Annotated in this window: 44 protein-coding genes (2 of these 44 cut by a window edge); 9 read left to right on the top strand and 35 right to left on the bottom strand. The window is 49.5% G+C overall.

Features of this window, described 5'->3' with window-relative positions:
- From A3849_RS01365 to A3849_RS01305, 13 genes are all read right to left on the bottom strand, one after another.
- Nucleotides 1–963, bottom strand: partial view of an S-layer homology domain-containing protein gene (locus A3849_RS01365; protein ID WP_074109810.1) — the 5' end (the start) only. The gene continues 3,867 nt to the left of window position 1, outside the view; only the first 963 of its 4,830 coding nucleotides appear in the window; the start codon lies at nucleotides 961–963; its stop codon lies beyond the left edge, outside the window.
- Between the two features lie 166 nt (nucleotides 964–1,129).
- On the bottom strand, nucleotides 1,130–3,694 hold the full coding sequence (locus A3849_RS01360) for a winged helix-turn-helix domain-containing protein (RefSeq protein ID WP_256700613.1): 2,565 nt from the start codon (nucleotides 3,692–3,694) through the stop codon (nucleotides 1,130–1,132).
- Nucleotides 3,695–3,882: 188 nt separating this feature from the next.
- On the bottom strand, nucleotides 3,883–5,610 hold the full coding sequence (locus tag A3849_RS01355) for a type 2 periplasmic-binding domain-containing protein (RefSeq protein WP_074109808.1): 1,728 nt from the start codon (nucleotides 5,608–5,610) through the stop codon (nucleotides 3,883–3,885).
- A 63-nt stretch (nucleotides 5,611–5,673) separates the two neighbouring features.
- Nucleotides 5,674–6,552, bottom strand: a complete 879-nt coding sequence (locus A3849_RS01350) for a carbohydrate ABC transporter permease (protein ID WP_074109807.1) — start codon at nucleotides 6,550–6,552, stop codon at nucleotides 5,674–5,676.
- A gap of 13 nt (nucleotides 6,553–6,565) precedes the next feature.
- Complete coding sequence (locus A3849_RS01345; protein WP_074109806.1) at nucleotides 6,566–7,495, bottom strand: ABC transporter permease; 930 nt, start codon at nucleotides 7,493–7,495, stop codon at nucleotides 6,566–6,568.
- Between the two features lie 253 nt (nucleotides 7,496–7,748).
- Nucleotides 7,749–9,380 (bottom strand): response regulator transcription factor, encoded by a 1,632-nt coding sequence (locus tag A3849_RS01340; RefSeq protein ID WP_074109805.1) that lies wholly within the window; start codon nucleotides 9,378–9,380, stop codon nucleotides 7,749–7,751.
- Nucleotides 9,373–11,175: a sensor histidine kinase gene (locus A3849_RS01335; RefSeq protein WP_074109804.1), complete on the bottom strand. Its 1,803-nt coding sequence runs from the start codon at nucleotides 11,173–11,175 to the stop codon at nucleotides 9,373–9,375. The genes A3849_RS01340 and A3849_RS01335 overlap by 8 nt, the downstream gene beginning before the upstream one ends.
- An 87-nt stretch (nucleotides 11,176–11,262) precedes the next feature.
- Complete coding sequence (locus tag A3849_RS01330) at nucleotides 11,263–12,087, bottom strand: hypothetical protein (RefSeq protein WP_143191699.1); 825 nt, start codon at nucleotides 12,085–12,087, stop codon at nucleotides 11,263–11,265.
- A gap of 14 nt (nucleotides 12,088–12,101) precedes the next feature.
- Nucleotides 12,102–12,587, bottom strand: a complete 486-nt coding sequence (locus A3849_RS01325; protein WP_074109802.1) for an anti-sigma factor family protein — start codon at nucleotides 12,585–12,587, stop codon at nucleotides 12,102–12,104.
- On the bottom strand, nucleotides 12,584–13,117 hold the full coding sequence (locus A3849_RS01320; protein ID WP_074109801.1) for an RNA polymerase sigma factor: 534 nt from the start codon (nucleotides 13,115–13,117) through the stop codon (nucleotides 12,584–12,586). The genes A3849_RS01325 and A3849_RS01320 overlap by 4 nt, the downstream gene beginning before the upstream one ends.
- Before the next feature lie 82 nt (nucleotides 13,118–13,199).
- The gene (locus A3849_RS01315) at nucleotides 13,200–14,492 is read right to left on the bottom strand and encodes a VTT domain-containing protein (RefSeq protein WP_074109800.1); all 1,293 of its coding nucleotides are present in this window, start codon (nucleotides 14,490–14,492) and stop codon (nucleotides 13,200–13,202) included.
- Nucleotides 14,493–14,537: 45 nt separating this feature from the next.
- Nucleotides 14,538–17,657 (bottom strand): efflux RND transporter permease subunit, encoded by a 3,120-nt coding sequence (locus A3849_RS01310; protein ID WP_074109799.1) that lies wholly within the window; start codon nucleotides 17,655–17,657, stop codon nucleotides 14,538–14,540.
- A gap of 258 nt (nucleotides 17,658–17,915) precedes the next feature.
- On the bottom strand, nucleotides 17,916–18,599 hold the full coding sequence (locus A3849_RS01305) for an HAD hydrolase-like protein (RefSeq protein ID WP_074109798.1): 684 nt from the start codon (nucleotides 18,597–18,599) through the stop codon (nucleotides 17,916–17,918).
- Nucleotides 18,600–18,812: 213 nt separating this feature from the next.
- Here A3849_RS01305 and A3849_RS01300 point away from each other — a divergent pair, with 213 nt between their 5' ends.
- A complete protein-coding gene (locus A3849_RS01300; RefSeq protein ID WP_074109797.1) occupies nucleotides 18,813–19,343 on the top strand; it encodes a PadR family transcriptional regulator in 531 nt (176 codons plus the stop codon).
- Nucleotides 19,344–19,480: 137 nt separating this feature from the next.
- On the opposite strand, the gene A3849_RS01295 is transcribed toward A3849_RS01300, so the two are convergent.
- The 5 genes from A3849_RS01295 to A3849_RS01275 form a co-directional block, all read right to left on the bottom strand.
- Entirely contained in the window at nucleotides 19,481–19,738 is a 258-nt protein-coding gene (locus A3849_RS01295) for an AbrB/MazE/SpoVT family DNA-binding domain-containing protein (RefSeq protein WP_025708535.1), read from the bottom strand.
- Nucleotides 19,739–20,118: 380 nt separating this feature from the next.
- Nucleotides 20,119–22,215 (bottom strand): glycoside hydrolase family 36 protein, encoded by a 2,097-nt coding sequence (locus A3849_RS01290; protein ID WP_074109796.1) that lies wholly within the window; start codon nucleotides 22,213–22,215, stop codon nucleotides 20,119–20,121.
- A gap of 301 nt (nucleotides 22,216–22,516) precedes the next feature.
- Nucleotides 22,517–23,848 carry an ABC transporter substrate-binding protein gene (locus A3849_RS01285; protein WP_074109795.1) on the bottom strand — a complete coding sequence of 444 codons (1,332 nt, stop codon included), beginning with the start codon at nucleotides 23,846–23,848 and terminating at the stop codon, nucleotides 22,517–22,519.
- Nucleotides 23,849–23,972: 124 nt separating this feature from the next.
- Nucleotides 23,973–25,619: a response regulator transcription factor gene (locus tag A3849_RS01280; protein WP_074109794.1), complete on the bottom strand. Its 1,647-nt coding sequence runs from the start codon at nucleotides 25,617–25,619 to the stop codon at nucleotides 23,973–23,975.
- Nucleotides 25,612–27,441 (bottom strand): sensor histidine kinase, encoded by a 1,830-nt coding sequence (locus tag A3849_RS01275; protein ID WP_256700611.1) that lies wholly within the window; start codon nucleotides 27,439–27,441, stop codon nucleotides 25,612–25,614. Before A3849_RS01275 ends, A3849_RS01280 begins: the two co-directional genes overlap by 8 nt.
- A 226-nt stretch (nucleotides 27,442–27,667) precedes the next feature.
- On the opposite strand from A3849_RS01275, the gene A3849_RS01270 reads away from it, so the two are divergent.
- Together A3849_RS01270 and A3849_RS01265 are read left to right on the top strand one after the other, a co-directional pair.
- A complete protein-coding gene (locus A3849_RS01270) occupies nucleotides 27,668–28,558 on the top strand; it encodes a carbohydrate ABC transporter permease (protein WP_074107327.1) in 891 nt (296 codons plus the stop codon).
- The gene (locus A3849_RS01265) at nucleotides 28,558–29,394 is read left to right on the top strand and encodes a carbohydrate ABC transporter permease (RefSeq protein WP_074083945.1); all 837 of its coding nucleotides are present in this window, start codon (nucleotides 28,558–28,560) and stop codon (nucleotides 29,392–29,394) included. Before A3849_RS01270 ends, A3849_RS01265 begins: the two co-directional genes overlap by 1 nt.
- A 211-nt stretch (nucleotides 29,395–29,605) precedes the next feature.
- On the opposite strand, the gene A3849_RS01260 is transcribed toward A3849_RS01265, so the two are convergent.
- From A3849_RS01260 to galA, 7 genes are all read right to left on the bottom strand, one after another.
- Nucleotides 29,606–31,966, bottom strand: a complete 2,361-nt coding sequence (locus A3849_RS01260) for a beta-galactosidase (RefSeq protein WP_074109792.1) — start codon at nucleotides 31,964–31,966, stop codon at nucleotides 29,606–29,608.
- A 99-nt stretch (nucleotides 31,967–32,065) separates the two neighbouring features.
- On the bottom strand, nucleotides 32,066–33,646 hold the full coding sequence (locus tag A3849_RS01255; RefSeq protein ID WP_074109791.1) for an ABC transporter substrate-binding protein: 1,581 nt from the start codon (nucleotides 33,644–33,646) through the stop codon (nucleotides 32,066–32,068).
- Between the two features lie 68 nt (nucleotides 33,647–33,714).
- Nucleotides 33,715–34,638, bottom strand: coding sequence for a carbohydrate ABC transporter permease (locus tag A3849_RS01250; protein WP_083613311.1), 924 nt, complete (start codon nucleotides 34,636–34,638; stop codon nucleotides 33,715–33,717).
- A 17-nt stretch (nucleotides 34,639–34,655) separates the two neighbouring features.
- Nucleotides 34,656–35,582 (bottom strand): ABC transporter permease, encoded by a 927-nt coding sequence (locus A3849_RS01245; protein WP_074109790.1) that lies wholly within the window; start codon nucleotides 35,580–35,582, stop codon nucleotides 34,656–34,658.
- 184 nt (nucleotides 35,583–35,766) lie between these two features.
- Nucleotides 35,767–37,338 (bottom strand): response regulator, encoded by a 1,572-nt coding sequence (locus tag A3849_RS01240; RefSeq protein WP_074109789.1) that lies wholly within the window; start codon nucleotides 37,336–37,338, stop codon nucleotides 35,767–35,769.
- Between the two features lie 37 nt (nucleotides 37,339–37,375).
- Nucleotides 37,376–39,112, bottom strand: a complete 1,737-nt coding sequence (locus A3849_RS01235; RefSeq protein ID WP_074109788.1) for a sensor histidine kinase — start codon at nucleotides 39,110–39,112, stop codon at nucleotides 37,376–37,378.
- Nucleotides 39,113–39,292: 180 nt separating this feature from the next.
- Nucleotides 39,293–41,668 carry a beta-galactosidase GalA gene (galA, locus tag A3849_RS01230; protein ID WP_074109787.1) on the bottom strand — a complete coding sequence of 792 codons (2,376 nt, stop codon included), beginning with the start codon at nucleotides 41,666–41,668 and terminating at the stop codon, nucleotides 39,293–39,295.
- 109 nt (nucleotides 41,669–41,777) lie between these two features.
- On the opposite strand from galA, the gene A3849_RS01225 reads away from it, so the two are divergent.
- Entirely contained in the window at nucleotides 41,778–42,629 is an 852-nt protein-coding gene (locus tag A3849_RS01225) for an AraC family transcriptional regulator (protein ID WP_083613309.1), read from the top strand.
- A gap of 549 nt (nucleotides 42,630–43,178) precedes the next feature.
- Here A3849_RS01225 and A3849_RS01215 read toward each other — a convergent pair.
- The 4 genes from A3849_RS01215 to A3849_RS01200 all read right to left on the bottom strand — a co-directional run bounded on the left by A3849_RS01215 (nucleotide 43,179) and on the right by A3849_RS01200 (nucleotide 47,001).
- A complete protein-coding gene (locus A3849_RS01215) occupies nucleotides 43,179–44,171 on the bottom strand; it encodes a CapA family protein (RefSeq protein WP_483874370.1) in 993 nt (330 codons plus the stop codon).
- A 123-nt stretch (nucleotides 44,172–44,294) separates the two neighbouring features.
- A complete protein-coding gene (locus tag A3849_RS01210) occupies nucleotides 44,295–44,954 on the bottom strand; it encodes a class I SAM-dependent methyltransferase (protein WP_074109784.1) in 660 nt (219 codons plus the stop codon).
- 67 nt (nucleotides 44,955–45,021) lie between these two features.
- Nucleotides 45,022–46,044, bottom strand: a complete 1,023-nt coding sequence (locus tag A3849_RS01205; RefSeq protein ID WP_074109783.1) for an SDR family oxidoreductase — start codon at nucleotides 46,042–46,044, stop codon at nucleotides 45,022–45,024.
- Nucleotides 46,045–46,062: 18 nt separating this feature from the next.
- Nucleotides 46,063–47,001: an aldo/keto reductase family protein gene (locus tag A3849_RS01200; protein WP_074109830.1), complete on the bottom strand. Its 939-nt coding sequence runs from the start codon at nucleotides 46,999–47,001 to the stop codon at nucleotides 46,063–46,065.
- A 182-nt stretch (nucleotides 47,002–47,183) separates the two neighbouring features.
- On the opposite strand from A3849_RS01200, the gene A3849_RS01195 reads away from it, so the two are divergent.
- Nucleotides 47,184–47,477: a phosphatidylinositol kinase gene (locus tag A3849_RS01195; RefSeq protein WP_074109782.1), complete on the top strand. Its 294-nt coding sequence runs from the start codon at nucleotides 47,184–47,186 to the stop codon at nucleotides 47,475–47,477.
- Between the two features lie 112 nt (nucleotides 47,478–47,589).
- On the opposite strand, the gene A3849_RS01190 is transcribed toward A3849_RS01195, so the two are convergent.
- The 6 genes from A3849_RS01190 to A3849_RS01165 form a co-directional block, all read right to left on the bottom strand.
- On the bottom strand, nucleotides 47,590–48,168 hold the full coding sequence (locus A3849_RS01190) for a hypothetical protein (protein WP_074109829.1): 579 nt from the start codon (nucleotides 48,166–48,168) through the stop codon (nucleotides 47,590–47,592).
- Nucleotides 48,169–48,276: 108 nt separating this feature from the next.
- Complete coding sequence (locus A3849_RS01185) at nucleotides 48,277–48,699, bottom strand: GNAT family N-acetyltransferase (protein ID WP_074109781.1); 423 nt, start codon at nucleotides 48,697–48,699, stop codon at nucleotides 48,277–48,279.
- Between the two features lie 19 nt (nucleotides 48,700–48,718).
- Nucleotides 48,719–49,300, bottom strand: coding sequence for a TetR/AcrR family transcriptional regulator (locus A3849_RS01180; RefSeq protein WP_074109780.1), 582 nt, complete (start codon nucleotides 49,298–49,300; stop codon nucleotides 48,719–48,721).
- Between the two features lie 57 nt (nucleotides 49,301–49,357).
- A complete protein-coding gene (locus A3849_RS01175; RefSeq protein ID WP_074109779.1) occupies nucleotides 49,358–49,588 on the bottom strand; it encodes a hypothetical protein in 231 nt (76 codons plus the stop codon).
- Between the two features lie 5 nt (nucleotides 49,589–49,593).
- A complete protein-coding gene (locus A3849_RS01170; RefSeq protein WP_074109778.1) occupies nucleotides 49,594–50,817 on the bottom strand; it encodes a Ger(x)C family spore germination protein in 1,224 nt (407 codons plus the stop codon).
- A gap of 9 nt (nucleotides 50,818–50,826) precedes the next feature.
- A complete protein-coding gene (locus A3849_RS01165; RefSeq protein ID WP_074109777.1) occupies nucleotides 50,827–52,314 on the bottom strand; it encodes a spore germination protein in 1,488 nt (495 codons plus the stop codon).
- A 174-nt stretch (nucleotides 52,315–52,488) separates the two neighbouring features.
- On the opposite strand from A3849_RS01165, the gene A3849_RS01160 reads away from it, so the two are divergent.
- The 4 genes from A3849_RS01160 to A3849_RS01145 form a co-directional block, all read left to right on the top strand.
- Nucleotides 52,489–53,598, top strand: a complete 1,110-nt coding sequence (locus A3849_RS01160) for a GerAB/ArcD/ProY family transporter (RefSeq protein ID WP_074109776.1) — start codon at nucleotides 52,489–52,491, stop codon at nucleotides 53,596–53,598.
- Between the two features lie 228 nt (nucleotides 53,599–53,826).
- Complete coding sequence (locus A3849_RS01155; RefSeq protein WP_074109828.1) at nucleotides 53,827–55,515, top strand: SGNH/GDSL hydrolase family protein; 1,689 nt, start codon at nucleotides 53,827–53,829, stop codon at nucleotides 55,513–55,515.
- A gap of 201 nt (nucleotides 55,516–55,716) precedes the next feature.
- A complete protein-coding gene (locus A3849_RS01150) occupies nucleotides 55,717–57,057 on the top strand; it encodes a DUF6271 family protein (RefSeq protein WP_074109775.1) in 1,341 nt (446 codons plus the stop codon).
- Nucleotides 57,042–57,671 carry the 5' portion of a sugar efflux transporter gene (locus A3849_RS01145; RefSeq protein ID WP_074109774.1) on the top strand. 621 nt of this gene lie beyond the right edge of the window, so only the first 630 of its 1,251 coding nucleotides appear in the window; it begins with the start codon at nucleotides 57,042–57,044; its stop codon lies off the right edge, out of view. The genes A3849_RS01150 and A3849_RS01145 overlap by 16 nt, the downstream gene beginning before the upstream one ends.

Here is a 57,671-nt window from a genome sequence, read left to right as displayed (position 1 = left end):
AGGATATTCACCTGAAAGCATATACCAATCTTCACTGAAACTCCAACCACTAAATGTGGTTGGATCCTTCATTTCTGCAGTTGTTTTACCAGTGCCTTTATCTATATCCGACTGTGCTGTTGTATCGCTATCGTAGAAGCTATTACTTCCGCTTTGGATTGTTCCTTGACCAACCAAGCCACCCGTACTAGCATTATCATTACCACTTACTCTTCCTATGGCGTAACTGTTGCTGATGGGTTCATCACTCTTTCCCACTAAGCCGCCCACTCGATTAATTCCACTCACACTTCCTGTAGCGTAACTGTTGCTGATGTTAGTGCGGTAGTTCCCAAAGTTCCATCCCACCAAGCCGCCTACAGAATCCCTACCACTCACACTTCCTGTACCGTAACTATTTCTGATGGTTCCTACGTTCCACCCCACCAAACCGCCCACAAAAGTATCTCCACTCACACTTCCTGTGGCGTAACTGTTGCTAATGGTTCCACTTCCATTGTTAATACCCGCCAAGCTGCCCGTGTTAAGTTCGCCATTAATACCAATAATTACCAAAATTACATTGGTAATTATACCGCGATTATCTCGGAACAATCCGATATTATCTTGACTTGGTCTATCAATCTTCAGATTTGTGATTTTAAATCCATTTCCGTCAAAGTCCCCTTCAAATTGTTCATAAAAACCCTGGCCGCCGATTGGTATCCAACCCTCGCCGGATGCATAACTACTCAAATCAATATCAGCTATCAGTTTAAAGCTTTTGTCTAAATAATTCCTAACCTCATTAAGCTGATCCGCCGTTGCAATCTGATAAGGGTCACTTGCTGTGCCCGTTCCTCCAGCGAAGCCCCCCGCAGCATGAGCCGTCCCTCCGCTAGGTGCAATAACTCCTAAGATTCCACCCCATACCATTAACAACACCAGGAAAATCGACAATCCTTTTTGATACACCCTATCCATCGCATTCTCTCCTCCAACGCTTCTCAACTTCATATATTTCTCACAAATAATTCCGTTCTCCAAACTCCACTGTGTCATTATTCATTGTGTTCATCCCACTATAAGCCTTTCCACGCAAAAAAATAACTCCCCATTTGGGGAGGTACGGGCAAAAATGATAGGATAATTAATCCATAATACTCAATTCTTTGGCTCGCTGCAGCGCTTGTATCCGATTGTTCGCCTCAAGCTTTCTGTACACATTCCGAATATGGAACTTTACGGTTTCACCTGTGATGTTAAGATCTGATGCGATCTGCTTATTCGTCAATCCGCCCGCGATCAATAATAAGACCTTCGTTTCCTGATCGGTCAGTAATTCTTTACGAGGCTGTTCAGTTGGTAAGACGCCCTGGCTCGTGACCTGTATAACCTGGAGCAGTTGCTGTACATAACCCGATGTAACAAGCGGCACGCCCCCCCATTGATTGCCCTGAAGTCTCTTCCCATAAGCCGCCAGCAGTTCAGCCATCGCAGGGCCTTCATCTATAAAACTGCGGATATACCCCTCCGGCTCTGCCAAATGCAGGGCTGTCTCTAACTGAAGCAGAGCTTCCTCCAATTGACCAGAGCGTTGAAGTACCATACTGCGCAGAATGATGACCTGAATCCGGTCCCGCAGACGGTCTTCCTTATCCAACATGCGAATTAACTGTTCCAGCAGATACAGTGCATCCTCCATCCGTTCACAAGCAGCCAGTACTCTGGCAAAAGCAAGATACTCTGAGACCCGGTTCAGCGAAACCTCATCCGTATGGGTCATACCGCATCTATGCAGCCAATCCTCTGCTTCTTGAAGCGAGCCTTGCCGCAGGGACAGAGAAGCCTCTTCCGCTTCGATTCTGTACATAAATAATTCGTTATCCGGAGAATTTATCTGCGATTTCAACTCAGTCAGCAGCGCTGTGGCCCGACTCCGATTCCCTTTGGCTTGCTGGATTCTTGAAGCACTAATGGATATTTGAATCAGAATCCGCGCAAAAGGCAACATATCCTGGCGTCCAACCACCATAGCAGCAACCCGCTCCGCCTCTTCCAGCTGGTTCCACTCATACAATAACTTGCTGTAAGAGGCACATAAGAAGCCGAGAAAAGGGTATTCCTGCTTGCTATGCCACAGTGTAATCCATCTCAACAGAAAAGCATCCGCTGCCTGAAGATCGCTGATATGTGCGAGCAGATCATCAAATGAATCATAGCCTTGGTATCTGTTGCGGCCCACTGTTTGAAAGAAACTGCCCTCCGGCATATACTGTTCAACCAACCCGAAGTAGGCTGACGTTTGTTCCAAGTCTTTTTGAAGATAAGCGGTGATCGCATGGAAAAAGTAGATATTGCCCATGGCCTGTTTCCATTCCACATCCGTTACTTTGCCTTCCAGCGCTTGAAACCGGATGGTAGCTTGGTTCACTCTGCGGAAAGCTGTTGTCCATTCTCCAACGCCCAATAAGACGGATATCACAAACAATTCGATCATCGGCTTCTCCGCAAACGAGTTTTCTGGTAACACGGAGACCCAGCGGATCAATACCACACTTTTTGTCTGTACTAGCATATGTAAATTTTTCTCAATTAACCGGACGGCATCCTGAAACTGTTGTCCCTCTAAATAATGCTCCACCGCTTCTTCGTCAAATCCCAGAAGCTCCAGCCCGGTTGCTGCGCGGATATGCACCTGCACCCATCGGTCCGGGTCCATTCGGAACAATTGCTGCTGCAGAAAATCAGAGAGCAAATGATGATACCGGTACCATTTCCTGTGATCATCCAAAGGGACAATGAATAGATTCATTTGCTCCAGTCTTTCCAATTGTGCCTGAGTGTCCAGTTGACCGCTTACCGCCCGGCATAATGAAGCGTTCATACGGTTTAAAATCGAAGTTTCCAATAAAAAATCACGTGTCTGCTGCGGCAGATGTTCAAATACCTCTTGCAGCAAATAATCAGAAATATGATGCTGATGACCGCTGAATTGCTGAAGGGTATCTGCAATATTCTCACTTTGTTTCAAAGAAAGAGCTGCAAGCTGTAAGCCGCTGATCCAGCCTTCCGTCTGCTGGAACAGCATCTTCACTTGCTCCGGGGATAAGCCTAAATCCGTTGTTTCGCGAAAAAAGATAAGTCCCTCGTCCAATTGAAAACGCAAATCCTGCATTTGAATCCGATGTAATTCACCTTTGGCCAGAAGCCTCGCGGTCGGTATGGACAGATCTGTACGGCTGGCAATATAGAGATGAATATGAGGTGGTAAATGCTCTAGCAGATAGATCATGGACCGATGGATAGCTGGAAGTTCAATCACATGATAATCATCGAGAATAATAACCAGATCGTGGGGATAGCCGTTCAATTCATTCAGCAGTTCTATGATTGCAGGCTCGGAAGACGTTGAAGGCCCTATCTCAAGCAGGGATTGAGCCCCCAAGCCAAACCCCGGCTCTCTCTCTTGAATGGAGGCGGTGAAGTAACTCCAGAACTGAATCCAATCATTATCCTGCGGGTCCAGCGACACCCAGGCCACAACGCTGCGGCATTGTTTGACCCATTCACTTAACGCTGTGGTTTTCCCATATCCAGCCTGCGCGGAAACCAGTGTCAATTTGGCCGTTCTTCCTTCATTCAGCTTATGAATCAGCCTCGGCCGGGATACCAGAGATTTACGCACATGGGGGATATGAAGTTTTGTGCTCACCAACAATAAATATCCCTCCGTAATATGTATAGTAATTTGTACAAGTAATGCTGATATTGGCTATGCGTTAGCGCTGTCTCTCCAATCTCATTATTATACCAGACACGATACTATTAAAATATGGAAAAGGCTCTCCGAAGCAAAAAGGAACCGTGTACAAACACGGTTCCCCCAACATGGAAAGTCTATTATTGAACCCCTTTTTTCTTCATATCCTCCAAATGGCGCTGGTACATGACTTTTTCGGCCTTCTCCGCCCCCACCTTATCCATCTGTCCGATGAAATCGTTGTAGGTGTTGTCGAATTCAGCATCTGTCTCCGAAAGGATCAGCTTGGGAATCGTTTTATTCCAGAGATCCTTCACTTTTCCGTTAATGACTCCTTCAGGCGTGGATCCGTCAGGCTCCAGGTTGTCCATGCCCAGGGAGTAGCTGTCGAAGTTATACTTCTCGAGCAATTTGGCTGCGGCAAACTGTTCCGGCTGCTGTTCCTGGAAGTCACGGGCAGATGCATCATCCCATACTTTACCAGCCCGCATCAAGAGTGTCGAATCATTGAAACCGTACTGAGCGTTAAAGGCGTTGTTGTCCTTCAGCGACAAATCCATGATCTCCTGCTTGTATTTCGGCAGTCCGTCAACCATGTCATACGTCTCGCCTTCCTTGCCGTAGCGCGCATCCAGCTGTCCTTCGTCAGACCATGCATACTCAGCAAAACGGATAATGCGTTCCGGATCTTTTGCTTTCTTAGTAATGAAGAAGCCCTGCCAGCCCATCAGACGGGAAGCGGCATATCTTGGATCTTGGCCATTGGCCTGAAGTCCGCCGATAACCGTATATTTCTGATCTGCGCCCAGTGTGCTTTCAATCTTAGGGTTGTATTGGGTGTACATATTGCTCATGTACTGGGAAGCGGTTGCATATTGCGCGCCATACAGCTTCTCTTCATATTGCTCCTGCTTGTAGATGAGCAGCTGCGAATCGAACAGACCATTGCGGTACAGCTGATTCATGTAGCGGAAGGCATCAATAAACCCTTTATTCCGCATCGGGTATTCAACGATCTGCTGATCATCCTTAATCCGCTCTTCCAGCAATTTCGGCGAGAAGGAGCTGATCAGGAAGTTCATCGACAAGCTGCCAGCGAAGCCGTTCTTAGCCACATCGAAATTCTCCACACCGACCGGGCTGACATCCGGATATTTCTGTTTGGCCAGCTTGAGGGCGTTCATCAGATCGTCAGTCGTTTTCAGTTCCGGACTGCCAATCGCCTTGTAAATATCTGAGCGGAAGAACCATGGACGAATTGGCGTAATCGGCACACCGCTCGTCAGTCTGTCGCTAGTCTCAAACAGGTTCGGCAAATACCAGAGCTTCCCGTTGATCGAATGATATTTCACCATCTCCGGATCAAGCATGGTCTTAAGTTCTGGAGCATATTTGTCCATTAGCTCATCCATGGAGTACACCATACCGTTGTTGATCAGCTTCATAACCGCAGGATTATTCCAGTCCAACATGATGGTATCCGGCAGGTCGCCGGAGGCAATCATGGTGTTCAGATAGTCGTCATCGTTCCCTGTTGCGAGCTTACGGTCAATCGTCACTCCTGTTTTTTCTGTAGCCAGCTTCATTGCATACTGATCCTTCCACAGATAGGCAGATGCCCAGTTACCGTAGAAATATTGACTGAATTTGAAGGGCGATGTATCTTTCTTCCAAGATGCTTCTCCGTTTGCAGTGTCTGTTCCCGCATTCGCAGGCTCCGCCGAAGCATTCGCAGCCGGAGTATTACCAGTCTTATTGCCGCCGGCCGCCCCATTAGCATTGTTGCCGGTATTATTAGAACTGCAGCCTGCCAGCAGGGTGAACACGAGTAGAGCAGCAGCCATTCCTTTGGTACCTGTCTTTCTCATACATTGACCTCCCATAAGTTGAAATCTATATACTTAAACAGCCGAAGCCGCAAAAGCCGTGGTCTATCCCTTGACTGAACCGATCATGACACCTTGCACAAAATATTTCTGTACGAAGGGGTAGGTAAATACGATTGGCAATGTGGTGATGACCATTGTGGCCAGCTTAAGCGATTGTGCAGAGACTGAGCCCAGCCCCAGATTGCTGGCCATCAGGCTGACATTGCTGTTGGAGCTGATGATTTGCATCAGAATTTGCTGCAGCGTAAGCAGGTGGTCATTGCCGAATAACATGGCATCATACCATGAGTTCCAGTGAAACACCGCATTGTAGAGCGCAACCGTCGCAAGTACAGGCTTGGATACCGGCAGGACCAGCTGCCAGAAAATCCGCAAATCATTGGCACCATCAATTTTGGCTGATTCTTCGATCTCCTTGGGCAGGCCATTGAAGAAGGTCAGCATGATAATGGCATTAAATACATTAAAGAGGTTCGGGATGATATAGACCAGGAAGCTCCCTTTTAGATGCAGATATTTGGCAACGACGAGGTAGTAAGGAATAATCCCCCCGCTGAAATACATGGTGATAATAGCCATCATCAGGAAAATCCGGCGTCCCATAAGCTCGGTTTTGGATACGCCATAAGCAAAGGCTGCTGTAAATAGTACTGCTGTGGCTGTTCCGGCAATGGTTCTGGCGATGGTCACCAGAAATGCATGTCCCATCCGGTCATCCTGAAACACGACTTTATAATTTTCAATGGAGAACACACGGGGCCAGAATGCAATCCCTCCGCGTGCAGCATCCGTCGGGTCATTAAGCGAAGTAATCACAATATTATAGAATGGATACAGTGTCATAATACAGAGCGCCAGCAGCACCAGAACATTCAGGATATCAAAGGCTCGTTCCGGCCAGCTTTTCGAATAAGTTAACATGATGCCCCGCCTCCTAGAACAAGCTCTCTTTAGTTATTTTTCGTGAAGAATAGTTAGCAATATACATAAGCACGAAGGCCACGATGGATTGGAACAATCCAATAGCGGTACCGTAGGAGAATCTGCCTGTAACAAGGCCGGTCTTATACGAATATACAGACAGCACATTGGCCACATCCTGAGTCATGGAGTTCTGCATAAGGTACATCTGGTCAAAGTTCGAGTTAATGAGACCGCCCACGGAGAGAATCAGCAGAATAATGATCGTCGGCTTCAGTGAAGGCAGTGTGATATGCCATATCCGCCGGAACCGGTTAGCACCATCCACAACGGCCGCTTCATAGAGCTGGGGATCAATCCCTGCAATGGCTGCCAGATAAATAATTGAATTCCAGCCTATGTTCTTCCAAATCTCCGTAAATACAACCAGTGTCAGGAAGGTGTGCGGGCTGCCCATGATCATGGTATCGCTTCCAATTATCCCAGTACTCACCAGCATCTTACTGATAATACCGTTCTCCGGATCAAGCAGGGTGTACATTAAGCCAACAACCAGCACCCAGGATACGAAATACGGTAAATACGTCAGGGATTGAACAATCCGCTTGAACCGTTTGAACACCAATTCGTTCAGCAGAATGGCCAGGATGATCGGTGCGGGAAAACCGAATACCAGCTTGGCAATGCTGATTCTGAACGTATTGATCAGTGAATCTGTAAACGTCGGATCGTTGAACAATTCCTTGAAATTCGCAAGCCCCGTCCAAGGACTGTGAATAAACCCCTGGAAGGGTGTATATTCCTGGAAGGAAATAATTACACCGTACATCGGGATATAGTTGAAAATGATCATCCATAGCACTGCAGGCAGTGTCAACAACATAAGATACCGCTGATGCCAAAACCGCTTGGACCTACTACGCTTGACGGGTAAACTGCTCATAAGCTACTTCCTTTCTTCTGCTTTCGCCTTCTCTTGTCTTCCTATGGCTAATTATAGAATCCTGCTATCCCCGGGGATATATCAAAAATGAACGCGGGTATCAGAATCCCACGATGTTTGTAAGCGCTATCTTCAAAGGAGCAGTAACTCACCCTCAACCGCCTGAATATGCAGCAATACATGTCAAAAAGCCTCAAACGCATCAATAGCGTTTGAGGCTTGCAACCCTATAGTTCCATGCATAAATCTACCATTAGCGATGTACAAATTCCCTGTATTCTCCGGGTGTCATTCCATATACCTGCTTGTACAGCAGCCCGAAATAAGAAGCATTCGGTATACCGATCTGCTCGGCAACCACAGCTATACGCTGCTTGGTAGTGCGCAGCATTTCCTCTGCACGCTCCAGTCTGAACTCCTGGATGTATTCGCTTGGTGTCTTGCCCGTCTTCTTCTTAAATACCATCCCCAGGTGGTTGGGCGAGACAAACACTTCACCGGCCAAATAAGCAAGGCTCAGATTCTGGTTCCCGTATTGTTCTTCAATCAGACTAATTACCCGGTTAATCAGATAGTCGTCTTTACGGTTCCGCTTCTCTTCCAGAAGCAATGCCGTTTCATCGATAACAGCTGCCGTATAGTCCCTCATTTCCTGGAACTGCCGGCATGCCAGCAGAGTCTCCATATGGTTGGTGGCTACAGCCGTTGTTGCTTGAGCGGCGGGCACCGAAAGTGACAGACAGCTCTCGATCACGCCGCCAAGCAGAGCCGCGATGTAAGATCTTCCGGCCCCGGGGTGCGCGGCAAGAAAGCTGAACAGTTCGTCCATTACAAGTCCGGTTGAACTTCCGCTACCGAGGTCATGCCTCAAACGCTTGGCATACTCCCGGAATTGATGGGTGAATAATTCAGAGTCCTGGGTGAACTGCTTTCTGGCGAGCAGTTCCTCTTCTGCTGTAAGAACGCCGGCTAGACCATTAAACACCGCATAATCAAATGCGCTTTGCGACTCCCGGAAGGATTCACAGATCATTTCCAGATTCTCTATCGGACGCCCGATACCGAGGGTCCACCCGCTACTCTTTCTCTGCTCCTGTGAGAAGCCGTCTTCACTCTCCAGCGGCATGTATAGCTCCCGCAGGAGCTGATCTGCAAGCTGTATCTGCCCGCAGAGTTCTTCCTGCTGCAGCGCAACAAGCAGGATAAAGGCTGCATGTATTCCTTGTCCTGCCGAATGTACAAGAACCTGCCGCTCAAGAGCATTCCCGGCGATCTGCTCCATATGTATAGTATCGGGGGGCTGTGATAGGGCCGGCGGTGAACATACCCATACGGAGAATGCGTCTGCATCCAGATAGCCGTTGTTCCGAAGTTCACTGACTGTTTCTTTTCTGGCCTGCTCATCCGCCCGGTTAAGCAGCAGATCCATCACCCGCTGCCGCAGCGAGATGTGATGCACCGCATCTTTTTCCAGCCACATGCTTTCTTCTTCCCTTAGCTTCCGGCGGTGATCCTCACAGCCTTGAACGACCTTGAGCATCGTCCCGAGCATTTCTTCTTCTCCAACCGGCTTAAGCACATAATCCACCGCGCCAAACCTCAACGCTTCACGGGCATATTCAAAATCGTCATAACCGGTCAGCACAACAATCCGCACCTCAGGAAGCTTGTCCAGGATAAGCTTTGCCATTTCAATCCCGTTTCGGCCAGGCATTTGTATATCGGTGATAAGGATATCCGGCCTGATCTCCAGAGCCTTGTCCAAGCCCTCGATGCCGTCTGCAGCGGTCTCCACTACAGAGATGCCCATAGACTCCCAATCCAGAAAATCGACAAGCCCTTCCCTCTCCCAACGTTCATCCTCGACGATAAGCATTTTAAACATTCTTAATCCCCCTGGCTGCAAAAGATAGGGTAATCACCGTTCCAATCCCCTGTCTGCTGTATAGTTCAATATGCTGGGATTCCCCATAGTAAGCCTGAAGACGTCTGGTAATATTGGCAATAGCAAATCCGCTTCCTCTTGTATTAAGGGTTCTTCCTTCCCTCACCGCTTCAGCCATGGCCCGCGGCATGCCAACACCATCGTCGATGATGCGGATGACTATCAGATCACCCTCCAATGCCGCTTTTATGATTATGGTTCCGTGAGAACGCTTAGGTTCAATTCCGTGGATAAGAGCATTTTCTACAAGAGGCTGCAAAATATTCTTCAGGGTATATCCGCTTCTGACCCGGTCATCCACTTCAAAAACGGCATCAAAACGGTCTTCGAACCTGAATTTCTGAATCGCCAGATAAGCAGCCACCATATCAAGCTCATTCGCTACCAATGTCTCCGAGTTGCCCTTATTCAGTACAAGCCTGTAGAATTTTGCCATTGAATCCGACAGCTTCACGATGTCCGGCGCCTTGGCCTTGCGGGCAACCCAGGATATCGTCGCGAGCGTATTGTACAGAAAATGAGGATTGATCTGCGATTCCAACGCCTTCAGTTCAGCATCTTTTTCAAGCAGCTCTGTTTTGTATACGGTTTCGACTAAATCATGTATCCGGGTGGTCATGTGGTTGAAGCTAAGTGCCATTTGAGTGAATTCATCATTCCAAACGACCGGAACCGATACGTCAATAGAGCCTTCGCGTACCTGCTTCATCGCTTTGAGGAGCACTTTCATGCGGGACAGCAGCTTCACTGTCAAATAATACACCAGCAGGCTGAGTACAATAAGAGCAGCAATGATCACAATGAAGCTGGTCCGAACCGACTGGTTCACTTTATCCACGAAGCGGCTGACCGGAAACACGCCTACAAGACGAAGATCGGGGCCGTCAAGCGGGATCGAGATCACCAGCGACCTAACTCCCCCTACCTTAGCTATGGTATTCAGCTTGCTGCGATCCCCCGGCAACACTTGGGTAAGCTGTTCAATCGTCTTATCAGATAACTGAATCTTATTATTGGAAGCCATCCGGTTGTTGCTGTCCAGAACGAGAACGCTTCCAACATCCGGATTTGAATCCTCCAGCGGCTGCAAAAGTACGCTCTGTGTCACTTCTATTTCTACCAGACCATTGATCTCGTCATTGCGTCCGGAGAAAATCTTCCGGTTATAAGAAAAGACATCCGCTTTGGCCTTCACGTCAGGCCGCATGGTTAACAGTTTCTCTAAATGCAACCCCCGCCAGCTCGTCTGATTGTGGGAATCATTCATAAACTTGGTATACTCCATATCCCCGCGAATCCGGTTCATACTATAAAAGCCGTCATAGAGCTCGAATAGCTCGGGGATCGTTGAATTATTCATATATACATGAATCGAGTGGATGTACGTGTTCTGACGCATAATATTGTCTACAATCGGAGCAACATTGTACCGGTAGTCCTGAAGCTGGAAGCTCTCATTAATAAAGGCGCTGTCCAGCAGCGTCTGAATCCTTGAATCAAAGGCAATGATCTGGGAAAGGTTCTCGATCATGCTCACTTTCTCATCTATACTATTCTTCGTCTGAAGCAGATTCTGCTCCATTACGCTCCGCGCCTGAGAAATGGCTGAACTGTAGGCCTGCACATACAGAATGACCCCTGTTATTATGGAAGAAACCATGAGAATCAAAACATAGACCCCAACAAATTTCGAGGTCACACTCCAGTTGTGAAAGACTCGGGTGATTCGCTTCATGTAATCTTATTAGCCCCCTATGTGCCTCAACTCCACCCCATCGTAACACCGGCTCTCCGATTAGTAAATTGTTCTAACTGTTCATTTTCATGATAACGGCTTAACTCTCTTTCTGAAAATCCACTGTACACAAATGCCAATTGAGATCATCAGGAGTAGAACGAAAAGAATAAATCCTACAAAAGGAATATTAACGAACGCAGTTAAGATAGCTGCACCAACCAGTACTTTCATCCAATCTGACATTTGCCCAGCTCCATGAAACAGCTCACCGATCCGGAAACTAACTACTGTCGATCCAAATGCCAGGGCAATCACCATCATCAGCAGGAGCAGAATAATAACCGGGATGCCAATTACAGTGACCAGCAGCAGCGCACTTAACGCTGCGAGGATCAAAGTGCCCAAGAATCCGATTACCAGCAATCGTCTGACGGAGGATAGAGGGTATCGATCTGTAAATGCGGCTATTTTTTGTTTACCGGCCAATCTGAGCAAGATAGGGATCAAGACCATCAACAGACTGGCGGCGAGCTGCAGCACCCACAAGCCCAGTGCAATCCCCCCTCCGATCAACAGGCTGTTTTGAGTGGAGGTATCCAGTGAAATGTTATAGATATCATCTCCCAGCACCGCTCCCTGATCCTGCTTGACCAGACCGCCTATCACTACAACCAGCCCTTTAATGTCAGCAGTCCTGCCCAGATGGAGATCTCCGTTCACGACAACCGTCACACCCGTCACTTGGCCAAAAATCTCGGCATTGCCCCCGACGACGTACACATCATCTACGGTTTGCCCTACAGGTACCGATATATTCTGATGCTCAAAGATCCCCCTTGCAGACGCCATACCGGGAATAAGGAGCATGAGGAGTGCAAAACAACATAACGTATAAAGAGTCCTTCTCAAGTTTTTCATCCCTTTCAACTGGTTGACGTTTGAAGCAGGCGCCGCAGTGAGTATACAGAAGCTGTAATGATAAGTAAGGACAGTATAACCGTCAATCCGGATAAGACAGGCACACCCGACAGGAGATGCGACCCCATATATACCAAGGCGATCATTAATTTCAAGAATCCATGCAGCACTTTTGCGAATATAGCACCGGCGGCGAACCAGAGAATAACAAGGGAAACGAAAGCTGCAAGCGGAACGAAAAGCCAGCCCTTTTCTGCTGTTGCCCGTTCCTTTTTGTCTGAGAGCGCCTGTAATACCCGTATTTCCAGATCCTCCGGTTCTTGAATACTCCCGAATGCATGGATGACGGTACCCTGTACCGATAATAATTCTTCCAACAGGACCTGACAGGACTCGCAGCTTTCCAGATGGGATTCGACCTGTTGTCTCTCCTCTTCTGATAATTCACCATCCATGTAAGCTGACAGCTGATCCTCCAAATGGTAGGTCATTCCTGGTCCTCCTTTGCTAATTCTTTACGCAATGACATCCGTGCCGTGAATAATCTGGACTTAACCGTCCCGATGGGAACATTCAGCAGCTTGGCGATTTCTTCATACTGGTAACCTTGCACATCATGTAACAGGATGACCTCCCGGTGGTCAACGGACAGCCTGGCCAAGCTCTCCTCAACAGACAACTTGGCAAGCGGGTCGGATACGCTTGAATCGGCTATACACTCATCGGGCTCATCTCTGAAGCCCTGCTCTTGGTTTCTCTTTTTCAGCCGATCCTTGCACAGGTTAGATACAATGGTCATCATCCACGATGAGAACGCATATTCATTATCCAAGCCGGACAAGGAATAAAAAGCTTTGACAAATGCCTCCTGGGAGACATCCTCAGCATCCATCCGACTGTTTAACATGCCTACCGCATAACGATAAACATGACCCTTGTAACGGCGGACAAGCTCAGCGAAATCTTCCTGATTCCCGCCCTTGGCCCCGTGGATAATATGATAAAGCTCAGCATCTGCCACTTATGTTCAACTCCTACCGGAACGGCAGCTTAGTCACTATCATGCCATAACTGAATTCAATTCGTAAATTATTCCCTTCCCCTCAGGCGACAAACCTTTTATTCGCGGGAAACATCCTGAGGATCTCAAGCAGCAGTACGTTCAGACTGATCCAGACCCCGCCGAAGACATAGCCGGCGACCACGTCACTGGGAAACTGCACTTGAAGATAAATCCGGCTGACTCCAATCAGGAGACAGATGAATATTACGGCTGCAACTACCAGTACCCGAACGAGTCCATTCTTATAATGCCGGAGGATTAAGAACGCAGAAAACCCGCATACCGTGATGGAGGTCAAGGTCTCTTCACTGGGAAAGGTATTAAAGAGTTGGAATCCGGCGGCAACAGGACCTGGACGGTGAAAAAGCAAACGTAAGCCATCGTCAAGCCATTCCCCGCCAATGACCACCCAGAACAGAAAAGAAAGCTCCAGCAGCTTGTCGCGCGCGCCCACAACGATCCAGACAGCGGCTGCGGCAATCAAAGGACCGTACAGATAGATCGAACCGAGCTGGGTGAGATGATTCATGAGATTGTGCCAATCCGGTCCAAAAAGAGATCGTACGATGTAAGTGGTCACTTCATCAAATTGATTAAATTCATGGGCGAGGAAGTCTTGAATCAAGCCCAGCATCAAGGAAACAAACAGGACAAGGGCTGCAAATGCAGACAGCACCAGGAATCTGACTTTGCCCAGCGAGTGAAAATGATGTATGCCCTTGGTAAGCAGAACGATAGAACCTGCCAGCATTCGTTGTCTGTATTTCTTCAGAATATAAATCATCACGGTCAGCAAAGCTGAAGCTATCGCAAAAATAATCATATAGCGATTTACACTTTGGTGATAAATTTCCCATTTGGGTCCCAGGACTCTACCGAGTGAAATGAACAGGCAGACCCAAAAAACGGCTCCTGAATAGGCATATATCGCATATTTTCGGAAGGGCATACGGGTTGCGCCACAGAAGTATCCTGTAATATGTCTGACTCCGGGTATGAAGTAGGCAACAAACAGCAGCTTGTCGCCATATTTCTCAAACCACACATTCATTCTTGCCAGCTGTTCTTCCCCCAAATGAACACGATGTCCATACTTGCGCAGGAAAGGCTGACCCAGCTTATAGCCGATCCAGTAAGAAAGTGTAACGCCGGCAGTTACACCGGCACTCGCTGAGATCATACTAAGCACTAAATTCAGTTTGCCTTCATACACGAACAAACCCGTATAGCTCATCATCATTTCACCCGGAAGAGGCAAGGCAAGCATTTCAAGAAACAAGGCCATAAAAATCAGGCCATATCCATACTGCTCAAGCCATGTAGTTATGCCCATTGAAACCCCTCCTCTTCCTTATAGTGTGCACGTAATGTTTCGGTATTACACTGTTTCTCCGTTCAGGGATTGATCGGCATTCCGGGCCGCTTTGCCCTGCATCCATTCATAGATAATCGGGATCACCACAAAGCTGTTGAGCGTGGAGGTAACCATCCCGCCGATCACCACAATGCCCAGCACCTGTGAAATGACCGTATCAGCGCTATGAGATAAGGCAAGGGGAATCAGGGTAAGCACTGTAGTGCCTGCTGTCATCATAATCGGCCGTACCCGTGACAGACTTCCCTGAACAACCGAGCCCCGGAGGCTCATACCCTCTTTGCGGTTGCGTTCAATTTTATCAATGAGAACTATTCCATTGGTCACTACAATACCGGTAAGCATCAACACCCCAATCAACGCAGCCAGGTTCCATTGACCATGGATCGCATATAAAGCGATCACCACACCGGATAAAGCCAGTGGAATACTGATCAATACGGCAAACGGCGCTTTCCAGCCTTTAAAGACAAAACTGGTAATCAGCAGAACGAGAAGGATGGATACCACCACTGCTATCGTCATCTCGAGTATCATCTGCGTAACTTGCTGGGTAATGCCCCCCAGGGAGTAGGTCACCCCGTCCGGAAGCTGCATATCCTTCAAAGTCTGATTCACGGTTCCTGACACTTTACTCATGTCACTGGAAATGATCTGTGCACTAACCACAGCAAAGGGCTGACCGTCGCGTTCTTGAATGGACGAAACTGCATCGCTTTTCTGAATGGAGGCCAATTGATCGAACCGGTACGTTTGACCATTGCTGCCGGTAAAGGTCTCCGCAGACAGAGAAGCCAGCACTTGTTCCGGTGTATAGACGGGCAATGTCTTATCATTGACGGATTTCGTTTGAACAGGATCGATATACACGTCTACCGGAATAACCCCTGTTCCTGTTGATGTCATAATATCAAAATCTTTCCCCTTGGTCATGTACCGTTTCAGCAGGTTATTAATATCAGCCTCATTAATGCCCGCCTGCTTCACTTTTTCCCGATCCATAACGACAGTGAACTTGGGAATGCCATTGGTCATATCCGTCTTACCGGAAACGCTTAGTCCCGGGATATCGACCAGTTTGGTTCGGACCTGATCAGCAGCCTTCTCCAGTGTTTGCTCATCTGCGCCCGTCAGCATGATTTTGATCGTCGAATCATCGCCTGCGATGTTCTGATTGGTTACCGTAATAGCAGCCCGATCGGACAGGCTGGATAGATCCGATTGCAAAGCGGGTATGAACGTATTGACCGCCTTTACGTTTTTTAATTGGATGGAAAGATTGGCTATGTTGGGCTGCTGAATAAATCCGCCGCCTTGGTCAAATACATCATCTGCCTGCGGCGTGAACGAAGAGCCGAAGGTAGCGGAATAAGAAGCGATTCCGGCGTTATTATGGAGAACATCTTCCACCGCTTTGACTTCCTTATCCACTTCCGAGAGCGGCGTTCCTTTCGGGAGTTCCACTTTAACCGCTACCTGACCGCTGGCTGTGCTCGGCAGCAGGCTGAATGGAAGCCGCGCAGCGAACAGCCCGGCGATGACAAAGAGGATAAGCGAGATACTGATGACTGTTTTTTTGTGCTTCAATGCGGACATAAGAAATGGCTTCATCAGAGGTTCGAGCGTGACTGCCTGGGTCTTCGGTTCTCTCCAGCCGATGAAGGCGAAGGAAGGAATAACCAGCATGGCGACAAGGAACGATACTCCAAGCGCGATGACGACGGACCAAGCAAAGCCGGAATACGAAGCGCCAATGATGCCGCCGACTAGTGCAATCGGAACATAGACGGCAACGGTAGTCGCCGTAGAAGCGAATATGGCCGGCAGCATTTCCACTACTGCAGAAGCCAAGACGTGAAGTACGGGCTTGTCTTTATTTTCCTGTACCCGGCGGTAGATGTTATCCAGAATCACAATCGCATCGTCCACGATCCGTCCCATGGCCACAATCAGCCCGGACACGGTCAGGATGTTGAGCGTAACGCCCATCCATTTGAGTACAGCCACCGTAGCCAGCAGCGAAATAGGCAGCGATACGGCAATCAGAAGAGTGGACCGCACATTACGGAAAAAGAACAGCACGCAGAGCATGGAGAACAGGCAGCCGAGCAAGCCTTCGCGAATCAGCCCTTTTAGCGAGCTGTTCAAATCATGCGCGCGGTCCGTCAGCAAAGTCATCGCTACATCACCGCTTTTTACAGCGGAAATCCCGGAGACACGTTCTTTTACATGCGCAGCAACATCTGTAATGGTTGCCGTAGGTGTCTTGATGACATTAATAAGCACACTGGCTTTCCCATTGGTTCGTGAGACGGTTTTGACATCGGTCAGCGACTGGGATACTGATGCCACAGCCGATAAGGGGACGCTGTCCCCATCTTTATTTTTAATCACCAGGCCGTTCAACTGCTGTTCCGTGAGATCCCAGCCTTCTACTCGAATGGGAAAGGAAGCTTTGACATTGGCAATGTTGCCTTGCAGGGTGGGGAGATCCAGTAGAATAGATTTGTTAAAATCGTCAACAGACATGCCGTTAGCCACCAGATCCTTCATCCGAAGTGCAACGACGTATCCTTTATTCGCCCCGCCGACTGTCTGTACATCCGCCACTCCGGGAACGGATTTCAATTGGTTAACAATATCCGTTTGCAGAGAGGATTGCAGGGTCAGATCATCGACTTGGCCACTCGCAGCTGTCAGGCTGTAGCTCAGAATCGGGAAGGTACTGGAGGTCAAGCGGGTGACCACCGGCTTGTTAACGCCATCCGGCAAGGCCGCATCGTTCAACGCTTGCTTAAGCGCATTCTCCGCTTGTTCCATATTGTAATCCATCGGGTAATACAGATTCATCAGGAGCCCGCCATCGTACGAGGTGGTCTCCAGATTGGTAAGTCCATTCGTCTTGCGGATGGCTTCCTCCAAAGGGGTTGTGATATCGCGTCTGATTTGGTCCGCCTGGTAGGAGGATGCCCGCAGGGATACCATTAACGTGGTGTTATTGATGCCGGGGAGATAATCTCTTTGCATTTGATAGGCGGATACCGCTCCCCAAGCCAAGATGAGCAGGACGCAAACCAGAATAATCGTCGCGCGCTGCATAACAGATTCTATGATACGTTTCATTGTAAGTCTCCTCTCAGGTCTATATAGAGAAAAGACTATGAAATAGGCAGGATTGTTCATTCATTAAAAAATAAATTTACAGCTAAATCCGCTGCACCGCTGAAATTTCGGGATTTATCCGAAAATCTGTTTTCGAAGGGATATCCCTGGACATCAATACGGGTGCCCTTAACGCCGGTAATACGGCGATAATGACACCCGTGTGAATTTGCCTTTCCCTAATTTGGACTGTCTTGCCGACTGGATTCATTACTTAGCTTACTCCGTGCTGTTATCGTAAAGGCCGATCAGCTCATCGAATGCGGAGATAATGACATCTGAGCCTTTCAGCTCATCCTGGCCTCCGAACCCTGCGTAGGCGCAGCCGATGACCGTCTGCCCGTTGCCTTTGCCGGCCTCCACATCGGAAGAACGGTCCCCGACCATCCAGGCTTCTTTAATACCATGTTCGTCCAGCAGGATGCGCAGCAGATCGGTTTTGGTAGCGGTACCCTGTCCGCCTGCACTGTAGAGACCCTCAAACAGCTCTTCCAGCTTATGCACCACAACAACGCTGTGAATATAATCCTCCAGCCCGTTGCTCGCTACGAACAGCTTGACTCCGCGCTCATGCAGTGCCGTAAGCGTCTCGGTTACCTTGGGGTACAGAAGGGTGCCGCCTGCCTTAAGTCCCTCAATTTCCTGTTGTAGCAGCAGCTCATCTGCGCGGCGGTGAACAGCCTCATCGGCATCCGGCATCACATTCTTCCAGATCTGTGACAGCAGCATGCCCAGGCTGCTTAGAATTCGCTCCTCTGGTGGAGTAGGCCCGGAATAAAGGCCCTCTTCCCGCAAAACATCAAACATTTTATGATAAGCGGGCAACAGCAAACTTTCGGTCTGAAACAACGTTCCATCCATATCAAAAATGATCGCTTCCGGTTTCTTCAACTTCGTACTCATGAGATGACCCAACCCTTCTCTATGGTTCAGTAGATGCTGCCTTCTGCAGGCAGTATGCTTCCGTCTTACGCCCTATGATATAGGATGGCAGCAGGTGTTGTCTATGTACAGGCCAGTGCGCTTGTGATAAATATATCAATATGTTATATTTCGTTTTGATATATAACTCAGATTCTCGGTCAATGGATTCCAACAGAGGGGCGGCAGATATTCATGAACATACAAGATGTAATACTCGGAATTCTATGCAAAAAGCCACATTCCGGCTATGAGATCAAGCGGCATTTCGAGGAGTATTTTTCCTTTTTCTTCGATGCCAGCTTTGGCACCATCTATCCTACACTCAGCAAGCTTGAAGGGCTGAACCTGATTACCAAGGAATCCGTACGGCAGGAAGGCAAGCCGGATAAAAATGTGTACACCATCACAGAGGCAGGTAAAGAGCATTTCCGGAGCTATTTGGTTCAACCTGCGGAAAAAGAAGTGTTGCGCTCGGACTTTCTAATGCATCTCTACTTCGGGGATATGGCGGATGAAGAAACCATGGATACTTTGCTCCGCGAAGGCCTCCAAAACAAGCGGGACATGTACACCGATCTGGAACAGAAGATGAACCAGCTGGACAGCAAACTCAGTCCCCACCAGAAGCTGTGCATTGAGCTGGGTTTGGTGCAATACAAGGCCTTCATTATGAAGCTGGAACATGTGCTGGAATCCAGTGGAGAGGACCCCGCCCCAAGCTGAATTACGAGACAGCCACAGGGCTTGCGGGATGCCGTCTTTTTGCTTAGACAATCAAAAGGGACCGTAGGGCAATCCACCATTATGGTGTATGCCCTACGGTCCCTTTTGTCTAAAATGTAATGCTGCTGGTTACTGGTTTATACGTGGTCGAAGCTGGCGATCAATTCGTCAAGCACATCTTTGCTGACCATTTTGCCTTTGAAGTTAATGAGGTTTTCCGCACTGCCGGAGAAGATGCAGGTAGGCTCATATTTTCTGAGAATGATCTTTTCCCCATCAACGAAAATCTCGAGCGGGTCTTTTATGTCAATTCCCATCGTTCTGCGTAGTTCAATCGGAATCACGATTCTTCCCAGTTCATCTACTTTTCTTACAATTCCTGTTGCTTTCATCACTATGCATCCTCCCTTAAAATAACACTTAATAATCATTGGTGTTAAAAGCTATCAAAGCTTCTAAATAGTAGAAATGATTAACCTATATCTGCATTGTAAAGTGCTATTTCTTTCCTGTCAATTTTATTTCTACATCTTTTGATATATATCGACAAAATATTCAACAAAGTTTAGAGCAAATTCGACAAAATATTAGGTTAATCACTATTTTATCCAAAATTCATACCCATTAACAGTTTTTTATTTTACAAAAAGAATATAATCCGCTAGAAAACTAAATAGACGCATTTACAGAACAAGAAACCCTCCACCAGCAGAAAGACGGTTTCTGCTGGCGGAGGGTTGATATGAATTTCATAATATCAGTTCATGTCAGAGGATCAGACTTGAATTTCGAATAGGCGGGCGGTCTTGCCCTGCGGGATCGAGACAGTCAGCACACCAGCCGGCTTGTCCCAGCTCCAATCCGAATGATGCTGCTTCGGATAAGCACAGCGTATTTCCGCAGCCTGGCCCTGCAGCCCGGGAATCGGAAGCCTAACTTCTGCTTCTTCTCCGGCAATCCGCCAGACTGCGAGATAGCGTGTATCGCCATAGCGCAGCCCAAAGCTGACCCATGCGCCTTCACTATCAGGCAGGCCCAGCGGCCAGAACGGCGTCGCCTGCGGAATGTAGGCGCGGATGGATTTGTAATAATCCAAGGCTTCCTTCACCAGTTCTCTGCGCCGGGGCTCAAGCTCCGCCAGATGTCCGCTCTGGTGCACACGGAGCAGCAGTGCGTTGACCATGTTGAAGATGACCTCTTCATCATCACCTTCACGCAGCGGGTAGGACCAGACAGCTGATTGCTCCGGCGTGAGTGCTGCCGGCGACCCTGCGGCAATTGCCGCGTACTGCACATAGTCCTCCTGATCGCTGGTCGACTGGATGCTGTGCCGGCTGAGCATGGCATAGTCCATTCGCATGCCGCCGCTGGAACAATTCTCGATCACCAGATCCGGGTAACGGATGAAAATGCTGTCCAGCCAGGCCAGATAAGCCCGGTTATGCTGCAGCAGTCCGTCGCCGAAGCTGTCAGCATCCGTCTCCGTCCCTATGCCTGCATTGATGTTATAGTCCATCTTGATATAGCCGACTCCATACTGCTCCACCAATCTGGCGATAACTCCATCAGCGTGCGCAATAACCTTCGGACTCCGGTAATCCAGCTGATATCGGCTGCGGTCCTTCACCCGTTTGCCATGGCGCATGAAGAACCAGCTGTCATCGGTCTCAGCCAGCTTTGGACTGTTGATCCCCATCACCTCAAGCTCCAGCCAGAGGCCGGGAATCATCCCTTTGCTGCGGATATAATCCAGCACATATTTAATCCCCTCCGGGAAGCGCTCGGCGGAGGGCTCCCACTGCCCGACGCCATCCCACCATTCTCCCGGTGCATACCAGCCTGCGTCGATGCAGAAATATTCACAGCCGACATCGGCGGCGGCATCAATCAGCGGCAACAGCTTCTCCGTCGTCGGACTGCCCCACAAACAGTTCATATAGTCATTGAAAATAATCCGCAGCAGCTCGTTATCCTCATTCGGACGGCGGATTATCCGCCGGTAGGCGGTAAGCTGTTCTGCTGCTCCCTGAAAGCCATCCTGCACTGCGCCGACGGCTACCGGAACCGAGGTGAATTCCTCGCCCGGCTCAAGCTTCAGCCACCAGTGGTTGTCATGCTCGGTCGGTCCGCTGACCAGCAGTGTGAGCTGATCCACTTGATCGGTCAGCTCCCAGTGCCAGGAACCGTTATGCTCAATCTGCCAGAACAGGCTTGTCCCGCTCTCCTTGTTGTGCAGGACAGCCATGGGGAGCAGTTCTGCCGCCGACCAGGAGCCGGTGTTGCTGGCGGCGATACGCTTGGAGCCACGGTCCGCCAGATGGGACATGCCCAGCTCCGGCAGGCGGTAGGTCCGCCATTGCAGCTCACTCTGCCATCCGCTGTGGGCAAGGGTGACCTCTATTTTGTCGTTACGGTCTCCGGTGCCTTCCTTATCTACTCCGGTAAGCGCAAAAGTCGAAAGATATTCGACAGCGGCTACTTCCGTACCTTCGTTCTTCAGCACCGTCCAGCAGCGGACTGTCTGTACGCCGGTATAAAACTGAATATGCTGTTCGGCTCTAATTCCGGAAACCGGATCAACCAGACCGATCTCCAGCTTGCGGCCAAGGGCATTTACGCTGTCCTTATGACCTGCATATTCCATCCGCAGCCCCGGGTAGGATGCGCGGTGCGTGCGCCCGTGATACTCATCCCTGTCCTCGCCTGAGAGCTGCAGTTCCAGCAGCCGGAACCCCGGTTTGCTCTTCTCCGCAATTACTCCATCCTCTAATGGCGCTGCACCAAAATGCAGCAGCCGGACATCCTGCTGCTCCGTAATTTCAATCGTAAGATAAAGTCCGTTTTCGGCAATTTCAATGAGCTTGCTGTCCATATATCATTTGGCCTCCTGACAAATGTGGTTGTCTCTACCCTGCTTTGTGTCTCCTAATTATAAGGTGTCTTTTGTATTCGTAACTAAAGATTTTTAGATCTGTTGCAAAAGTGAAGAAGTAACGGAGGGGAAGTTTGGAATTGGAGGAGCGGTAGCGGCCGGAAATCCAAACATTCCCCGCAGTTACGTCAAGCCACTGGTGCTTCCCGCCCCGAAATCTGTGTTACATAAAAAAGACGGCTTATCCGGTAAATGAAATCTTACCTTCAAGAGCCGTCCCGGGATGGAAGCGATTCAAATCTTATTGTTCAGCTGATCCGAATTGAATCCAGGCTTTTTGAATTTCATCGATGGCCTGATCCTTGGATTTGCTGCCGCCGATGTATGCCTGCATCAGCTCGCCGAATTTCTGGTGGAAGGTATCCAGAGAGTAGTTGACCGACAAGTCGCCGGATTTCTCGGTTTTGAGGATTTCTACCATTTCCTTAGGCATTTGCAGGTCAGGCATTGGAGCATCCTTGATTGGTGGAATTACTTTTGCCACCGTGGAGAACCAGTTTTTACCGTACTCGGAAGTATACAGCCAGTTGAAGAATTCAATGGTTTCCTTAGCTACAGCGGAATCCTTGTTAATGCGCAGTGCCTGGTCAGCACCGGTAATAATCTGTGCCTGCTCTGGCTTGTCGCTGACCGGATATCCGGCGATGCCGAGATCAAAGTCAGGGGTAATCTTTTTGATGGCTTCTTCATCCCATGCGCCTTTACCCGTCATAAACGCTGCTTTGCCAAGAGCGAAGTCACTGACTTCCGCATTGCTGTCGCGTTCCAGCGGCTTGTCCGTTCCGTGTTTGACCGTGGTGTCAATGAAGTTGAAGAAGTTGTTGTACAGTACAGGATGATCCTTGAAGGTAGTATCTCCGGCGATGAATTTGCCTACAAGTGTCTTAGCATCCATGCCGGCATCCGTAGCGGCCGCATCCACGAAGTGTTGGAAGATGTGTTTCCAGACCCACCACTCTTTATAAGCGTTGGCAAAAGGCGTAATTTTTTTGGCTTCGAGCTTGGTGATGGCATCATCCAGCTGGGCTGTAGTTTTTGGAACTTCGGTAATGCCTGCATCAGCAAGCAGCTTTTTGTTGTACATCAGGACGAACAGGTTACCTTTGACCGGAAGTCCAAGCACCTTGCCATCTGAAGAGGTCATGTTGGAGCGGACCGCATCCGTCATCGCACCTGCCAGCGGTTCGTTGGTCAGATCGGCACTGTATTCAGCAAAAGTGTCGATATCTCCGCCAGCTGTAGTCTGGAAGACGTCCGGTGTGCTGCCTGCGGCAATTTTCGATTTGAGGACCGTATTATAGTCGGCCTGCATAATTTCCAGGTTGATGGTAACGTTCGGCTTTACCTTTTTGTATTCGGCAATGTAAGCATTGAAAGCATCAGTGTATTCAGGAGATGCGGTGAACATATTAATCGTGACAGGCTTAGATGAATCTGTAGCCGTATTAGCTGGCGCATTGGTTGCACCTGTGTTGTTAGCGGCATTATTGGTATTATTCCCGCCACAGCCGGCCAGCAGTCCTCCTGCGAGCAGCATACTCGCGGATAGAGCCATAAATCTTTTTACCTTCATGATGTGTTGCCCCCTTTTCCTCATGTTTCTTGTGGTCTTGGTGTTATTTTAAATAAAAAGAAAAAGGATAAGAATGTACATAAGTGATCTTATGAGGGTAAAAAAGTGTGCTGATGTAACCGTTTCACTTTTCTCCCTCTGCGAGCAGCAGCCGAAATTCAGAAGGTGAACATTCATAGTAATTCCGGAACGCCTTGCTGAAATAGTTCTTGTCCTTATACCCCAGCCTTTCCGAAATATCCTGGATTTTGAGCGCGGGGTCCGACAGCAGATCTTTGGCTTTGTCCATTCTCACCTTTTGCACATACTCATGAATGCCATATCCATATTGGCCCTTGAACAGCTTCATTAAGTATTCTCTGCTCAGGAAGTACTTATCCGTGAACATCGATATTTTTATATTCTCGAAATAATGGTTATCAATGTATGCTTTAATATTTTCCAGCACACTGCCCCGGTCTCCGGCAAGCGATCTGCTGATTTCTCCGGCATACACATCCAGAATTCGGCTAAGCACGGCCTCGAACTCTCCAAAGGTGGCAAAATCGCTGCCAATCCCAAGCCCCCGCAGCCCTTGGCGCTTTGTACTGAGCAAACGCTCAGGGACCGCATTTAGCTCCTGGGCGATATCCCCCAGCAAAATAATAAACTCCTGAATGGTCCGGTCCGCTTCGCCCAGGCTGAACCTCTCCGAGGTTTTCCATTTGCGCGTAAAATCACTGAGAATGCTCTTCGCATGGCCCGTATTTCCGCTCTCCAGGCTGCTTCGGATCAGCGGCATCCGCCCTGTCAGGGAAGGGCTGTCCTTGGCGGCTGGTTTCGTATATCCCACATTCGAGACTACACTGCTCTTCAGGCTCAGCAGATCGGTCCCATCCAGCGCAGCCGTAGCCAGCTCATAGGACTGCGCAATGTCCAGACAATCACTGTAAGGCTGTCCAAGCCCGCTCGCACAAATCATCCCGAACAGTTCCTTCAGCGTGGATACCGCCTTCTTCATATGATGAAGCGAGAGAAACGCCGCATCTTCCCCGTAGCTGCCTTTCAGGGTAAATATAACGATGAATTCCCGCTCGCTGCGGGGACTGGCAAAGCTGAAGGCCTCGAAATGGCCGTCACTGTTCTCACTCATGACGTTAGTGACGGCAAAATGCAGCAAATCCCGGTCCTCATGGAACCGGTGATGACGCACCTGCTCCAGATTGAGCATCCGAAGAACGCCTACGGCGAAATGATTGCCGGGCTTATCCGCACCGATCAGCGGCAGAAATGCCTCATTGGACTGGTTCTTGAAGCTGCGTTCTATGATCGACAGATACATCTTCTCCTTCAGCTTCGGAAGAGACATATTCAGTGTGATATTACGGTTAATGAACTCGCTCTCCTTCTTACGTTTGGCCTCGAGCACATCGACAGCCTTCCGCAGCGCACTGTTCAGATCCGCACGGTTGACCGGCTTCAGCAGATAATCCACAACCTTGGAGCGGATAGCCTGCCGGGTATATTCAAAATCGTTGTAGCCGCTAATCACAATCAGCAGCAAATCGGGAAATTCATGTTCAGCGATTCTAAGCAGCTCGCTCCCGTTCAGCTCCGGCATCTTCATATCCACTAAGGCCAGATCAATCTTATGCCCGCGGAGCATTTCCAGCCCCATTTTTCCGTCTGTCGCCTCGAGCACCTGGTCAACGCCAAGGCCCTTCCAATCGCCAAGAATATTGATCGCTTCGCGCAGCGGCTCTTCGTCGTCTATGATCAGTACTTTATACATGTTGTCCCAGCCCTCCCCGCGGTAACCGCATATCCATTTGTGTTCCTTGCTCATTGCTGGCAATAGTGAGCCCCGCTTCGTCACCGTATAGAAGCTTCAGGCGGGTATTCAGATTCTTAAGGCCGATGCTCTCCGCATACTCTTCTTCTGCTGAGTCTCCGCCGCGGTCATCCCACTGAATCTGCAAGGTGCTAATTACCTGTTGCAGCCGCTCTTCCGATATACCTGGTCCGTCATCCAATACAGAAATCACGCTATATTCGGGGGTAATATGAGCTTCAATCCGGATGGTAACCGTACTGGATACCTTCTCCAATGCATGCTTGATACAGTTCTCCACCAGGGTCTGAATCGACAGCTTGGGAATTCTCAGCTCCAGGAGACTGTCATCCCAGGCGTATTCCACCTGCATGCGGCTGCCGAAGCGGGCTTTTTGCAGGGCCAGATAACGTTCGATATGCTTCAGCTCCTCCCGCGCCTGCACCACATCTCTGCCGCTGATGCAGTACCTCAGGGTGAGTGCCAGATTATCAACCATCTCGACAATATCATCATTATTATTTTTGAGTGCCTTGGTAGAGATGGCCTGCAGCGCATTATAGAGGAAATGCGGATTAATCTCCGCCTCCAGTGCCTTAAGCACAGCGTTTTTCTCGACAATTTTCATTTTATAGCGCTCATTGATCAGCTCATTAGTTTTTTCCACCATCTTGTTGAAATGGCGTGACAGGTAAGCGATCTCATCACTGCCCTCCACGGTTGCTTCGGCATCAAAGCTCCCGGTACTGAAGCGTTTCATCTGCAGCGACAGGTTCTTCAGGGGACTGGTAATCTTATTGGATGTGAAGCTGACGAGAATGACGGACACCATCAAAAAGAGCAGACCAATCGAATAGCTCAGTTTACGCGTCGTCGTCGCAGCTTCATAGATCTGCTTGTAGGGAATCGGCTTAATGAGCTTCCAGCCTTCCTTTTGGCTGATGTCATACATGACCAGATACTTCTGCCCGCTGTCCGACCAGGTCAAACGTCCGCCTTGGGCTGGAGTCAGCTTCTCCAGCAGCCCCGCTTTTTCACTTTTGAGAACAAATTCACGGTCATCCACCACAAACGGCTGATTGTCGGGACTGACATACATCAGATGCTCCCCCTCATTAAAGGGAATATCCTTCATAATCTCATCCGTCACACTGGAATTGAAATACAGGGACAGCACAGCCTGTGGCTCCCGGGTCACAATGGAACGCAGCAGCCGGTGGTAGCCCATGAAGCTTTTCTCAGTATTGATAGGATAATCGCCACTACTCTCCTCAGGCGACCGATCCATCACAAAGGACTGGTATGAGCGGTTGAAGGGGCTGGCCAGTGCACGCTTGTACCACGACAGATTCTCGATCGGCGGATGCGGTGCCACCCGGACGGTAATATTATAGTTCTCCTTGGTCACATAATAATATTTGTGCTCCTTGATGACGTACAGGTAAATCGCTTCCAGATCATTGCGCGAAAAATATAGATTCTTCAAATAATCCTCTACATACATCTTGGACGCATAGTCCCCGGATTCATGCAGAATCGCGTAGTTGAACTCATCATAGGAGATCTGCGGCAGTGACAGCTGGCCGATCCCGTCCAGATAACTCTCCAGATTACGCCCCACCAGGAGCAGGTTGTTACGGGTGCTGGAAATGCTGCTGTTCACCGATTCTTTGCGCAGCATGCCGTAGGAAATGAACGTCAGTGAGGTCACAACCAGAATAATGATAATCGTGAACAACAGGATCAGCTTGTTCGCCAGACGCCGGGAAATCCGCTCCAGCAAAGGCTCAAACAGCTTGTATAAGATTCTTTTGATGGTGCCTTCCTCCTTCTTGCACGGACTTTGCGGGGAAATGTTCAGTTCACCTTTTTACCCCTAACTGTACTCTTAAATCCATTTTTGAGTATAGGGGTCTGCTCTATAATACACAATATAGACTAACCGGAATGGTTATGTGTGGCAAGCCAGTACAAGACTCCCACCCTATAAATCAAGAAGAGGTGCTTCCATGTTAAAAACACTCGGCAGAAGATGGCGCGAGAAATTAGACTTTGGGCTGTTTACACTCCCCGTTCTAATCTGTATCGCTGTTGCGTTCTACATTCCTTTTGTCATGACCATCCGGTATTCCATGACGAAATGGAACGGAATATCCAAACATCCCAAATTCGTCGGCCTGGACAATTTCAAAATGATCTTCTCAGGCGATACTAACTTTTCCAATGCGGCCTGGTTCACGATCAAATATGCGGTGCTCTACATTGTGATTGTCAACGTGCTGGCGATACTGCTGGCCGTACTGCTCGATATGAAGCTGAAGTCCACCTCATGGCTGAGAGCGGCCTTCTTCATCCCTTACATTCTCAGCCTTGTTATCGTCGGCTTCATCTGGAAATTCATCTTCATGCAGGGCTTCAACTCGCTGGGTGACAGTACAGGCTGGTCGATCTTCGGACTGAGCTGGCTGGGAACGCCGGGGCTGGCATTTATCTCGATTCTAGGCGTTTCAATCTGGCAGTCCATCGGGTTCTATCTGGTAATATATATCGCAGGTCTGCAGTCTGTCCCTGAGGATCTTAAAGAAGCAGCCACAGTTGACGGTGCAGGTGCCATGAGAAGATTCTTCAGCATCACACTGCCGCTGCTCGCTCCATCCATAACGATTTCGGTATTTATGGCGCTGACCAACTCGATCAAGGTGTTCGATGTGATTCTGTCGCTGACCGGCGGCGGTCCCGGAGGAACTACCTACAGTATCGCTTACGATATTTACCGGGATACCTTCCAGAACAATCTGTACGGATACGGAACAGCGAAAGCGCTTATCCTGTTCGTAGCTGTACTGGTAGTGACGATTATCCAGCTGACAGTCTTCAAACGAAGAGAGGTTGAGGCATAATGAAAACAAACAACAACAGAGCAGGCCGGATCATTCTCGAAGTGGTTCTGGTTATCCTCTCTCTTCTGTTCCTGTATCCGCTGTTCCTGACCATTATCAACTCGTTAAAAAACTTCAGCGAGGTCATGACCGACGTAATTGCACTTCCGAAGCATCTGACGCTCAGCAACTACTCGTATGTCTGGAAATTTATCAACTATCCGAGATTGTTCCTGAACAACTTTGTGATTACCGGCCTTGGTCTGCTGGGCATCGTATTCGTCTCATCCATTGCCGCCTATAAGCTGGCACGGACCAAATCCAGACTGAGCGGAATCATCTACTTCCTGTGCATCATGCCGATGCTGATCCCTTTCCAGTCCATCATGCTGACCGTGCTGCAAACCGCCAAGAACCTGAACCTCTCCGAAAGTACCTGGGGACTGGGACTGCTGTACTGGGGATTCGGCGCACCGCTGGCTGTGTTCATCTATCATGGTTTTGTAAAAGGAATTCCGCTGGAAATCGATGAGAGCGCCACAATCGACGGAGCCTCCAGCTTCCGGCTGTTCTTCAGTGTCATCTTCCCGCTGCTGAAATCGGTAACGACAACCATCGTTATCATTGACGTAATGTGGATCTGGAATGACTTCCTGCTCCCGCTCCTGATGGTCAATGGTTCACCGGATACGAAGACCCTGACGCTCGCGGCCTACACCTTCGTTGGACAATATACCTCGGACTGGCAGTATGCAATGACAGCGATGGTAATGGCCGTGCTGCCTTCCATCATCGTGTTCATCTTCCTGCAGAAGTATATCGTCAAAGGCGTTGTAGCCGGCGCCGTGAAAGGCTGATTCGGATTCAACCTGGAAGCTGCTGCTGACAGACAAAAGCCCCGCCCAGCAGAGAAATCTGCTTGGGCGGGGCTTTTGTGGTTCTTTTTGTGCTTGATGAGTGGTTGAAGCGGACTCAGATGACTTTATTTCATGCCTCGGACTTAGAATGGGGGCGAATCGGGCAGGCCTACTACTGCATAGCAGAAAATTGACCCACTCTAACGTCCGCCTATTTCCGTAGTGCCACCCGGTACACCGGAACCGCTGTAACGCTGTGGAACACAGCGGTCGCTTCCCCGGCAAACTGCTTCTCGACCGCCATCGCGGCATCTGCCGCCACAGTCGTGACCCCCTTGCGCAGCGGGGTGGTCTCAAGGATGATCTCTCCGCTTCTCAGTGTATCCCTGAAGCGCGACAGCCCGATCTCCCATGGCGCGCCATTATAGAAATGATCGTGGAAGAGCTGGCCGGCCGCAAAGGCATAGCCGACATTTCCGGTGTAATCGATGCTTAACAGCACCTCTTCCACGCCCTCCAGGAGGTCCGGTGCAAGTTGAAGCGCGATTTTGTGGTCATGAATCCGGTGGATATCCAGCCGGATCTCCTTGGCTGGGAGTTCCAGATCGAAGCTGTGGAACCACTCCTCTCTATGCTGCGCAATCGAGCAGGCGGCGTGCACCGTTGTCCACCGGGCAGGCGCCGCCGGACCGCCGGCATATTCCCGGAAGGAGAAGCTGCTCTGACCGCTGCTGAAGAATTCAATGCCGTCCTGCGTCTGTACAGGCGGAACTTCCGAGAAAATAATCCGCTGCTGCCCTTCATCCTCCATCTCCCACAGCATGGTGGCTTCTTTGGCATTCATAGCGTAAATACGGATCTCCCGGGCTCCTTCCTGTGTAATCCGGATCATTCCCGGACGGTCATGCGGAATAAGAACCGTGTACTCGTTCCCCGGACCTTTTTCGACCGTTCCGGTGTCTGCTAATATTCCGGTAATGGCTGCATGTGCATCAATCAGAAACTCCCCGTCCACACCCTCCGGCATCGAGAAAAAGTACGTAGCCGCATCCGCAGACTCCACCCGCGTCACTGGCTGGGCTGTAGCAAAGCGCAAATTCAGCCCGTCCAGTGCAAAGTTGAACGGAAAGATAAACGACGCGTTTTTGCGGACGGTTAGCGAGCCTTTTCTTGGGAATTCAATGGTTTCGTCAGCCAGTAGAATGGCGAACCGGACATCCTCATGGGTGTCCATCACGACATGATCCTGATAGTTATTCACGAACAGGAACCCGGCTTTGCCGTCTGTGCGGACGGCATACCGCAGCGAATGCGCATCTTCAGGAGTGATGGTCTCCGCACCATCCGGCAGGACGGTGGCCATTGGCGCAAGCCGTTCCCCGAACCGGTGCAGGAAATAATGCAACGGCCGCAGCAGATGAGCTGAATCCCGGATCTGCCCGAACTCTCCGATCGGTGCCTGGAAATCATACGTGATTCTTGGCGTGGTGCTCTCATTCAGGTAGCCCGTTTTTCCTATTGGATTCGTACCGCCATGGAACATATAATAGCCGACAAAATTGCATCCGCCCCCAATCTTCATCAGGCTCATTGCCATCACACTTTCCGGCTCCACCTGGAACCGGGACAGATACCAGGTCTGCATCCCTCCGCCCATTTCACAGCAGGCAAACGGATATTTAGTCTTGGGATAGGGAGGGTTGAATTCACCCGTCTCAGCAGCTTCATTATGGTAATTCACAAATACATACTCCGGTGTCGGCTTCTGGTCAGGATTCTGCTCGCTGATGCTCCACGGCGTATAGGCATAGCCGCCATACAGCGGAAGCACCTCATCCTCCAACAATGGCGCAGCGCCCCAGCCTGTACTGGTATAGAAAGGCGCAACCATTCCTGCCTCCTCTGCATACTGCTTAAGCAGACGCATATGCTCGGAGCCGGCTTCGCCGCCAAGTCCGCCGCTCAGGTACTCATCCCCTTGCTTCGCGGTCAACTCCCACAAGGCGGCAGCGGCATTGAATTCGTTCTCCAGCTGAATGCCAACCACCGGCCCTCCGTCTTTGAACATCTGCCCCGCCGCCTGTATTCCAATCTCATGGAACAGCCTGTGGACATAATGCAGATAACCTTCATCATTGGAACGCACATCGAAGGAACGCCCGAACAGCCAGTCCGGCAGCCCGCCGTTGCGGACTTCCCCATGGCAGAAGGGACCCACACGCAGGATGACATATATTCCATTCTGTGCGCACAGCTCTACGAATTTCCGCACATTGCGGTTGCCCTGCCACTCGAAGACCCCTTCGATTTCCTCATGATGATTCCAGAAGATGTAGGTAGCCACAATATTGATTCCGGAACCTTTCATCTTACGGATCTCCGTCTCCCAGCAGTCTTCCGGGTAACGGGAATAATGGAATTCGCCGCAGATGGCAAAATATGGCTTGCCGTTCAGTTCCATATAGTAGTTGGTGAAGCTAATGTGATCTCCCTTCGGATGGGTTCCGCCCAGCCGTAAGGTCGCCGGATAAATGTCTTTCGGGGCAATGCCCGCATGAATGGTATAAGTCATATTTTGCAGCTCCTTTTCTATATAAATAAGGGCTGCCCCAAAGCAAATGCTTTGGAGCAGCCCGGAAGCCGTTACATAAGCTTCACTCTTATTCAGCTATTATTTTTTTGCAGCCAGGAAAGCATCGATTTGGGCTTGCATTTCCGTCTGAACCTTGTCAATACCAGCGGCTTTCAACTGCTTGATCAGGTCAGCCTGGCCTTTTTCGATATCATCAATCAAACCATATTCCAATGGAATAGCGTAGCGCAGCATTACGTTTCCGATATTCGCCACTTCGTTCTTCACTTTTGCGGAATCGAAGACAAAGGTTTCCAGCGGGAAGTGGTACACGCTTGACTGCCAAGTGTTGAACATATCGTCAGCTTCTTTCGGATAAGCCGCATCTTGACGGTTCAGCGGGGAATTCCAGCCCCAGTTCGAGAAGCCTGTGTAATTCGCAGCCGCAGGGCCGGCAGTGAACTTGTCATCGCCTTGAGGAACATAGTTGGTTCCGGCAATACCGTACATCGTCAGATCGTGGATTTCCTTGTCATTCTGCAGCAGATCAATCAGCATCAGGGAACGTTCAGCGTTCTTCGAGGTTGCATGAATGGACATCCCGTTCTGGGTTGCGATGGCAGCAATTTTCTTCTTGTCTGGAGTAAGATCGGCAATAGCCAGCTCCACATCCGGTTTGTCACGGCGCATTTCGGCAAGGTTAGCTGCTACAGTACCCAGGTTGTGGGCATAAGAGGAAACCTTCTCTGCTTTGACATCCTGCCATACATCATTTTTGTTGCTCACTACGTTCTTAGACCATGCGCCATTATCGGCCAGATCTTTATAGTATTTCAGCAACGATGTGAATTCTGGTGTGTCATAAATGTCGAATATTTTACCAGTAGCATCATCCAGCTTGTAAGCCAGTGGCAGCAGGTTTGCATCCACCAGGTTGAAGTTGTTGTTCTGCTCCAGCAGGATTTGATCCAACTCATGGAACTTCCAGCCATCGGCAGGTTTTGCTCCGAACGCATTCATGCCTTTTTCATTCTTAGCAATCGTTTTCAAGTAATTGGCATAGGTTTCAGGACTGTTGATTGCCGGAAGATTGTATTTCTTGCGCAGGTCTTCACGATACAGGACAACTTTGTCGGTAACTTCCACATTATTGTTCGGAACCATGTAGAGCTTGCCGTCCACTTTCGCTTGTTCCCAGTTCACTTTAGGCATCGCTTCCCAGGTTTTTGGCATATACTTGGACAGCATATCATCCGTCAGCTCCAGAAACCCGCCTTTGAGTGCCTGATCGTTATAGAAGGCCCAGTTCGCTGTATACACGAGGTCAAAATCCTCATTCGCTGCGAATTTCAGCGGGTACTTCTGGGTCCAGTCAGACCAGTCCAGGAATTCTGTTTCAACCGTAGCATTGATTTTTTCTTTCAATTTGGTGTTGAGCTCTCCGAATACCTTGTCGTAATCGCCAGGCTGGCCGCCGATCAGAAGCATTTTGAGCTTGACCTCTTTGGAAGTGTCAGGAGCGCCGGAATTCGTGGCTGCCCCTTCTGTAGCTTTTGCTCCGGCGTTTGTGGCTTCCGCAGCTGTATTGTTGTTGTTGCCGCCTCCGCATGCACTGAGGATTGTACCCAGTGTCATCATCGTTGCCAGCGTAACTGTAAGTTTCTTTTTCTTGTTTGTCATGGCAGATAGTGCCCCCTAATGAATTAGTATTGGGTTTATATTGTGTTGATAACCGGGTTGCCCCGGAATTATCCTTTGACAGCACCAACAGTGAGCCCTTGCACAAAATACTTTTGAATGAATGGATAAGCAAGCAGGATAGGGCCTGTAGCCACAATCGTCATGGCCATCTTCAAGCTTTCTGTAGGCAGATCGGAATTCACTACCGCACCTGAAGCCATCATAGCCTTACGCATGCCATCCATGTTACCCAGCATTTTGTAGAGATAGTATTGCAGCGGCATAAGCTCGGACTTGGAAATAAAGAGCAGTGCATTATACCAGTCATTCCAGTAGGCCAGTGCGATGAACAGGCCGATGGTCGCCAGCGCAGGCTTGGACAAAGGCACAATCAGCTGCATGAAAATCCGGAAGTCACCCGCTCCGTCAATTTTGGCAGATTCCGTAATGGCATCCGGGATGCTGCTCATGAACGACTTCATTACGATAATGTAGAATACATTCATCATCATGGGCAGAATCAGTACAAGCAGCGTATCTTTGAGATGCAGGTAGTTGACGATCATCAGATACCACGGCACCAGACCCCCGCTGAACAATGTAGTGAAGAAGAAGAAGAAGGAGAAGCGTCCACGCCATTTGAAATCTCTCCGCGACAGCACGTAAGCTGTCATTGAAGTCAGAAACAGTCCGAACAAGGTGCCGATTAAGGTTACAGAGATCGTTACACCGTAAGCTCTGAGCATATCAGCCGGATACTTAAACAGCAGGCTGTAGGCATCTGTGGAAAAATCGGTCGGGATCAGCTGGAAGCCTTTCTCGATAATGGTGCTCTCCTCGCTAAGAGAGGAGGACACCACCAGAATGAAGGGAAAGATACAGAATATTGCAAGCAAGGTAAGTGACACATATCCGATAACCGACAGAAGCAGACGGTCCGTATTAACACGCTTGCGCACCTTTGTGGTTGGAATCTTTGCAGTAGTACTCATGGCATTACCTCCTTTTCTTAGAATAGGGCACGGTCTTTATCGTATTTGCGTACAGCATAGTTGGCCAGCATGATCGTTACAAAACCAAGCAGGGATTGATAGAAGCCTGCCGCAGCGGACATTCCAATCTCATTCGAGGTTGTGAGCGACCGGAATACGAAGGTATCAATAACGTCCGTGGATGAGAACAGCAGACCGTTGTTGCCGACCATGTTGTAGAACATCCCGAAGTCACCCCGGAAGATGTTGCCGATTGCCAGCAGAACCAGGATGATCACTGTAGGCATCAGGTTCGGAACCGTAATCTTCATAATCCGCTGGAAAATATTCGCACCGTCAATTTCGGCTGCTTCATACATTTCTGTATCAATGCCTGTGATAGCCGCCAGATACATAATCGTTCCATACCCCAGTGTCTTCCAGGCAGACACAACCACGAGAATAACCGGCCAGTAAGAGGCAGTATTGTAAATGTCAACCGGCTCCATACCGAGACCCTTCAGCAATACGTTAACGGTACCCACGTCGAAGTTGAACAGGTTGTACGCGATGGCTCCAACCACAACCCAGGAAATGAAGTAAGGCAGGAATAACATCGTTTGTGTTATCTTCCGGAACCATTTGCCGGCGACCTCAAACAGCAGGATGCCCGCAAAAATTTGAAGCACGTTGTTCACAACGATAAATGCAATATTGTACAGCGCCGTGTTTCGGGTTACGCGCCAGGCGTCACCAGAGCCAAAGAAGAATTTAAAGTTATCCAGTCCGTTCCACGGGCTGCCGAAGACACCGCCTGTGTAGTTAAATTGCTTAAACGCCAGTACGATACCCGCCATGGGCACGTAAGCGAATAACAGGAAGAACAATACCGCAGGAGTCAGCATGAGCAGCAAAGCCTTGTGCTTCTTGACATCATCCCAGAATCCGTGTTGTTTCTGTTTCATCTCGAATCCCCTTTCCATGTCACTTTTCTCTATAGCTTTATTATAGAGAACCGCTTACCTGGTGTGGATTCAGCCCATCAACTAAAAGTAATACTTTTTCAACGATCATTTGAAACCGTTGCTATTCTAAAAATGCAAAAACGTTGCCCGGGGTCTGAAAACGGCCGGGGCAACGTTTTTGCGGCTATATTTTATGCTTTTTGCGGTACTCTCCCGGCGTCATACCCGTGATCTGTTTAAACTGCCGGTTGAAATAGATAATATTCTTATAGCCCATGCGTTCGGCGATCTCATATATTTTGAGAGTCGGATCGCTAAGCAGCTCGGATACCCGGTTCGTCTTACGTTCATTCACGTATTCACTGAAGGGAAGCCCATATTCCTCCTTGAACAGAAAGCCCAAGTAATTAGGAGTGAAGTCAAAATGGGCCGCCACCTCTTTTAATGTAATCTTCTTCTCCAGATTCTCCTCAACATAGCGCATAATCTCATCAATCAGCTTGCGCTTCTGCCGCTGCCGCTTCACGTACAACAGCTCCGATAGCTCGAAGAATCTGCGCCGCATCCAGGAGAGGATATCATGAATGGTCTCGAACTGGAACAGGATATCCGGCTGATGGGATTCCCATTGCAGCAGTTCGTACAGATTCTCGTTCTGCTGCTGAAGGTCAGCATGAAGCTTGGAGGTAATGCGGATGATCAGCTCATAGACTTCCTTCCTTCCGGCGCCGGGAAGGTCCTTCGTGAACAAAACCATCAGATGATCATCTATCGCTACGAGATCATACTGGATGATAGCCTCCAGAAGCTGATCTACCGTTTGTTCAATTTGCCCGCCGGGTGTTCCCTTTGGCGAAGATTGTATGGTATCGCGAATCAGGCGGTTCTTGCCCAGCAGCCACTTCGCACTCAGCGCCGCTTGCGCTTGCTGGTAGGACCCGTGTAATCCTGCCTCTTCTGCTGCGTATTGTCCTACACCTACAGTTACCGTGCAGGGTGATGAATCTGCTACTTTGCGGATCAATTCCTCCAGCAGACTCAAAAAGCTGTCCTGCGGGAGTGAAGACAGAATAACAAACCGGGTATGGTGGACAGCGATCCAGATGCCCAGCTTGGCATCCTCGACAAAGGCTTTAATCACCCCGGCAATTTGCCGCGTAATGCTCCGGGTGTCTTCCTCGGACCAATCGCGCATTTTCCACTCCAGATCATCGATCTCCACAATCGCCGCGGCTGCGCCTTTCTGCAGCAAGGGATTCAGGAGACTCCGCAGATGCGGCTCCGCTGGCTCAGGCGAGGCCTCATCGAACCAGCGCAGAAGAAGCTCCTTGTTCACCAGGGACAAGGCTTCGGTGAAGGAGCGGTCCTGCTCTCTTTCCTGCTCCATGTTGGTGCACAGTGTCCGCAGCATATCGTACAGGTCCTTATCTTGAACGGGCTTCAGCAGATATCCCGAGGCATTGATCTCAATCGCCTCCTTGGCATAACTGAAATCCTCATGTCCACTGATGAACACAATTTTGGTCTTAGGACTCAGCGCCTTGGCCTTGCGCGCAAATTCAGTACCGGTCATAATCGGCATCCGGATGTCAGATAAAATAATATCGACCTGTATTTCCTCCATAATTTTCAGCGCATTAAAGCCGCTGCTCGCGGTGCCCACTACGGTAATATTTAATCCGCTGGCCAGCACTCTTCGGCGCATCCACTCCAGATCAATGGCTTCGTCGTCCACCAGCAATACGTTAATGCTCATATCTTAATGTTCCTCCTGTGTCAGTACAAGCTGCAAATTATGGGGTAAATTCTACATCCTGCTCTTCATTGTCCTTCATCCCGGCGGGAAGCAACAATTGAACGGTTGTGCCTGCGCCATAATAGCTCGCAATGGTCACTCCGTAGCTGTCCCCGTATCTAAGCTTGATCCGCTCATTCACGTTCTTCACTCCATAACCCCCGGCCTGACTCGGTCCTTGCATCATTCGTTTGATGTCCGCAGGACGCATGCCAATTCCATTGTCGATGATTTTCAGCTCAAGATTATTGCCTATCCGCCGGCCGGTCAGACGGATCGCAATCGTCTCCCCAAACCAAGCATGCTTGAAAATATTCTCAACAAATGGCTGGAGTACCAGCTTGATAACCTGCATGTGCAGAATTTCCTCGTCTACATCCACATATACCGTGAACGCATCCGCATATTTAACCCGCTGGATTTCAAGGTACGTAGCGACCTGCTCCAGTTCCTTCTCCAGTTCAATATAGACATTACCCTGATTCAGCGTTAACCGGTAAAAGCGCGAGAGTCCCTGTACCATCCCTGTGACTTTGTCAATCTCCCCGAGGTTTGCCAGGCTGCTTATCGTTGAAAGTGTATTATACAGAAAATGCGGATTAATCTGCGCCTGCAGCGCTTCCAGTTCCGCTTGCTTCTTTTGGATGCCCTGCACATACACGCTGTTGATCAATTCCTGAATATTGATTGCCATCACATTGAAGGAGTCCGCGATCTGTACAAATTCATCATTGCCTGAGAAGCGGATGCGCTTCTGGAAGTTCCCTTCCTGGAAGGACCGCACCAGCCCCACGATCCGGCTCATCTTGCGCCCGGACAGACGCGCCACCACATAACCAATTACCGTCATCACCAGGAAGCTGAGGGCACATACTGCAAAAATTACACGGCGCAGCCTGCCGGCATCCTTCGTTAAATACGTGTAGGGCACCAGAGATTCGATGACGAAGCCGCTGCCGGGAATCTTTTCATGCAGACTCAGGAAATTACTGCCCGGTTCATCATAATTCGCCGTGCCGCGCTGGAACAGAATATCGCCGGTGGTCTCTTCCACAAGCCTGAGGGTAATTCCCTCCTCCAGCGGGAAGGTGTCAAAGCCCCCGAACAGATCCTCAAGGGATACGGTGATGCGAACATAGCCGATTACCGTTTTGTAATCGCTGAAATTAACCAGCCTGCGGACATGCGAAAGGTTACCCAGCTTCTTGTCCGTATCAATCTGCAGCCAGAGATTGTCCCGTTTCGAATCTTTGAGGGACTTGTACCACTCGCTATCAGCGATATCCTTAAGCGGCAGAATATAATAATCACTGTCTAAGATCGGCTCATTCAGATTGTCGCCGGATACAATGTTCAGATCACTGTTTGGCGTATAGAGCATGAAACGGATCTTGTTCCCGAACAGCTGCAGCGGTGCCGTGATCTGCGGAACGATCTGGTCGATCATGGCGAGATAGATATCAAACGGCGTACCTTTGAGCTCAAGGGCGCGCTGAAACGGCTGGCTTCCAAACAGGTTGTCCGACATTCGCTGAATTTCGTCCATTTGGTAGCGGATATTGTTCCTTGACTGTTCCATTCCCGTCCGGATGTTCGACTCGGCCATCTCCGTCCGCGAATCAGTAAGCATGGAATAGGAGATATAGCCGATCGTTACATCGGTAAGAAGGACCAGCAGCAGATAGGGAATCATCATTTTATAGGTGAAGGGCATATATTTCTTCAGCTTGGGCATCAGTTGCAGAACATCCTTTGGTATGGATTCAGATATGTCTATATTATCGTCCCCATCCCCAGAAATAAATAGGCATCAGAAGAAATAGCTTCGCCGTCCTCTGAAAGAGGCCGCATCCGTTTCAGTCGAGAAACACAGCAAAAGCGCCGGAATTCCTTCCGTCGCTATTTTTTTTGCTATTTAGGAGCCGGTAACGGCATGTAATACTACTTCTGCCGGTATAAGTCCTGTTGATACTGCCCGTACGGTAACCGGACCAACTTCGGTGGAAGACTGGATCAAGGCCAGGCACCAGCCATTGAATGCCCGGCGGACAGGTGCCTTATCCGGCTCATGGCTGCTGGGATTGCCGTTGCCTACTCCAAGAAGAATTCCGGCACCTTCCACTTCGAAGCGGATTTCAGGGTCTGCGGTTGGAACAATATGTCCGTGTTCGTCCACTACAGCCACGCGTACCGGAATGGTATCCGAGCCGTCTGCTTCAACCTCAGTCCGGTCAGGGTATAGGCAGATCTGATGCGGCTGACCCGCCGTAACCACCGCTTTCTCAGCTACGATCCGGCCATCCCGCGTTCCAAGTGCTTTTAACTCCCCTGGTTCATAGATGACTTCCCATGACAAATATCCTGTCCGGTCAACCTGCTGTTCACCCAGACTTCTGCCATTCAGAATCAGTTCAACTGTAGCTGTATTGGAGAACACCCTCACTTCAATCGGCTGTCCCTCAGAACCCGGCCAATTCCAATGCGGCAGCAGATGAACCATAGGTTCTTCCTTCCAGACGGCTTGCATGTAGTAATAGCTATCTTTAGGGAAACCACAGGTGTCCATCAGCCCGAAATGGGAATTCACACATGGCCACAGGTAAGGGGTAGGCTCTCCGCGGTAATCGAACCCGGTCCACATGAATACCCCGGTAAGAAAACGGTGGTTAACGGCATCGCTCCACGCCCGTTGCGGAGTACAGCCCCACGAAGGGATATTCGTGCCGTATTCGGAGCAATAGCCGCGCACCGGATCATCCTCGTAGATGCCCCTGGTTACCGTATAGCTCGCGCATTCACTGCCGATCATAGGACGCTCCGGATGCAGCTCATGGTCCCGGATATCCAGATGATCCCGGTGTCCGTAATTGTAGCCTGTAATATCAACAACCTCATTATATCCATTCTCATACCAGCCATGGTTCATAGCCGCTGAGGTCGGGCGCGTTGGATCAATCCGGCGAACGGTATCCGCGAGTGTCTTCAGAATACGTCTGCCGGTTATGCTGCCTTCCAGTACCTCCTCATTCTCCAGATTCCAGATCATGACAGATGGATGATTACGGTCCCTGTACAGCATCCGCTTCAGCTGGGCTATGCCATTCGGGCTGCTGTCAAGCTTGCGGTTCTCATCCATCACCAGTAGTCCCATCCGGTCACAGAGATCCAGCAGTTCAGGGGTAGGCGGGTGATGCGCACTGCGGTAGCTGTTAGAGCCCATCTCTTTAAGCAGCTTCAGCTTATATTCAATGATACTGTCAGGCAGCGCCACTCCCACTCCCGCAAAATCCTGATGATTGCAGGTGCCTTTGATCAGCAGCGGTTCTCCATTCAGGAACAAACCCTGCTCCGGATCAAACCGGATGCTGCGGATACCAAATGATGTCTCATACCGGTCCACCACGGTTCCCTCATGTTCCAGGATGGATATGGCTTTATAGAGGTACGGGTGCTCCGGCGACCACAGCGAAGGCTGCTCCACTCTGAAAATCTGCTCAAGCTCCGTCTCCCCGTACCCGTCCACAACGGCTTGCGCCGCAGAAGCAGCTACCTGTCTGCCTGCAGCATCGTATATTTCTGTGTGCAGCGAGACCGCCCGGCCTTCTGTATATTCATTGCAGATACGGGTGCTGACATGCACCCTGGCCTGCTGTTCCCTCACATCCGGTGTCGTGATATAGGTTCCATACTCCGCTACATGGAGGCGGTCCGTCTCTTCGAGCCACACATGGCGGTAGATACCGCAGCCCTCATACCACCATCCCTCATTCTCCAGCGCGTCTACCTTGACTAATAGGACATTCTTACCTTCCCCGCCATAACGAAGCACATCGGACAGATCATAGGAATATCCGGTGTATCCTCCCCGATGCTCGCCAATGAAATGTCCATTGACCCATACGGTGCTCACCCCAGAAACTCCGTCGAAGGATACCGTCCATTTACGCGCTGCGCCTTCTGCCGGGAGCTCGAAGCTTTTGCGGTAAAAGCCGATTCCACCCGGCAAATAGCCATGGCTGCCATCCCTCGAGCCGAGCGATGCATCCTGCACATACTGCTGCTCCACACACCAGTCATGCGGCAGCGATACTGCTTTCCATTCCAGCTGCTGATGGCCCATCCCTTTATCGTTAAAAGCAATATCCAGCCATTCTCCCTCCTGCAAGGAACCACAGTCGGTAATCCCGCCTGTCATACCGGCCTTAACTGCATATGGAATGCGGATATCCCCTTTGTAAAAACTCCAATCCTCATCAAACCGGCTTCTGCATCTCCCTGCTGTCACACTCACTAACGACCGCCTCCTTACTAGACTATATTCACATTGTAGAGTAGATTATTAGAATATAGTTAGCACAATGCTAATATGGAACAGCACAAATTGAAGGTGAGGGATACGCATGCTTCTGCCCTTCCGCCTGTCCGCGGATGATCTGAACCCACGGCTGCCGCTGGCCCTGTACAACGTTGGTTGCCATGAGCAGCATCCGATCTCCCGCCCGTCCGGTTATCTTGTGCCGCAATGTTTCATCGCATTCAGGGGCAAAGGCCGGGTACGCTTCAAGGACGGGAAAAGCCTGACTATCGGGGCTGGTCAGGCGCTTATTCTGCCGGCGGGGCAGCCTCATGAATACTATGCGCTCCCTGGTGAACCCTGGCTGCTTGGGTATATCGGGTTCAAGGGCAGGATTGCGGAAGAACTGATCACCGGCTGCGGCCTGCCTTTCAGCACAGAGATCTGTCTGACAGACGCGGAGGCCCTGTTGAATCCTCTGAAACAGCTATGGGAGCTTGCGGACCAGTCCGAAACCTCCCGGGCTGCATATATCTCCGGCAGACTCTATGAATTTGTCCTGTTGCTGTCGGAGATGGCTGAGCTCTCCACTGGTCCTGATTCTCTTCCGGTCAGCAGCCCTGCACAGGAAGCATTACGCCGCGCCGCCGGGTATATGCAGGAACACTTCACCGAAACGCTGCAGATGTCCAACATTGCCCATGTTGTGGGGTACTCGGTACAGCATTTCATGCGGATTTTCCGTGAGGCCTACGGCATTACTCCTCATGCATATTTACAGGGCCTGCGTCTGAATCAAGCCGTGAGGTGGATGGAGGAGTATCCGGACATGCCCATCAAAGAAATCGCCGGCCGCCTGGGGCTGGAGCCCAATTATTTCATCCGTGCCTTCAAGAAGGCTTACGGGATAGCACCGGGAAGGTACCGGGGGAATCTATGGAATAAAGCTGGACTCTAATACAAAACAAGATATTTAGGCTGGCCTGACGGAACCTGAATGGTTGCCCAACTTTTCCTTTCCCCATATTGCCTGCCCACGCCGAATTCAAAGGTATTTTCACCTCTGATCTCCCCATTTTGCCTGCCTGTGCTGAATTCAGAGGTACTTTTACCTCTGATCTCCCCATTTTGCCTGCCTGCGCTGAATTCAAAGGTACTTTTACCTCTGATCTCCCCATTTTGCCTGCCTGGGCTGAATTCAGAGGTACTTTTACCTCTGATCTTCCCATTTTGCCTGCCCACGCTGAATTCAGAGATATTTTTACCTCTGATCTCCCCATTTTGCCTGCCCACGCTGAATTCAGAGGTATTTTCACCTCTGATCTCCCCATATTGCCTGTCTGCGCCGAATTCAGAGGTATTTTTACCTCTGATCTCTTAAACAGCAAAAAGCCCAAGCGATAATCCAGCTAATCGCTCAGGCTTTGCTTTGGGACGGATATTCTGTTCTACTTATTAGTGTTCCGTTCAGTTGGTTCCGTTCAGCACTTCCGTTCAGCACTTCGGTTCAGAGCTTTTCGCTAACCGCTCCATTCGCCGCTACACGGGCATTGAACGAGAGCTGGTTCATCCGTTTGATCGTATCTTGATTATAGGCTTCCCCCATAAAATTGGGCTGGCCGCCGATAATCTTGACCGGAGTAATTCTGCCGGATATACCATTGTTGCTGATCTCAAAGTTCACCAGCATAGAATGAAGTGTCTTGTCGCCGCCGCGAGTTGAACGGTTGAACACAAAATTACCCAGCGAATAATAGATCGGTTTGTGCTTGTAGTACTCAATCCCCATCAGACAGTGGCTGTGCGCACCGATGATGATATCCGCACCGCTGTCGATCATCTGCTTCGCGAGCTTGCGGGCGTAATTCTCAGGGTAATCCTTGAACTCGTTGTTCCAGTGGATGTATACAATAGTGTAGTCATTCGCTTTGGCCGATTGCTGGATGGCGCTCATCAGCGGTTCAGGCGTATAGGCCGAAGCTGCGCCCGGACTGTTCTTGCCTGCATACCACGAAGGGCTGGAGAGCACGCGGCTTACACCGAGTATGGCGATCTTTTTCCCTTGTACCGTCTGGGTAAAGGGTCTATAAGCCTCGTCTATGTTCTTGCCTGCCCCGGTATGCCCGATCTTGTATTTGTCGAGGTGAACGAGTGTATCCAGCATAGCGTTCTGTCCGAAGTCCAGAATATGATTGTTCGCCACGGTCACACCGTCAATCCCCGCGTAATTCAGTCCCGCAAGAGCTGTTGGCTTGGAACGGAACGCAAAAGTCTTCTCGGCAGCCTGCCCTCTCACCGATACCGGTGTCTCCAGGTTGGCAAAAGCAATATCCGCTTTCTTCAGAACAGGTGCTACCTTGGCAAACGGAAAATTCACCCCGTACTTGGCGATCTGGTCGCCGACAAAACCATCCAGCAGGATGTCTCCCGCAAAAACAAGATTAACCTTATCGCCCGCGGAAGCATCTTGACTAAAAACAGCAGGTGCAGGAATCAGCAAAAGTACTATGAATGTTAATGTTATGACTGCAAATCTGCGCAAAATCTTTTGACCCCTCTCTATTTGGTAACCTCCTGTTATTCTACTATATGAAAAGAGGAATATCCAAATAAAGGGCAGATGCTAGAGTCTCGCCTTTTTAAGCACAGCCCGAAAACAGTTCAGCCCGCCCCACTGCTCCGTACGCACGGCATCCGCCGGAAGCTTGAAATTCGTCTCCCCCCAGAACTCAAATCCGGCCTGCAGCAGCACTTCATTCATCCGCAAAAGATTAACAGTCGGATAGTCAAAAGTCAGCACCAGCAGACCCTCTCCATTCAGCGTACGGTGAAATTCCCTAACGGCTCGTACAGATTCCTCCAAAGAGAGGTGCTCCAGCACCGAGATGCAGAAGATCGTATCGAAGCACTCGTTCTCATACGGCAGTGAGGTCAGATTGGCCTGGGCCAGGTGGAGGCGGTTCGTCCGCGCTGCTCTCGCCAGCTGTGCCGCTTCCTCCCCGATATCATTGGCAATTTCTTCCATGATGGCTTCCCGGGACAGAATTCTTGCATCCATGTCACAGGCATGAACCTCCGCACTGTAGCTGGCAAGATAGAACTTGAGCGGATGGGAGATCCCGCAGGCGGCATCCAGCACCACATCATGCGGGGAAACGAAATTCGTGCACCATTCATATTCATAGGGCCGGCTCCACCAGGATTCCGGCAAATCGTAAACAAGCTTATCGCGGCGGGCATCGGCATTCACAAAAAAACGGGAAACATACGGATGGGTAGGCATAGGCCAGGACTCCTTTTAGAGGAAATTCGGTAGTGAGAGTATATTCAGGAATCCCGGTTTCATGCCATCATACGTAAAAGGAGAGCGGCTTCGCTTCAACACCATGCTTCGCAATCAGGTTATCCACCATGGTACCCCATTCAGTGTCGATGGTGCACAGCTCCGGGTGCTGCTCGAACCATTCCACAGACCGCTCGATGCCTTCGGCAAAAGGAACGGTTGCGGCAAAATCCGGCACTAGCCGCTTAATCTTGCTATTGTCGAATACACTGCTCACCGCCTGGTCGCCGATCAGTCCATCTGCTGTTCCCGGCGGGGTAAAGGCCGTGATAAAATCGGTGGAAATATGCACAACCTGTGGTTCATATCCAGCCGCCTTCCCGATAGCCGCATAGATCTGGTTCCAGTTCAGCGACTCGTCAGAAGTAATATGAACCGCTTCTCCGATCGTTCCGGGTTGCCTCAGCAGGCCGACAAAGCCCTTGGCGAAATCTGTGTTATGGGTCAGGGTCCATAGCGATGTTCCATCTCCATGAATCACGATAGGTTGACCTTTGCGGATCCGGTCGACCAGCGACCAGGGATGCGCCCAGCTGGTTAGGCCTGCCGGTATCGCCGTTACCCCGTAAGTATGGGAGGGGCGGACAATCGTAACAGGAAAACCGTTATTCGCGTAGGCTTCCAGCAGCAGCTGCTCACAGGCGATTTTGTCGCGGGAATACTGCCAATAAGGATTCGTAAGCGGGGTCTCCTCGGTAATCAGATAATTCTGTTGTGGCTTCTGATAAGCAGAGGCGGAGCTGATAAAGATATATTGCTTCGTCTTGCCTGTGAACAGTTGTATATCATTCTGTACATGCTCAGGAGTAAAAGCGATCCAATCCACCACCACGTCGAACTCATAATTGCCCAGTATCTCCGCGGCTTCCAGCGGATGGCGGATATCGCCTTGAATCACCTTAGCCCCCTCCGGTACGAATTCGTCCCGCTGGCCGCGGTTGAACAGATACAGCTCTATGCCCCGCTCTACAGCCAGCTTGGAGATCGCCTCGCTAATGAGTCCTGTACCGCCAATAAATAGTACCTTCACCGGTCACCCTCCTTTTTCTTAGCTAATTATGGCTTCTATCGCTGTCAGAACATCATCGGATAGTTCTATGCCGGAAGCCAACACGTTCTCTTCCACCTGCTCGGGACGGCTGGCACCGACAAGGGCACTCGCGACATTCGGCTGGCGCAGAATCCAGGCCAGGGCCAGATTGCCGACAGAAATATTCAGCTCAGCGGCGATTGCACCCAGCCCGCGGACCTTGGCGATCTTCTCCTCGGTAATTCCCTTACGCATCCAGTCCAACTTCGCCGCACGGCTGTCCTCCGGAATGTCAGAGACCGAGCTGTATTTTCCGGTCAGCAGACCTTGAGCCAGCGGTGAGAACACGACCTGTCCGATGCCCTTACGCATCCCCAGCGGAATAATCTCTTTTTCGATATAACGTTCGAACATATTGTAGACCGGCTGATTGACCACGATGTGGTCCAGCAGATAACGGTCGGCAACGGCCAGTGCTTCCGCCATTTGTGCGGCCGTCCATTCACTTACACCCACATAGAGTACCTTGCCCTGACGGACCAGATCATCCAGCGCGCGCAGCGTTTCCTCAATCGGTGTCTCCGGATCATAACGGTGGCAGTACAGCAGATCCACGTAATCTTCTCCCAGCCGCTTCAGACTGGCATGGCACTGCTCTGTAATATGCTTGCGGGACAAGCCGCGGTCATTGGGCCCGTCTCCCATTACACCGTATACTTTGGTAGCCAGCACGTAGGATTCGCGGGGAAAACCGCGCAGCGTTTCACCCAGCACCTTTTCGGCCGCACCTTTCTCATACACATTTGCCGTATCAAAAAAATTCACACCCAACCCGTAAGCGGTCTCAATAGCTTTTACAGCATTGTCCCTCTCTACATACCCTCCATAGGTCAGCCAGCTTCCCAAACTGATCTCACTCACCTTAAGTCCGGTTCCACCTAATCTGCGGAATTTCATCTTGTACATGCTCCTTTCGATATCCGGCTCCTGTCCGGCTAATTTGCGCTTCATACCCATTTTAAAATAGTTTGTATTGAATATATAGATCCAGATATTTTTCGGGCTATGGGCATATGCCGTGATCACAATAGGTTGCAGTCCATAGACTGTTGTCGAGATATGATTTGAGGAGGTTATCCATGGATACAAACTATCAGCAACTCGCTTGGAACTGTATGAATAAATATGTGGGTATCACTACTACTGACGGACAGAATTTTGACGGGTTTATTGCTCATATTGATCAGGACTATGTTACGCTGGCCGTTCCTTCGAACGAAATGATGGGGCAAATGAACGGAATGCCTGCCAATGCGTCTACTTACAGACAATTTGGATACTATCCCGGTTTCTATCCACGCCGCCGTTTTTATCCGAGACGCGTTCCTTTTGGTGCCATCGCCGCTTTGTTCCTGCTTCCCTTTTTCATATAATGATGCAGCGGGTATAGCTTTTGTAAGGGTTATACGAGTATAAACAGCCAACTCAAAAACGGCGCGCCAATGGAATACCGGCGCGCCCTTTCGTCAGTCTGCTTGTCCTATTCTACAGCTCCGACCAGTTCAGCGTAAGTTCAATAACACCCTTCTGCGAGGTCAATGGCCCGCCGATTAGCGACCATTCTTCCTGCTTCCCGCTATTCGTTCCCTGGATGATCAGGTTCTTCTCATCCAAAGTCTGGCTGGCATCAGTCAGATTCTGAGTCCCGAAATACTCCTTGTACATCTTGGTTACTGCAGCCATATCTTCTGTAGTGGTGAAAATAAACAGAACAGACTTCTTGCCGCCGTTCTCCGCCGCACTGGAAGTTTGAACCTTCACGTCCTTGGGAAGCGGGAAATCAGCAGGCAGATACTTTGGTCTCACTCCGTCATCCGCTGCCTGGTTCTCAGAAGAATCAGAAGCAGATGCACTGGGCTCCGTGCTAGGTTCTGTGCTGGCCTCTGCACTAGCTATTGCACTGGCTTCCGCACTTGCCGCCGGCGCACTGGCTTCCGGACTGGCCGGCTGATTGCCGGTTGTTGCTTCAGCATGATTTGCTGTTTCATTCGAATTACTGCATGCACTCAACAGGATACTTAGGACAATAGAACCTGCAACGCCGAACTTCCGTATTGGCTTCATTGCCTGCAACTCCTCTCTGTAGTCAGATGACCCCAACCACAGAAAACTTACCCTTTCCTGTAAAGTATCAAACAGCAGCAACACCGCATTCATGTACTGTTCTTTCTATTATAAATTCTTAACCATAAGTACATGAGGAATTCCATCTTCTATGAAAACGGGTGAACCCGTCTCATATCCCAGCTTCTGATAAAAGCCTTCGGCCTGCTTCTGGCCATGCAGCTTGGCTTGCCGCAGCCCCTGTTCCGCCGCCATTTTCTCCAATGTTGCGATAAGAACAGAACCCAGACCGCTTTTGCGGTATGGGGCAAGGAGACAGATCCGTTCCAGCTTGGCCCAGCCGTCTACATTCCGGAGTCTGGCCGTTCCCACAGCTGTCTCTTCCTGATAGATCAATATATGCTCTGCAGCCTGCTCATGTTGATCAAATTCATCTGCCAGCGCCACACCCTGCTCCTCCACAAACACTTCCCGCCTAATTCTAAAAGCCTCCTGAAGCCCTTCTTCGGTGACAACCCGGTCTACCCGCATATTCTCAATCCTCTCTTCCTCAAGTTTGCTTAATGCCCGCCCAGAAAATCTCCCATATATCCTTCAAGCGCCGCTCGAATTCTTCATGATTGTAAAAAAACATCTGCATGGAAATCCCATCCTGCAAACAATAATAAGCCGATAGGAGACTTTCCGTGTGCTGCCGCCGAATCTGTCCGGTATTCATACCTTCCTCAAAAATAGCCCGGTAAACGGCGGAGGACTGCTTCTCCATCATTGATATCTGCTGCTCCAGCATCTCCTGAAAGAAAGGCGCCGGAAATTGAACACTTCTTTTGTAAAAAGAGGTCAGTATGGGATGCTCCACCCTATAATAGTAGGTCCGGTACACAATCCCGCGCAGCCTCGCCTCCACAGGTATACCCGGAATGCCCTTGAACAACTGGTCCAGAAACTCAATATAGTGCCGGGCCATTTCCTGAAAAGCCGCTAGAAACAAATCTTCTTTTTTAGGAAAATAGGTTGCAATGGACTGTTTTTTAATACCAACCGCCTGGGCTATCCCAGCCAGTGATGCACCCTCAAAGCCTTTTTCGGCAAATTGTGTTATAGCGGCTTGCAAAATAGCATTAGCGGTCATAATGGATCACCTCCCTGACGATCGTCAGGCAATTATCACATGACTCCTGCTTTTCTGTCAATGAAACCACATCTCAAATAAGCTGTTGACCGGCTTATAAATGAACATTACCAGATACAGCGGGCTGGGGACTTTGACTTTGTATAACGAACAGTAGACCGCAGCAATGCCCAGGATCCAGTACAGCACCCAGACCAGGCGGTCACGGGGTCTGCTTTTCTTCTTCAGTATAGGAAGATCGATGACAACACAGCTTGCCGCAATCACCAGAAAGAACAGCAGCATCATTACGCTCACTCCTTGATATCACCAATAAAAGACTTGTCCGTAACGCCGATCCGGGTTATCGTTACGCTGGCACTGTAATGAATGGGCAGCGACTTCAGATAATCATCTCCCTTTTGCTGCTGCAGTCTGGCCCAGACCTTCGGTTTAGCACGGTAGATCAGCTGGCCAAAACCCATGATATCCAAATTGAAATCCTCGTTAATCTGCTCAACGGCTGATTTCATCAGAAAGATAATCCGCTCTTCCGTTTTCTTCTCCAGCTCAGTGATTACCTTCTCCGATTCCAGGTTATCCTTGCTCTCCACCTCTTCAACATTGCATTCCGCCTTTACATGAATGAAAATATGCGGCTCCCCTTCAATGATCTTCACTTTACGTTTGGTGGATGTATGGAGCGCTTCAATAACAATGGGTTTGCCATCGTCTCCTTTTACAGGGCCAGAGCTATGATTAACTTTATTGGAGATATAATTGTAACCGACCACCTCATTATCTTTTAACCACCCGATCATCTTGTCTTTCTTGAATACAGCTACACTGCGGTATTGCAATTTCGTTCTGGGAGTACTCTTGTCAAGATTGCTCATCAGCTCACCTTCTTTAGCACTGCCGGACAACTCAACACCAGTCAATACCGGATTTATTCCTTCATAGATCATATTTTCAATAAATTCGTTCAGAGGAACCGCAACTGTCCTGGCGGATGACTTATGGGATTTCTCCATAGCATAAAACAATTTATTGGCTGGCAATTTGTCCAACGGGGTAAGAACTTTGAGGACCTCTTCTGCCGTGGCATCTTTCGCAACCATGACATAGTAATCATTTCGCGGTTCCCGGCTCCGCTGGAACACATCAAGAGCTTCGGCGATTCCGGCACGAGCGAGCTCCTCTCCGATTACCAATACGCGGATATGCCCTTTGTAGATATCTCTCGAACTGAGAAGACTGTACTGGCGGTCTGCTTCATAAATTGTCGGTACTGTGAAGCTGGATACAACCACCGGCACCCCGCCGCCTCCTGATCCTCCAACCGTCTGTGAGGAAATCGCGGAGGGAATAACCACCTGCATCGTGACCCTGTACCCGGATTCCGCCTTATCCAGACCCATTCCGAGCACAAAAGCCATTTCATTTAACTCTGTTCTTTCCCAGCAGCCGCTTAGCAGCAGAGGTCCGAGAAGAGCAAACAGCAGCAAAGAAAAAGTTCTACCTTTTTTAAGGTCCATAAACAGTCCTCACTTGGTTGTGTCTTGACGGTTAAGGTTTTGAATTTTACTGTTTGCCGGTCTGGTCTTCAAGAACGGCCAAGGGAAGCGGAAGAGCGAATCCTTGAGATTGTTGGATTGGTATGGAGCAATTGGACTCATATACGGCATCCCAAAGGAACGCAGGCTTGCCAAATGCATCACAACGATGAAGACACCGCACAAAATGCCATACAATCCGATAAAGCCGGCCAGAACGATAAATGCAAAACGAATCATCCTTGCGGCAATGGCCATTCCCGTTTCAGGGATGACAAAGCTGGAAATGGCTGTAATGGATACAATAATGACCATCGCTGAGGAGATAAAGCCTGCCGAAACCGCCGCCTGGCCGATTACCAGCGTACCGACAATCGAGATCGCCTGCCCTATGTTCTTCGGAATTCTCACCCCCGCTTCCCGCAAAATCTCATACGTCAATTCCATCAGCAGTGCCTCCACGAACGCCGGAAAGGGAACGCTCTCCCTCTGTGCAGCAAGACTGATAACAAGTGTGGTAGGAATCATCTCCTGATGATATGTAGTAACTGCCACATAAAGCGACGGCGCCAGCATGGTAATGAAAAAGGATAAGAATCGGATAAACCGCAGCAAGGTACCAATATCCGCCCGCTGGTAGTAATCTTCTGCAGATTGAAAAAAAGCAACAAAAAAAGTGGGCACCAGCAAAACAAACGGCGTACCGTCAACAAGAATCGCCACTTTACCCTCAAGGATTCCTGCCGCGATGGCATCCGGGCGGTCACTGTTATAAATGGTCGGAAAAGGTGTGACCCCCGTATCCTGAATAAATTCCTCGATATATCCGCTCTCCAGAATGCCATCTATATCAATTTTGCCTAATCGGCGTTTTACCTCCTGTACCAGATCAGGGCTTGCAATGTGAGAGAGATACATAATGGACACACTGGTCTGGGTCACCCTGCCAATCTCAACAGTCTCCAGCCATAGCTGGCTGTCTTTGATTTTCCTGCGGATCAGCGCCGTGTTCGTCCGTAAATTCTCCGTGAATCCTTCCATCGGGCCCCGTACAACTGTCTGAGAGCTTGGTTCGCTTACATTGCGGTCCTCCCATCCGGGTAATCCGATCCGAAGAGCGCTGGGTGTTCCGTCTACCAGCACCATTACATTACCGGACAACAACTGATGAACGAATGGTTTCAAGTCATGGGTGACGGACATATCTCCTGCCATCAGTATGCGTTTGTACAGAAGATCAAGTTTCTGCCCCGCATCTAAATCTTTCAGCCGATCCGGGGTACAGCCTTCCTGAAGCGAAAAGAGTATGGAATTATGCAGCACTTGGGTATCCACAAGACCGTCTATATATATCACGGCGATTTGCGTATAAGGATCCGGTTGCAGCTCTTTAATCAACAGATCGGTGCTTTTCCCGAGAAGCTGAACCAACTGCATCTGATTATCTTTAAGACAGGGTGACAATGTGCCATCTTTCAATTCGCATCCTCCACTTTCCACGAACAAGTATACATAGTATGATTCGGAAATTGATAATTATCCCCGTCTATCTTCATTTATGTATAGGATGCATAATTGTGGAAGATATTTGCATACTAAGGAAAGGAAAAAAAGTGGCTGAAGGACCGTTTGCAGCCGATACGGAGGAATCTCATGAGTCTTGAAAAGGACCGGATCAGTACGGCTCAAATGATCATTCTAGGGCTTTTTACACTTATTGGGGATATGGCGCTTGTCTATCCTTCAATCATGACCACAGGGGCCCACGAGGATGCATGGATTGCCGGACTTATCAGTATTCCGCTGGGACTGGCAACCGTCAAATTAATGTTATCCGCCGCAAATATCAATCCAAATAAAACAATTATCGAGCTTTCCATGCAAATTTTGGGGAAATGGGCGGGCGGAGCAGTAGCGGTGAGTTATTTATTCTTTTTCCTGATGGCGGCATCCACTTATGTCAGGGAAATTGAAGACTTCATGTGTACACAAATTTATGAGGGCACACCCGGCGGGGTGATCCGCTTCATGGCAATTGTTCTGCTGGTGTACGGCCTCAGACTGGGTTTAGAAAATTTAGGCCGGTCTGCACAGATTTTCTTTCCTTTTTTTGCGGTTTTTTTAATCTGCCTGATCGTCCTGCTGTTTCCCAATGTCGAAATGGAGCGGATTCATCCTATTTTGCATACACGTCTTCTTGACGTATTGCATACCATTTTGTTCGGCGTCTTTTACCCGTTCGGGGAACTGTGCGTGTTCTTCATGATCTATCCGTTTGCCCAAAAACATAGCAAAACCAGCCGGGACATTTTTATAACCTTGTTCATCGCAGCTATTAGTCTTAATCTGATTTTGTTTCTCTCCCTGACGATCCTTGGGGTTTATTTTTCCGAGCATGTATTCTATGCAGCTTATGTTCTTGCCCAAAGAATCAACATTGGCAATTTTCTGCAGCGGATTGAAGCGCTGATGGCCACCACATGGATTATAAGCACATACTTCAAAACAGCGCTTTACTTCTACGCCTTTGTCCTGGGGACAGCTCAACTGCTGAAACTGAAAACCTACAAGCCCCTGATCTTTCCGGTAGGATTTCTGATTTATGGTATGTCGAATCTGCTGGCCAAAGATATTATTTTCTACATTAAGGAAGTCACCCCTAGCTGGTTGGATTGGGACATCACCTACGCTTTGGTCTTCCCGTCACTTCTGCTCATTGTTTATCATATCAGGAAGCGCTTCGGCCGCATCGCCCGGCAATAACAGCCTTCAGGTTGAAGTACAGCCTACGATGACCGATGGGAATGCTTTGGGTAAACTAAAGACTTTTTGTAATAACTAAATACAAATCCCTATTGCTCGTTGAGCTGATCCAACGTCCATGTCTATAATATAAGTTAATGTGAACGCATTCATACTTATATAAAAGCGAGGCTGGTCGAAGTGAAAGACAATAACAGGATCATTGCTGACGGCAATAACGAAGGCCCTATGGCACCTAAGGACCCGGTGGAGAAAAGAAGCGGTTTTTTCATATTATTCGAAACAGCTATTGAGGCGACTGCCAGGGCCGAAGGCCGGCCTTCGCAGGAGATCTATCTGGATGGCAGCTATTTGATTGACAAGGCCAAATATATTGGCGGCGTTACGGATGAAGAGATGCTGGCTCTACTGGGCAGTTGGACTGGATTCCGCACATTAGTCCACAGTATCGGCGTCTCCGTCAAGACAAACAGCGGGGAAGCAGCAGTTTCTTTTCTTCTGCAGAACTGGGGCAGAACGAGCAAGTATGAGACAGGCACCCGCCTGCTTGTTCCATGCCCGAACGACGGAACAGAGATGGTGCTTCGGTTGGAGGATATCGAGTGGGCTGAGGAGGATGACATCCCCGGCAAATTCGCCTTTGAGTTCAGCCACGAAGGCGAGCTGGCAACGGCAAGCATTATGTTCTATCTGAACGACGGATATACTGCGCCTGAGCTTATAGCTGAGCCACCGGTTGCATACGGTTCCAAGGAATACCGGGATATGATCGCGAAGTCCCTGATGCATTCCGGTAATAATAAAAGATTAAAATCCGCCATAGATAAAGCAGTGAGAGGCGAGGATGTTACGATTGCCTATATCGGTGGGTCTATTACTCAGGGTGCGGGAGCAAAACCGATACATACGGAATGTTATGCTTATCAATCTTATGTAAGATTCAAGGAACTGTTCGGCCGGGACGGGGGAGAGAACATTCATTATGTAAAAGCCGGTGTAGGGGGTACGCCCTCGGAACTTGGAGTGATCCGCTATGACAGGGACATTCTTAGGGACGGCGCCGTAATGCCAGACATTGTGGTGGTTGAATTTGCAGTCAATGACGAGGGGGATGAAACGAAGGGCAATTGCTATGAAAGCCTCTGTCTGAAGATCCTTTCTGCGCGTAACCAGCCTGCCGTAATTCTGCTATTTAGCGTGTTTGTGAATGACTGGAACCTCCAGGAACGGCTCTCTCCCGTGGGCAGGCACTATAACCTCCCCATGGTGAGCGTCAAGGACGCGGTGACCGGGCAGTTCCGCCTGAGCAAGGCTGAGGGCAACATCATATCGAAACGCCAATTTTTCTATGACATCTACCATCCTACTAATGATGGTCACCGGGTCATGGCGGACTGTCTCTCTTATTTGTTCTCTGAAACCTATAAATTGGGTATGGACGAAGAGGATATCACGTTGGATCAACTGCCGGTTCTCGGGAATGATTTTGCCTCTACCCGTCTGCTTGACCGCAAGAGCCATACAGGTGCTGTCATCGAAGCGGGTGGATTTACGGGTACAGATACAGAACTGCAGATGGTGGAAATGGATCTGAGCCCGGTTGGGACGCCCGAATTCCCTTATAACTGGATGCATTCGGCCACGTCCGGGCCGGACAGCTTCAGGCTGAGTATAACCAGTAAAAACCTTATCCTCGTATACAAGGATTCCGGCAGCCCTGAGTTCGGTAAAGCGGAGATTTATGTGGACGGCCAGCTGGTAACCACCGCCGATCCGCACAGGAATAACTGGACCCACTGTAACCCGGTCATTCTGTACCACAATGAGCACAGCCAAGAGCATGTAATCGAAATCAAAATGTCACCTGAAGATCAGGATAAATGCTTTACTATTCTGGGCTTTGGATATAACGCTTAGACCCTCTCAACGGGGAGTCAATAAACGGTAAGACCCTACATCCATTCCTTTTCCCGGCGAACATTCTGCTGGGGAAGGGGATTTTTTATTACCAGCTTACCAGGTTATGAACAAGGCAAACTATCGATTCCGTAATTTTATCAGATATGCTATAATTTCCCTTCCTCTAATCTATCTATATAATAGGAGATGACCCATTTAATGTTTGCTATCCCGACCAATCGCCTTGTACTGCCTGCTGTCCAATCTATCCTAATTGAAATGACATCCATGCAGCAACGGGGAATCGATCCGGAAGAGTTAATCATCCTAGATAATGGACCTTCCCATGTAGTGAAAAAAAACAAGAAAGACATTATGGCACTTCAGAAGACCACTTCCATTCCGATCATTCACCATGACCTCAATGACCAATTAGAGTGGATTCAAGACCTGGCAGAGCATGGACAATGGGATCTCGCTGAATTAACCCGATTGCTCTATCCTCACCCGGAGGAAGTCGATTATGGTAAGGTTTTTAATATGCTCTATCTCGCTGCTGCCAGGTACGGGCGGAAGGTCATTCACCGCAGAGATTCAGATTGTTTTACTCCCCTGGGTGATGAGGCGTTGTATCCGGTTTCGGGGGAAATGCAGTTTATCGGTAAAAAGGTTGCCGAGGTGCTTTCTATGATGGATACCTGCGAGAGCCTTACGGATGAATTACTGCCAGAAGAAATCTGGATCGCAGGCAGCGATTATATCGGGGATTGGAATGTGACTCTGGAGCTGCTTCAGCAGCATAACACACAGACACTCAATGAATTTCTGACCCTATTAAGCATACCCGAAGCCCGGATACCTGCTTACATCGACGCTAAGTACAGTGATGGCGAGCTGAACTTCCGCACTCGGCCGTTATTGATCACCTGTGAGAAGCTTCCCGATATCCCTGAGATTGTCCCCAATTATCCTGAATGCGGAAATATCGCGATGATGGAGATTTTTAAGTGGATTCCCAATTTTATCGGCTCCCGCTGTATCGGATTCGATTATCACACTTATATATTGGGCTCCCTGTTAAAAGTCCCCGCGGTCTATCATACCCAGCGGATTATTCATGCCCATGAATACACCCGTAAGCAGCAGGACGGGACTTTGAACTATTGGAAAGGCATCGCGAAGCTGGCCGATTACAATTTTTTCATAACGGAATTCCGCTACAATTATTTACATCGGCTAGCCCTGCCTGAAGAGAACGGTTTTCATATTCTCCGGGATACAGGACCCTCCACTTTGGTGAATCTGCTATCCGAATGCCAGATGAACCTGGACAGGAAGACAAGGTTGGGCTTGGTGCATGACCTGGCACACAGAATTCTACTGCCCTCCGGGCTGGCCGAATATCGCCAGGTTGCTGAGGAACTGGAACGTGGTGCAAGCCGTCTGATTGATGAACTCGATGATGATTATAGAAGAAGCATTAAGCTGCAAAATATCTGGAGAGAATTAATCCGTCTTTCTGAGCAGATGGGAAGCGAATCCAGATGCAACGCATATTAAAACAACTACTGGCCGATTTAGCAGAATCGAGAGGCATCCCGGCATATCTTCCTGCCTTGGCTTGCACCTTTCTGATGGGTGTCGGGTTCTCCTTGACTATGACATTCATGCCATTGTTCGGAATGCAGCAAATTGGAATGAGCTCATGGATGCTGGGGATATTTTTGACCGTCTCCTCTATGTTCGAGGTGGGGGTGTCCAGTTGGATCGGCAGGTTATCTGACAGACGGCTTAATCGAAAAACCATACTTTTGGCCGCGTCATCAGCAGCAATTATCGGTTATTCTCTTTTTGCTGTTTTTGAGAATTATTACACGTTACTGATCGTATCCATTACATTCATTGCTCTGGCGACATCGGTATTCCCGCAAATATTTGCCTATGTAAGGGATGCAGCCACTGCGGTGAACAAGGACGCAGACATTGCGATATCTCTGCAAAGAACCTTATTTTCCCTTTCGTGGGTAGTAGGTCCCCTGCTTGCTCCCTTGTTGATCAGAAATCGGGATTATAGCCTGTTATTCCTGTTTGTTGCGGGTCTCTATGCTGTAATAGCGTTGATTGTATTTGTATATCTGGTTAGATATGATCATCCTTCCCTGACTGGCGTGGAC

The sequence above is a fragment of the Paenibacillus sp. P46E genome, assembly GCF_001909095.1.
Lineage (GTDB): Bacteria > Bacillota > Bacilli > Paenibacillales > Paenibacillaceae > Paenibacillus_AQ > Paenibacillus_AQ helianthi.
Note: the sequence above shows the minus strand (reverse complement) of the source record. Positions and strands in the feature narration are given on the sequence as shown.

Excerpts from the sequence above, each read along its gene's own strand:
- A3849_RS01355 (WP_074109808.1), bottom strand. The coding sequence starts at position 5,610 with ATGAGAAAGACAGGTACCAAAGGAATGGCTGCTGCTCTACTCGTGTTC.
- A3849_RS01350 (WP_074109807.1), bottom strand. The coding sequence starts at position 6,552 with ATGTTAACTTATTCGAAAAGCTGGCCGGAACGAGCCTTTGATATCCTG.
- A3849_RS01345 (WP_074109806.1), bottom strand. The coding sequence starts at position 7,495 with ATGAGCAGTTTACCCGTCAAGCGTAGTAGGTCCAAGCGGTTTTGGCAT.
- A3849_RS01340 (WP_074109805.1), bottom strand. The coding sequence starts at position 9,380 with ATGTTTAAAATGCTTATCGTCGAGGATGAACGTTGGGAGAGGGAAGGG.
- A3849_RS01335 (WP_074109804.1), bottom strand. The coding sequence starts at position 11,175 with ATGAAGCGAATCACCCGAGTCTTTCACAACTGGAGTGTGACCTCGAAA.
- A3849_RS01325 (WP_074109802.1), bottom strand. The coding sequence starts at position 12,587 with ATGACCTACCATTTGGAGGATCAGCTGTCAGCTTACATGGATGGTGAA.
- A3849_RS01315 (WP_074109800.1), bottom strand. The coding sequence starts at position 14,492 with ATGGGCATAACTACATGGCTTGAGCAGTATGGATATGGCCTGATTTTT.
- A3849_RS01310 (WP_074109799.1), bottom strand. The coding sequence starts at position 17,657 with ATGAAACGTATCATAGAATCTGTTATGCAGCGCGCGACGATTATTCTG.
- A3849_RS01305 (WP_074109798.1), bottom strand. The coding sequence starts at position 18,599 with ATGAGTACGAAGTTGAAGAAACCGGAAGCGATCATTTTTGATATGGAT.
- A3849_RS01300 (WP_074109797.1), top strand. The coding sequence starts at position 18,813 with ATGAACATACAAGATGTAATACTCGGAATTCTATGCAAAAAGCCACAT.
- A3849_RS01290 (WP_074109796.1), bottom strand. The coding sequence starts at position 22,215 with ATGGACAGCAAGCTCATTGAAATTGCCGAAAACGGACTTTATCTTACG.
- A3849_RS01285 (WP_074109795.1), bottom strand. The coding sequence starts at position 23,848 with ATGAAGGTAAAAAGATTTATGGCTCTATCCGCGAGTATGCTGCTCGCA.
- A3849_RS01280 (WP_074109794.1), bottom strand. The coding sequence starts at position 25,619 with ATGTATAAAGTACTGATCATAGACGACGAAGAGCCGCTGCGCGAAGCG.
- A3849_RS01270 (WP_074107327.1), top strand. The coding sequence starts at position 27,668 with ATGTTAAAAACACTCGGCAGAAGATGGCGCGAGAAATTAGACTTTGGG.
- A3849_RS01265 (WP_074083945.1), top strand. The coding sequence starts at position 28,558 with ATGAAAACAAACAACAACAGAGCAGGCCGGATCATTCTCGAAGTGGTT.
- A3849_RS01260 (WP_074109792.1), bottom strand. The coding sequence starts at position 31,966 with ATGACTTATACCATTCATGCGGGCATTGCCCCGAAAGACATTTATCCG.
- A3849_RS01255 (WP_074109791.1), bottom strand. The coding sequence starts at position 33,646 with ATGACAAACAAGAAAAAGAAACTTACAGTTACGCTGGCAACGATGATG.
- A3849_RS01250 (WP_083613311.1), bottom strand. The coding sequence starts at position 34,638 with ATGAGTACTACTGCAAAGATTCCAACCACAAAGGTGCGCAAGCGTGTT.
- A3849_RS01245 (WP_074109790.1), bottom strand. The coding sequence starts at position 35,582 with ATGAAACAGAAACAACACGGATTCTGGGATGATGTCAAGAAGCACAAG.
- A3849_RS01240 (WP_074109789.1), bottom strand. The coding sequence starts at position 37,338 with ATGAGCATTAACGTATTGCTGGTGGACGACGAAGCCATTGATCTGGAG.
- A3849_RS01235 (WP_074109788.1), bottom strand. The coding sequence starts at position 39,112 with ATGCCCAAGCTGAAGAAATATATGCCCTTCACCTATAAAATGATGATT.
- A3849_RS01225 (WP_083613309.1), top strand. The coding sequence starts at position 41,778 with ATGCTTCTGCCCTTCCGCCTGTCCGCGGATGATCTGAACCCACGGCTG.
- A3849_RS01210 (WP_074109784.1), bottom strand. The coding sequence starts at position 44,954 with ATGCCTACCCATCCGTATGTTTCCCGTTTTTTTGTGAATGCCGATGCC.
- A3849_RS01200 (WP_074109830.1), bottom strand. The coding sequence starts at position 47,001 with ATGAAATTCCGCAGATTAGGTGGAACCGGACTTAAGGTGAGTGAGATC.
- A3849_RS01195 (WP_074109782.1), top strand. The coding sequence starts at position 47,184 with ATGGATACAAACTATCAGCAACTCGCTTGGAACTGTATGAATAAATAT.
- A3849_RS01190 (WP_074109829.1), bottom strand. The coding sequence starts at position 48,168 with ATGAAGCCAATACGGAAGTTCGGCGTTGCAGGTTCTATTGTCCTAAGT.
- A3849_RS01185 (WP_074109781.1), bottom strand. The coding sequence starts at position 48,699 with ATGCGGGTAGACCGGGTTGTCACCGAAGAAGGGCTTCAGGAGGCTTTT.
- A3849_RS01180 (WP_074109780.1), bottom strand. The coding sequence starts at position 49,300 with ATGACCGCTAATGCTATTTTGCAAGCCGCTATAACACAATTTGCCGAA.
- A3849_RS01175 (WP_074109779.1), bottom strand. The coding sequence starts at position 49,588 with ATGATGCTGCTGTTCTTTCTGGTGATTGCGGCAAGCTGTGTTGTCATC.
- A3849_RS01170 (WP_074109778.1), bottom strand. The coding sequence starts at position 50,817 with ATGGACCTTAAAAAAGGTAGAACTTTTTCTTTGCTGCTGTTTGCTCTT.
- A3849_RS01160 (WP_074109776.1), top strand. The coding sequence starts at position 52,489 with ATGAGTCTTGAAAAGGACCGGATCAGTACGGCTCAAATGATCATTCTA.
- A3849_RS01155 (WP_074109828.1), top strand. The coding sequence starts at position 53,827 with ATGGCACCTAAGGACCCGGTGGAGAAAAGAAGCGGTTTTTTCATATTA.
- A3849_RS01150 (WP_074109775.1), top strand. The coding sequence starts at position 55,717 with ATGTTTGCTATCCCGACCAATCGCCTTGTACTGCCTGCTGTCCAATCT.